Below are 57,671 nucleotides of genomic sequence, written 5' to 3'. Positions count from 1 at the left end.
ATGCAAGCTTCCGGATCTTTACAGCTGCTGCTGAAGCACCTCCAAAAGCTATCCCTTGAGTTAGTCTAATGATACCCAATTGGGAAATATTTTGCTCGACTTTGTAAAAAGCCCGTGCCATCGGGCTCTGGCGGCATATACAGGCCAAAATCTACAGCAATTTTTATCAAATAGACCTGCCCAAACCCTGTAAGAGCACGCTATTTTTTATCACTTAAGGCCATTACAACACCACCTGAGCGCAAGAAATATCAATCCAAAAAGCCTACCGACCCTCCAAAAATACCATTTTTCTCAAACCACCATGAGGCACAGCCTCCATAAATTCCCCGACAAGCCTGACAGCCCCGGCAACAACGCGCCCTCCCCCTGACCAGCTCTCCACCAGAAAAAAGTACCATTCCTGCCAGAAAAATTCCCCACTTACTGCCAGCCGCCCCAGCTCGTCATACAGGCAAACCGCCCCAGGCAAACAACGCCCGAAAAACAGGCGCTGGCAGGACAGCGCCAGGCGATGCTCGCACGGCTATGCCCGCATGGATATGCCCTGACGGTGATACCCGCCAGGCGATGCTCGCACGGTGATACAAGCCTGGCCTGGCCGGGCATCCAGCACGCAAGAAAAGGGTGTCTGGTTAATGGCTGTCGATGGTCAGTGGCCGCTGACTTAGCCGGGGGTTTACGGACGACCGGAAATGGCAAAGGGCTCTCTGAGTATGTTTCAGAGAGCCCTTTGCGTGAGTCTGGATGTCATGACAGGTTATGGCACTGGCCCTGCTCCTGTCACTGACATATAGCGCTGATTAGCGTGGAGCCTTTACTGGAGCTGGAGCAGCGGCTGCCGGAGCTGCGGCTGGTGCAGGAACCACTGGAGCGGCACCGGCAACAGGGCCCTCAATGTGGCCCTTTACGTAGTCACGGATCTTCAGGCGCAGCTGGTAGTCAAAGTCACGTACGGCACGGCGTGCAGTGTTAACGTCCTGAGCGTACCTGGTGATGGTAGCAGCGTTGTCACCGTCGGCAATGCGGGCCTTGAGGATCTGCTTCTTGATGAACTCCTGATCCTTTAAAGCCTGCAGCTGGTCAAAGTCAGCCTTGAATACCTTGTTGAAGTCCTCACCTGCACACTCGGCTATAAAGGTGTTGTGCTGTGGACACCATGTGCCAAGGGCCTTACCGGCGCCAGGACCCATGTGAGGAGTCAGGTGGGCAAGGTGATGAGCCTTGCCGTGGGCAGCCTTAACATGCTTTGGAGAGCGTGGGCCGGTATAGGCACGTGAGCCTGGTGCTGGTGGCATGCCATTTAAATGTGGGCACTCACCGGCAGCAGCGCGTGGACCGGTGCCGTTGCGTGGGCCCATGGCTGGACCCTGGCCATAGTAATCCCCGGCATTACCAAAGGCTGGATGTGGAGCGGTTACCAGCTGAGTCTCGGCCGGTGCGGCTGGTGCTGGTGCTGGAGCTGCAAAAACAGCAAAGGAAGAGGCGGCAACAGCAGCTACAACGGTAAGCTTAAGTACATTTCTCATAGTAAATTCCTCAAATTCATTAACTTTTGCATCACATCAGCACTTGCGCCCGTATGCGCCTGCCTGAAGGCTGACTCAAACCTGTCAGCCGCATAGCCCGATCCTGAGGAAAAATCTTCTGAGGGATCTGACCTTACGCTGCTATCCGGGGGACACTCAGATCAGCTTTTGCGCAGTATGCGACGGCATGTCACTCATTGGTGAATCTGACTACCATACTAGCGCCCGAATGTTAGTAATATCTTAGCTTTGCGTCAGTTTTTACTGTCCAAATCCTAATTCTGGCCTGTTCATGCCTTTTATCTCATTATCTATGTCACAAATGCAAATCACAAAACACCTGATGAAATCAGGCTAATCATCTTTCAGAAATGCAGCCGGGCCCGCGCATAAGCCACTGTTAACCGAAAGTCAGACTGACATAACGAAATCTTTAAAAATGTATTACCGTCGAAATTTACCACTGGCACTGTGACAGCAAAACCCTCTTTCCAGAAAAACAAAAGGGCTGTAAACAGCCCTCAGTAAATTCAAAAATCACGCTCCAGATCACAACAGAAGCGATCCTGCCTTAGTTTAAGTCACCCAGGAGACCACCTGCCCTGAAGGGCGGCAAGCTCCCGGATGCAGCTGCCACAGGGCGGCGCATCTGCCCTGACCATTACCGTGGTTATAGCCAGGCAATGCGTACGCCCCTGCTACGGTCCTGCTACGGCCAAGGCCAGGGGCCAGACACGGCCCGGCCAAGGCCAGGGCCAAGGCTACAGGCCAGGCTCTTGAGTACAGGCCACAAAGCTTTTGGCCTGTAAGACCAGCACAGGTTCAATAACGCTGCATGATGTGAAACAGCATGCACGGCCATACTGGCTCCTGGCACGCTGCTGCGTGGGTCAGACTTTGCCTGAATCAGACGATGACAGGATTGTAGACATGTACAGCTTAAGGCAGGCAAGAAGATCCTTATTATGACGGCTGATCAATCTATACACAGTACTCTTGGTTACTTCATCTTTGCTGCCCAGGGCCTCATTACACCTGATTCTGTACAGATCGAGCATTCTTGTTGATTCACGGGCAAAATCGAGCAGTAATGGCTTCTTTTCACTCTTGCACCTGGCAAGAAAGTTAATGTTGTAGGTTTTTCCGGCGACCTTTGCAGCTTTCTGACACAGCCACTGTTCGTTGAGCGCTGCAATTATCTGTTTGAAGCCATGCTCGTCATTCTCAACTGTACATACATAGTACACAGTGCTGGCGTTCTCCGGATTCCTGTTAAAACTCTCCAGAGCCTTCTTTGTAACCCTCTTTCCGGCAGGCTGTGAATAAATGGTCTTTTTCACCAGGGTCTTTAAGCCCTCAAAAGGATAAAGCTCATCCTTCAGCTCATCAGGAAAGAGTTTTTTATTCTTCTTGCCAAGACTCTGCAGCTCACTGAGTGAAACAGCCTCGACAGTTACTTTTTCCATATTGCCGCCATGAGTATATGCCTCAGATACAAAGCTCCTGTGCGACTTGCATTTTTCCAGATCCTTGCTGTTAAAGATCTGCTCTGTCTTTGTTACAACAAGCGGACTGCAGAAATCTACTGACTTAAACTCGCCATTGTCCAGGTCATACATGAAATCGTAATAATCGTCATCATCATCATCACATTCATCATTGCCAGTGTCGGTAGAGCCAGCTGCAATAAGCAGCTCTACACCACTGGAAAGAATGCCTTTGAACAGATGACCCGAGTGAGGAAATGCCTCTGTAACAAAGATATTGCCGGAAATGCTGCCAAAATGAGAGCTTAGTCTTTTGTAAGACTGCTCGTCCTGCTCCTCGGCGGCAACAAATATCAAATCTGAAAGTGATCGATCAGAGATGTTGTATATAAGCGCTTTCCAGAAAAGTGCGCTCTTGTTTATGTTTAAAGGGTTAATAGCCTGTGTATAAAGAATATCTCCCACGGATATGTCCATGAAAGCACGATCAGAGGTCAGGGCCTGCCCCCTGAGAAAACCATAGTCGGCCTTATACCCCAGTCGGTCCTGACTGACAGATGCCTCAGGAACAGCTTTAAACCAGAACCCAGCTTGATCACTGGAGGTCGGAAAATCCTGATTTCTGCATGCTTCATCCCATGCAGCCATGACAAATGCCATATCAACAGGGGAATGATCCTGATGTGGCGGAAGAGAGTCTGGCAACAGAACGTTAATTGCTGCTGTGAAATCAGAATCAGCTGAGAGCTTGGCACCAACACTTTCAAAAGATCCGCAATCTGAAGACATGGCGATGAAGACAGCCCATAAAGTAGAAGCAAGATCGTACCTTACGGATGCAGGATCTCCTGCAGGCTGCACCTTGTCCTGTCCCGGAATCTTCATCATGTCCAGACACCTGAGAACATCCTGTCTCAGGCCGCTATCCTCAGCTGCCTTTCTTGCAAGGCTGTAAGCAGCGCGATACTCCTCTCCATTAAGCATCCTTATGCCGCAATGCTTAAGAAAATAGTTCATTGAATAGCCATGTTCAGGATCAATATGTCTCTTTACCTCCTTTGGAGAGACATCATCAGAATACCTGTCCCACGACCACTGCTCATCAGGATCTGATTTATAAGTAATAGTAAACATATTGCTGTTGACCTTAAAAGAAATTAAAACACAAGGTTATTACTGACCATAATAATATGGAAAGCATATGGCATATGCATCAGTACGGCTCACGACAACCTCTTCAGTCAATGTCGCAGCATGACCATGACCATGACCAGTTATCAGGCATATTACTAAATGAAGCTCATGAGCAGCATGCCAATGGCTCCGGCTCAGCAATAAGCTAAATGCAGCAGAAGCGCAGCATGGCATCAGCCTGCTCAAGAGTCATGACGCTGCGGACATAGGGGGCAAACTCAAGGTCGCTGCCGGCTACATAATCAAGTGCATCCTGGAAGTCATACTCCCTTAAATACTCCTGCGCAGTAGCAAGATGGGAAATATGCCATGGCTCATTACCTACAACGACAAGACCAGCACCTTCGGCATCGTCAGGAAGACCGCCCGGACGGCTGAAACCACCCTGGTAAGGATTGCCAAACCCATATGTTCTCAGATTTTCCCTGAGAAAGCATCCCAGCTCATAAAAATAAGCCCCATGATCATACTCACGGCTGGTCAGCTGAAGCTTCTGCCCCTCAGGCAATTTGTTTGGAGCATAGACATCAAAGTCAGATCCGAAGTGATGACGGGAAAAACCAGGCATAGCTGAAAAGCGCAAAATGGCTCTGATGCGCTCTACCGGATCCTCAGGAATAACAGCCAGTGGCTCTTCATTGGCATCCAGAATGGGACGATCGCCTCGAAACTTGGCACCAAAGATAGCAGCCTGTGCCTCGAAGGAACGAAAAGCCGAGCATGCCTTAAGCTCAAAACCCTCACGGGCTGCACACTCACGCAGCTCAAGAAATGCCTCCTTTGCCTCAGGAAGGCACATCAGGCCATCCTCAAACTCAACCAGGCCCTCAGTACTCAGGCCCATACATCTGGTCACCTCAATCATCATTACTCCCGCTCTCAAATTCCCTGAAATTAGCTCACATCATGTCTGTTCGCTACAGCCATTCTGCAGCTGCTGAAACAGATGCATCCTGTGCAGATACGGCAGCTCCCGCTACAGCATGGCAGCGCAAAGCTGGCACAGCGCTGCAGCCATGCAGGTCATGATGTACGCGCTGCGCATGCTGTGCGTGCGGCGCATGATGTGCGAACTGAGCATGCTGTGTTTGCGGCGCATGATGTGCGAGCTGAGCATGCTGTGTGTGCGGTGCATCAGTGTGTGCTGCCAGCAGTCTGCACTGCCAGACATGGAGTATAGCCGCATAAGTATGAGCTAAATGCATAAAAAAAGAGGTGACCGAAGTCACCTCCCTTTTAATTACAGCCTGGCTTCAGGCTGGCCGCCCTGCGGATCGGCACCGAATACATCTGAATCGAATGGAATGTCAGCAAGACTACCATCTTCATCAAATGCGCTGTCGTCGAAACCTGGCAGATCGGTAAATGAACCCAGATCTTCATCGGAGTCCAGCTGGCCGGCCTCATCAAAGCCGCCAAAGCCGTCATCCAGGTTCCCAAAGTCGCCATCGGAACCGGCGCCGGACATCATGTCCTCAACAAAGCGGTCCTGGGCATCCAGGGCTTCCTGCTTGTCAAAGTCGATGCCATTGTCGCCTTCACCGTCCATCATACCGGCCACCATTGACTGATCTTCATTGTCCTGAGCAGTATTATCAAATCCTGACAGGTCAAGATCGTCCATGCCGTCAGCTGCAAAATCAGCCGGGGCAACGGATTCACCGGAATTTAAGGCCAGCTCGTGCTCGCCCTCAGCAGCACCTGCTTCCTCGGCTGGCTGTGCCTGCAGGCGGGTGCCTGACTGGACGATAGCCTCTGGAATATCAGCAGGTACATCACTGAGCATATCGGCCAGAGCGTCTGAACCGTCGATGCTGGAGTTGAGCAGAGCTTCATCATCACTGATATCAAAATCAGGTGGTGCCATGTCTGGCATGCTATCACCTGACTGAGTCAGATCAGATTCAGCCTCTGGCTCAGCAGCTGCCTCAACAGCAGGCTCATCAGTAAAATCACTGGTGGTAAAGCCTGCATCAGACATGCTGCCCAGATCACTGGTCATGCTCTCAGCAGCCTCTGCCGGCTCTGCGGCACTGACACCTGACACATTGCTGATATCGAACTCATCCTGCGGTACAGACCACATGGAAGGCTCATCACTGTCAGCAGCCTGTTCAGTACTGTCAGCCTCAGGGACAATTTCTGCATCCTGAACCTTTGAGGCATCAATGAATGGCTCTTCGATTTCATGGGCCAGCTCTGTCTCCTCAGCACTTGCCTCAGGAGCCTCAACCACCGGAGCAGCCTCAGCGTCAGCATCTGCCACAGCCTCAGCAGCCTCTGGCATCTCTGCAATGTCGGCATCAGCGGCAGCCTCAGGCACCTCTGCCATGTGGGCATCAGCGGCGGCCTCAGGCATCTCTGCCTTGTCGGCATCAGCATCTGCCACAGCCTCAGCAGCCTCAGGCATCTCTGCCATGTTGCCATCAGCGGCAGCCTCAGGCATACCGGCCCCCATGTCAGCCTCTGGCATGTCAGCCATGTCAGAGCCGAAGTCAGGGCCATCGGCCAGATCATCACCGGAGATGATGTCATCGGCCAGGCTCTTACCGGCATCGCTTTGAGTACCAGTGCCCATGTCAGCCTCATCAGCAGGCTTGCGAGCAAGCTCACCGAGGTCTGCACCAAAGTCATTGGCCAGAACTTCAGCAGCTGGATCAACAGCCTCTGGCATATCGCCAGCAAGGTCATCCTGAGCAGCGGACTGAGTCTCAGGCTGGATAGCTGCATCAGATGCCGGAGCAGCGTCTTCAGCAGAATCACCAAACTCGTTGCTGGTGATCTCATCCAGATTGAGGTTATCCAGAGCTCCCTCAAGGTCAACACCTTCATTCAGAGCATTGCCGGAGGCCATTTCCTCAGGCTCAGGCATGATGAAGTCATTTTCCTTGAGGTCGTTGTGATGATTGTTCTCGATATTCTCAAGACCACGGAAATCATCACCCATCAGATCGGAGAAGTTCTGATCATCAGCAAGCTCGTGATTCAGATTCTGAGCTGCCTCACGATCAGCCGTGCCAGGAGCGATATTGAGCTCGTCATCGCCAAAGTCCTCAGATCCGCTGACATCGATGTTGTCGAGCATCTTGTTGCTCTCATCAAGATCGAAGTCATTTTCGTGGTTCTGACCGGCAGCAATTTCTGCTTCAGAAGGAATTACCAGGTCAACTGACTCACCAGAGCTTGGAATTACATCGTCCATGCCCTTGAACTCAGTATCAGCCTCTGAGCGTGGAGCATCAGATGCCAGTTCGCTTTCGAGCAGACTGTCTTCGTTTCTGGAAGCATGAGACTGGTCACCCTCTGATGAAGGATTATTACCGCTCATAAGGTTCTCAGCGAAACGGGTGAAGTCATCAGCCATGCTGTCGCCGATATCATCTACCGGGCCAGTTTCCCAATCACCCCTGCCCATTTCCTCATGATCATCACCGAGGAAAGGATAAGAGTTGTCGGTTTCTTCAAATGGGAATGAAGAGTCAACTGCGCCAATGGAGCCGAATCCGTCATTTGCAGAATCACCCATGGATGACATTGCATCATGATTAAGCCCATTATCGCCAAGATCATGCATGGCACCGCCTGACAGGTCATGGTCGCCGCCAAAGGCAGACATACCGCTGTCATCCGGACCAAAGTCATTCATGCCGCCGCCCAGCTCGTTACCGAATAGTCCATTGGAATCATGGCTCATTGAATCATGTCCAAATGGGTTCTCTGAGTTCAGCGCATCAAGCTCATCATCGTCATCGGTACCAAACGCATCAGCTACGGCAGCTGCTGCAGCCTTGTCAGCCTCATCACCGCCAAAGATGTCGTCTTCGGCAGATGGGGCTTCCTCAGCCTTTGCCTCAGGATCAGCTGCAGCTTCAGCAGCTGATTCAGCCTCTGGCTCGACTGCAGGTTCTGTTGCAGCTGCCTCAGCTGGAGTTTCGGCAGCATCGGCAACAGCTGGTGCAGCTTCCTCAAGAGCCTCTTGAGCTGCAGCGTCAGCTTCAGCTGCTGGAGCTTCAGCTGCCTCAGCAAATGGGTCAGCGTCGCCGCCAAAGGCGTCGTCAGCTGCATTGGCTGGTGCTTCAGCGGCCTCAGCAAATGGGTCAGCGTCGCCACCAAAGGCGTCATCAGCTGCATTGGCTGGTGCTTCAGCGGCCTCAGCAAATGGGTCAGCGTCGCCACCAAAGGCGTCGTCAGCTGCATTGGCTGGAGCCTCAGCGGCCTCAGCAAATGGGTCAGCGTCGCCACCAAAGGCGTCGTCAGCTGCATTGGCTGGAGCCTCAGCGGCCTCAGCAAATGGGTCAGCGTCGCCGCCAAAGGCGTCATCAGCTGCATTGGCTGGAGCCTCAGCTGGGGCTTCAGCAAATGGGTCAGCGTCGCCACCAAATGCGTCATCAGCTGCAGCCTCAGGTGCATCACCATCAAGGCCAAGAGCTTCATTGAAGTCCTGACCCTGAACAGAATCATCACCCTTAACTACATCATCTTCCTGGGACAGATCCTTAAAGGCAGCATCATCAGGCCCACCGGCATCAAGGCCGTCGCCCATGGCAGCTCCAAGGTCATCACCCATAGAGGCGAAATCATCACCACCAAGATCGCCGCCCAGGTCACCAATGTCACCCATATCAGCTGGATCGGCAGCAAAGTCACCGCCCATGTTGCCCATCTCAGCACCGATGGCAGCACCGGACTCAGCGGCAAGATCGTCGCCGAAATCATCCAGGGCATCATCACCGGAAGCCAGCAGGTCATCTGATGCGGAATCGCCAGCGCCCATCAGATCATCTGCTGCAGCATCATGCTCTGGGGCATCGAAGCCAGCAGCCAGATCATCGCCTTCAGTTGAAGAGCCGAAGTCGTCTGATGAACCAAAAGTATCATCTGCAGCAAAAGCATCGTCAGCAGCTTCAGGAGCCTGGCTTCCAAGTGCTTTTGCCAGATCAGCAGCCTCACTCTCAAGAGGCTCATCCTGACTTGCATCTGCACGGGAGTCATCCATTGCATCAGCAAAGTCTGTGGCACCGCTTTCCTGAGGCTCCTCAAGATTGGCATCAGCAAGGGAAGTACCCATTACGTCAGCCAGATCACGTGCTTCTTCAGTTGCAGCCTGAGGCACAGCCTCACGCTCGAGATCAGCTACGTGGTCCTCATTGAGGTTAAAGGTATTTGAAAGTTCGTCCAGTTCGCTTGGAGCATCATGAATGGCTGAACTGTCAGCACTGCCGCTGAGATCATCTGCAGAATCTTCAGCAGACAGGTCTGTATCAGCACCAAAACCGGCATCATCACCGCCAAAAGCATCTGCTGCGTCCAGGGCGTCAACTGGGTGAGCTTCATCGCCAGAGGCTCCTTCATTGAGATCAACAAAGGAATTACTGTCATCAGCACCAGGGCTATCAGCACCGACATTGAGATCACCCATATCTGAGGCAGGGTCAGCAGCCATATCGCCGCCAAAATCACCGCCCAGGTCTGAGCCAAAGCCCATTTCACCCATGTCAGTTCCGGACTCGGAAGGAAGATCACTGCCAAAATCCATGCCGCCCATGTCAGCGCCGGAATCGGCTGACAGATCGTCACCACCGAAGTCCATGCCGCCCATGTCAGCACCGGAGTCGGCTGACAGATCGTCACCGCCGAAGTCCATGCCGCCCATGTCAGCGCCGGAATCGGCTGACAGATCGTCACCACCGAAGTCCATGCCGCCCATGTCAGCACCGGAATCGGCTGACAGATCGTCACCGCCGAAGTCCATGCCGCCCATGTCAGCGCCGGAATCGGCTGACAGATCGTCACCACCGAAGTCCATGCTGCCCATGTCAGCGCCGGAATCGGCTGACAGATCGTCACCACCAAAGTCCATGCCGCCCATGTCAGCGCCGGAATCAGCTGACAGATCGTCACCACCGAAGTCCATGCCGCCCATGTCGGCGCCGGAATCGGCTGACAGATCGTCACCACCGAAGTCCATGCCGCCCATGTCAGCACCGGAATCGGCTGACAGATCGTCACCACCGAAGTCCATGCCGCCCATGTCGGCGCCGGAGTCGGCTGACAGATCGCTGTCGCCAAATCCCATATCGCCGATGGAGTCAGCTCCCAGGTCACTTGAGCCGAAGCCCATGTCGCCTGTATCTGCACCGGAGTCAGCGGTTGCAGCTGCGGCTGCGCCGCCTGCTGCCATCATGCCAGCGCCTGAATCAAATCCGTCTACTGTTGGATCGATCTCAGGAATATCTAAAGCTGGGGCTGAAGAATTACCACTGTCAGGACCAAGTTCGTCAGCAAGTGCACCAAAGTCCAGACCACCGAGATCAGATGAGCTTTCGCGAGCATCCATATCGGCGCCGTAGTCTCTGCCAGAAGCCTTATCAGGAGCATTGAGCTCATCGTATAAGGACTTTTCAGAACCGGAGTCGCCCAGGCCTTCTGTACCGCTATTCTCGTTGACCGCAAAGGCGTCCCCTGCAGCTGTATCTGCCATGGCAGGGGTGCCATCGCGCTGGTCATCGTGATCAGCACTAGCCTTGATGACCTCTTGACTGGCTAGTGCATCAGTTTTTGGGAAGTCGTCACCTCCGGCAAAGCCGCCGTCATCGCCGAATCCGCCAGCGTCACCAAAGCCGCCGTCATCGCCGAAACCGCCTGCATCACCGAAGCCACCGGCGTCACCGCCAGCGTCACCAAAGCCGCCGTCGTCGCCGAAACCACCGGCATCGCCAAAGCCACCAGCATCACCGCCAGCATCGCCAAAGCCGCCGGCATCACCAAAGCCTCCGGCATCTGCAGAAGCATCGCCAAAGCCGCCGTCGTCACCGAAGCCACCGGCATCGCCACCAGCATCGCCAAAGCCGCCGTCGTCACCGCCGAAGCCTCCGGCATCTGCAGAAGCATCGCCAAAGCCGCCGTCGTCGCCGCCGAAGCCACCGGCATCGCCGCCAGCATCGCCAAAGCCACCGGCATCGCCGCCAGCGTCACCAAAGCCACCGTCGTCGCCACCGAAGCCGCCGGCATCACCGCCAGCGTCACCGAAGCCACCGGCATCGCCACCAGCGTCACCGAAGCCACCGGCATCGCCACCAGCGCCACCAAAGCCGCCGTCGTCGCCGCCGAAGCCACCGGCATCACCGCCAGCGTCACCGAAGCCACCGGCATCACCACCGGCATCGCCAAATCCACCGGCGTCACCGCCGAAACCACCAGCATCGCCGCCGGCATCTCCGAAGCCACCAGCGTCACCACCGGCATCTCCAAAGCCACCGTCGTCGCCGCCGAAGCCACCGGCATCGCCGCCAGCGCCACCAAAGCCGCCGTCGTCTCCACCGAAGCCACCGGCATCACCGCCGAGGTCAACCTGGCTGGCACCTGCTTCACTCTGGTCGAGTGAATTGGCCCAGTCGTTATTTGCTGCATTAACTGCAGACTTGTCTAAAGCACTTGAGGCATTAGTGGCTGCACTGTCCCATGCAGCCTGGGCTTCATCTTCATGAGAAGCGGCAACTGCGGCTGCACCCATGGCAGCACCGGCGGCAGCAGCCCCTGCTACAGCAGCTTTACCTGCTGTATTTAGCGGGGCAGCGCTGGGCATCACGATCTCATCGTGGAAGTCTGGATTCTCTCCAGGCTTCTTGGATGAAGGACCATCTTGGCCAAAGCTGTCGAGGTCGCCGTCATAGCCGCCATCAAAGTCGTCTTGCATGCCCATGTCATCAATTGGGCCGTCATCCATATGACCACTGTCTTCAACGACCTCCTGCTTGGCTGGAGCCTGCTTCTTGCGCGGAGGCTCATCATGCATCTCAGCAACAGGAGCTGATGCCAGCAGTGAGGAGATTTCCATATCGTCCTCATCCATGAAGTCTCCACCATCATCATCGTAGGAGTTATCCATGGCGCGCTGACGGCGCATACGGGACTTGAAGATAAACAGACCGATTGACATTAACAGGGCAAGTACACCAACAATCAGCAGTACCCACATTACAGGGCCGCTTTCAAAGTTGTTGGTACCGCCAACTGCAGGAGTACCAATAGGCATGGACTGATCTTCAATACGGCGATCCAGAGTGGCCACGCTGTCGGCGGTCTCCATCTGGAAGCCTCTGATCTGCTCAACCTGCTTGTTGATCTTTGATAAGGAGGACTTCAGGTCAGTGTTTGACTGCTGGAGTTCGGCGATAACCTGCTCATAGTGGTTAATGAGTTCGCCTACCTCTTCCTTGGCAGTTACGGTAGCGGTGTCCTTGGCTACCTGAGCTGAACGCTGAATATTGTCATCAAGACGGCGGTAAATATCCTTCTGGGCAGTCTGGATATTACGCTCGGTCTTGTCGAGGAGGTTTTCGATAGCCTGGAGATCAAGGGAAGACTTAGCCAGCTCTGGGACCTTCTCGTCGGTCTTCTTGGCGTTTTCTGCCTGCAGCTGTTCGTCAGTAATGACTTCCTTGTCTATATCGTGGGTACCAGCCTCTGGAATAAGGTTTGGATTTACATCACGCAGCATGGTCTCGCGTGCAGTAAATACAGGCATGGCGCTTGGAGCAGCGCCGGTTAAATCCTGAGCCTGCATACCAATAGGGGTACGGGCATTGACTGCACCGACAGGACCTGCTGGAGTGTTGCCAGCCAGCTGTCCCTGACCTTGTGCGTTGAGGCCGCCCCTGTTAAGTGGAGGTAAGGTGGTAGTACCGTTACTTAACAGATCGGAGCCGGTCTGAGTCTGCTCAAGGGCCATCTCCTGGGCAACAGGAATGTTAATGGTGGTGCCGCGACGGATGTTGTTAACATTGCCGCCTTCGAAAGCATCACGGTTGTTACGATAGATCGAGGCTACAGCCTGGAACTCATTAACATTGTTGTGAGGAGCGGAATAGCGATGAGCAATTGACCATATGGTCTCACGTGGACCAACGGTGTGCTGAGCTTGGAAATTGGCCGGCAGGTTGGCAGGACGAATCTCCTGGGCAGCTGCATTGATCTGCTCTGCCGGAGTGGTAGGAATAACGTTCATGCCAGCTGGCTGCTGTGCAGGTGTCTGCATGGCAGGCGCGGCTGGTGCACGGGCTACAGGCTGAGGCTGTACCGGTGCTGCCGGACGTACAACAGGACGTGGAGCCGGACGTGCTGGAGCTGCCTCCATATCATCCGGACCTGTAATGCTGATGGAGAATTCCTCTTCAGCATGAACATATGATGTAAAAGCCAGAAGACCGGCCATTACCAATGTCGATAAATGCTTGTAAAAGCTCATAAATACCACCAAATCTTCATCACAGTGATGAGGCCTGCCAATTTACTGACAAGCAAACCATACGTCTTATATGCAATAACCATGCACAAAAGGCCATATCTGTCCGCATCCGTGATGGAGACAGACAGAAAAAGCTTATGCATGACTGAGCCTGCAAGCGCAAAGCTGCAGACCTGATAACAGAAGTATGGATTTGAAATATGGGAGCAGACTTGACCTTCAGTACCTGTTGATGTCTTAAAAGAAAGCACAGACGTACTGCATATGTGTACGACGTTAAGCTCTTCGTGAACGTGCAGGAAGGATAGTAAAGCTGCATTCAGGGCTCTGTGCCCAAAGGCACAGGCAGCTGTGCCTTCAGGCACAGTGCCGCAGGAGCTGCCCTGACGATGAGACTGACCCTCATGCCAGCAACTTATGTCTGATGCCACATTGAAAACCGACGGACAGGCCGTCGACAAAACTCTGTTCAGGCCTCAGGACCACAAAGCCATGAGGCAGAAATGCTGCTGCAGAAAAGAAATGGAGTATATGCCCAATATGCTCATGGTCAGGACCTGTAAACGTGTACCAGACAGTCCTAAAAACGGGTGATTCCCCATTTTTATGGGAGTCTGGGACGTATTAGCCCCTGTAAACACAACTCTCTCCTGAGCTGCATGCAGATGCTGAACTGACTGCCTTCTCCCCTGTACCAGATGGTACGAAAGGCGGGCACTTTTCAGCAGCTGCCGATGACAACAACAGGGCTTTATTTTATCCGTGAACAGCCTTAATTCCAAGAAAGACAAAGACACAAAAAGCGCTCCAATGCGGTATTGGCGCGCTTTTCTTACCGAAAACAATATTCTTAAATTGATGAATATTAACTTACTTTACCCCGGATACAGGCCTTTTGTAGCTATGGGGTTAAAAGAAGAGCAAAGTCAAAACAATACTGGTCAATCACAGTGGGGTACGGTTTTCGCCACCGTGGAAAAATACAGGCTTTTATGTCACCTGTGACAGGTGTCATGTTAAGTGCACCATCAACGTGCACAGCCTGTCGGACGCTGTCGGATACAGTCGGGCACATACAGACGCAGCCGGAGGCAGTTGGACACAGCCAGAGGCAGTCGGACACAGTTGGACGCAGTCGGACGCAGTCGGATGCGGTCGGACGGAGTCAGACGCAGCCAGAGAGTTCACACACAAATTTCCGCTCAAATATCATGACTGTATTTACTGACAGCGTTTTATCCCGGCGGCACTTGCGCCAGGTCGACAGTATTTCCCGGCTTTCAAATATGCCAGGAATTTAACACCCAGAAAAGATAAAGGCCTTACCGAGTGGCAGGCCTTTATTCTGGAAGATAGCTGGGGCAGATACTTAACCTGTCAGCCCCACTGAGTGATCCTTGCGCAGGCATCACCTTGTAATCAGCGCTTGTTGAGCTCTTTCTGGATCATGTTCAGCAGTTCCAGGGCACAGCCGGCCTCACCATGCCTGGTGTTGTCCATGACACAGGTAAAGTCAAAACAGCAGCGGCCCTGCTTGCGGATACGAGATATGTAAATCCTGTTGTCCAGCTCGGCGCATGATACCGGAGTTACCATAACCTTATCCTCAAGCTCATCTTCAAAAGCAATGGCCGGGGATTCGCTTAAGGCCTTGCGGAAGTCTTCTAAACTGCAGTCCTCTTCAAGCTCGACATGAATGCTCATGGTATGACCATAGAAGGTTGGGACCTGAATGCAGGTAAGGGAAAGACCGCTGACAAAGTCTTCCATAAGGGATGCAGTCTCATTGCGAACCGTCTTTTCCAGCTCGGAAATACCGTCAGAATCAATCTCCCCCATACGGGTATGGATATTAAAGGCCAGCTGAGCCGGGAAATCAGCCACATCAATGCTCATACCATTGAGCAACTGTGTGGTCTCACGGGCCAGGGTCTGAGTTCCCAGTTCACCATGCTCTGATACGGCCACCATGGCGGTTACAACAGCATTGCCAATGCCGTAGGTATCGTGCAGAGGGTTGAGAGTTGTGACCAGCTGGGCTGTAGTAGCCAGAGGAACGCTGGCCAGTTTCTTAATCATCACTTTGGTAATGTCATAAGGGTTAACATCACCAAGCACTACTGGAGCAGCATCAGCGCCGGAAAACAGATGACTGTTATCGACCACAATGCAGCCGGCGGCCTGAGCCTGAGGAATGAGGCGCTCACTTTCATCTCTGGTAGTCAGAAACAGAGCCACGTCGGCCTTGGAGAACTCAAACTCGTCAACGCAGGAAATGACATGATTTTTGCCACGCAGAGGCACGGCATCATACTCTGCTGACAGAGGGCTTAAAGGATAGAACTCATCGATTGCAAGCGCAGAATCCTCAAGACCTTCAAGTACCAGTTTGCCTACAATGGTGTCATAGCCGTAAATTGCCAGTTTCATCAAATTTCCTCACAGGCCTGACCTCAGGCCTCAACAAAAATCACATCCAAGTATACAACCTCAGTCAAGCCCCTGTTTCCTGCCCTGAATACTGCCTGCAAAGTGCAGCTGATGACACACAATCCCTGCAGCTGGACAGCACCAGCTGTGTGCCTCGTCAGCAGAGCACAGGATTGGCGCCTTGAGGAAGTTGAGCCGGCTGAAACCTGGCAGTGCAGTTTTCAAAGATAAAAAAAGGCCCCTGACGGGGCCTGAGATATAGTTGGTTCCGACATCCGTGCCGTGAATTTCAGGGGTGATGTTCAGGCAGGGAGCGATAACCTAAGCGCATAAAAAACTTATCAGTGGATGGTTGAGCCCACAGTTGAATCGGCACTGTGAGTACGCTCAAGCTCCAGATCAGCTCTGTCAATACGATCGGCATCAAGAGTGAAGAACTCGAGTTCCTTTAACAGAGACTGGATGAGAGAGTAGCAGTATGCAGAAACGTCGGCAGCGTTGCCGGATACATCGACTGACTGCTGAGCCATCTCGGAAATACCCTGCATATTGCATGAAATCTCTGAAGTTGCAGTAGTCTGCTGAGAGGCTGCCTCTGCAATCTGAGCAATCTGCTCATTAACATTGGTTACGGAATCCACGATGGTGTTAAGAGTCATCTCAAGCTCGTTGGCTTCCTCAGCCATGGACTCCATCTGCTCTACAGAGCTGTGCATTGAGTCAGTTGCATCCTGGGCATCACTCTGAATGGTAGCCACCATGTCGGAAATTTCCTTGGTGGACTGGGATGTGCGGCTGGCAAGAGCTCGAACTTCGTCAGCTACCACGGCAAAGCCTCGACCGGCCTCACCAGCACGGGCGGCCTCAATTGCAGCATTAAGAGCCAGAAGATTGGTCTGGGCTGCGATATCATCAATGGTAGACACGATAGAACCAATGCGCTGGCACTGCTCAGCAAGACGTACCACCTTGACGGCATCATCCTTGTTGTATTCTGACTGCTCCTTAATGCGTGATACTGTAACACGCACCTTCTCCATACCTGCAAAGGTGTCCTGACGGGTATTTTCAGAGGTTTCCTGAGCATTAAGACAGTTACGTGCAATGTCAGAGGTAGTAGAAACCATCTCATCAGCTGCTGCAGCTACGGTGAGTGCACGGGTTTCAGACTCGGAAGCTCCCTTGTTAATAGCCATTGAAGACTCGTTGAGGGAGTGTGACTGTTCCTCAAGCATCTTTGATACAGCAATGGTACGGGCTACAGTGCGGTTAAGAGTCTTGGCAATAGAGTCAAAAGACAGGAAGATGGCGCCGATTTCGTCGTTATGAATGACACTGGTATCAATCCCCAGACGGAAATCACCCTGCTCAAGCTTATGGGCCATGGTAACAATCAGGCTGGTGTTACGGGAAATGTACAGGTACAGGGATGCTGCAAAGACAATGGCCATAATTACGCCCACTACTGTTACCACGGCAGTGATATACAGAATATGGGTCATGTCCATTTCATCAATGGCGTCGCCAAGGAATGAGGTATAGGAAACTACCAGGGAAGCCATGTTGGAGTTGGCTTTTGAGGAGTAAGGCAGGATATCAGACAGGAAAGATACCTGAGCTGCATCGTACTCGCCTGACAGCAGCTGCTTTTCAAAACGGGAGCCCTGAATGGACTTGACCAGAGCAAACATACTGTCGCGGGTCTCACGGGCCAGCTGCTCCTGAATCAGCATGGATACGAGGTTGGAGGTGTCTTTGAGTTTCTGAACATCGTCAAGACCCTTTTTAATCATCTCAGGGTTAGGAGCTACCTGAAGACGGTGAAGCCATGCGTGAACTGCATTGTAATTGAAGTAAACCTGATAGGTACCCTGCATCTCCTTGTGGATGATGCTGCGCAGCCTCTTCTCAGAGTTATTGGTAGTTGTGATTGAGTACAGACACATGCTGGCAATCACAATTGACAACATAATTACAAAGCCGAATCCGGAGTAAAGCTTACCCCGCAGGCTCAGATTTTTTAGAAAACCCATTACATACCCCTCAATGTACTGAATATGCTGTTAGATCAGACGTTGTATAAGCTCATTGAGCGGCCAGATTCATACTTTTGGACCACATCAAACAAAACCACCAGGTCAGCCTGAAAACTGCTCCCGGACCTTTCTTATAAACACGCCTAAATACGTTTGTACACAGCCGCTTGCTGACTGAAAAAGTGCAGGGCGGTGCAGCTGCTCCTTGTACAACACCGCAAATCAAACAGATTCACCTGTTGCTGTTTATTGAATCTGAAGCCGTTTGACCGCAGCAGCTACAGATCAGTGATTCTTTCCTTATTTATACGCAGTAAAGAAATCCTTTTGCCCGACGGTCATGCAATATCAGCTGAGAGGTTAAAGTTCAGGATTACTTTCAGGAAAGCAACATGCTTTCATTGCCCCTGTTCCTGATTGAGGCGGCCTGCCTCCATAAACAGTTTCAATCCTGCCAGGTGGATTGACTGAACATTCTGATTTGCCGTGTAGGCATACCAGATTCTCTCATGGCTACTGATGCTGGACTAAACATCAGGTTTAACTGCACGTGCATTTTTCGTGCATATGTGCAATAGCACAGTATATATTACACGTCTGTAAGTTCGTACAGTTATAAATAATTATGTTATTCAGTACCGGCTGAACATGGTCAGCCTTTACATAAGAGCATCATGGAGCAAGCCATGATGTTCAAAGTAGCTGGTGGCTCCGTCTGTCTGAAAACTACTTGCAGCTTCCCGGTACCATGCATGTTTAGGGCTCATGCATAGAGCTGCTGAAACAAAATGACAGGTATTAAACCCTGATAATGCAAATGCGTGCCACATGACATTTGCGGTACCAGACCGTGCAATCTACACGTTCAGGCAAGGTTACATGCTATAGGACAAATCACCTGTCAGGCAAGCGCTTGTGTCTGTTGCATAACAGTTCTATGAGCATTCCCCAAAAATTGCATTCCACATGTGCAAAATTTTCGCAACTGGCATGCATTTTGACGAGCTCATAATAAGGCTCCCAATGCTGTAAACCTCATATGCATCTCTATGGGGCTCATCTGAGCCGCACCTGTTTTAAACAGACTGTTAAGTGAAAACAGCAGCTGGTAAAGAACAGCGGTTTTCAAGGAGCATAAGACCCAAGGTGAACTGCCGTACTCATTTTGCACAGATTACAATTGAGCCGGACAGGTCAGTGAGGGCAACCTGTGTACAGTTAATGCACTGCTGATCAGGCAGTTGCTTTTGATGCTATAAATGCATAGACATAAATAATACTGGCTGGCAAAGGCATGTGATCCTGTTGATGCCTGGATCCTGATATCAATTTGGCCAATATGCCGTTTATATCGGGATCAGCTCAGATTAATGCACAGCCTGTGCTTATAATATGATCCAGATCAACAAAGTAATCTGGTGTGCACTGTTCTGATATCGCTACTGCATCTGTACAGTGCAAATATATTCATATAACTACATGTAACTGCTAGAGTTTATGTACAGACCACTGCCTTCTGGCAGCTTCTAATTTCAACTGATAAGAGCAAAGATTTACATTTTCGACTGAATCATAAAAGAGTCAGCAGTGTACTGAAAAGCACTGGCCATGCATGATGCCTTAAATTTGGCACTGCGGCCATAATGCGACTGGCGCATAATATCTCAAGAACAAACAAATACCGAATAATGCGAAAAAAATTCCTGTAAACGGCCTGAGCATATGGCCTGGACAGAAATTTAAAGACATTGATTCAATACCTCTTCAGACCAGCCTATAAATCCCTGGATAACGATATAACAGCTTATGAAAGGATCCTAAGCAACAGCCGGGCCAAATATCTAATGTACCTAAAACATTAACAGGACCAGGAGTTAAGTCTGCTAATATATTGTTGTCAATGCATCATGTCAGTGTATTACGTTGATGCCTGCATAATACTGTATGTTCAGCACTGAAGATGTATACACGAGGCCTTTGTAACTATAACTGATGAAACATGCTAATAAAAGATGACTGTGCTTAAATTTCACATATTTTGTCCAGAAGCACTATGAAGGTGACCACATGGTCTAACCTTATCAGACTCAAACTCTTCTCGGGAAACTCAGTGAAGCTAATACAAAAGTCACAGTCAACTAACTGATGACAGATTACTGCACCATTGCCTTACAGATAAATGAAAGTCCAGGAAACACATGTCAATCCTGGGAGCAAAAGCCAGCTGCTGGAACAAAGGCAAATCCAATCATCCACGGCGGGGCGGAACGCTGGAGCAAATATTAGTAGCTGAACCAGCATATTGGGATGCGAGTTTGAAGACAAGGCCATTGCACAACATCAGGCAGGAAGAGGTCTAAGTCTTTTTATCTGGCTCTGAAAGCGTTTTGAAAACTGATACGGAAGAATGATCGTCTATGACTGTTAACATGGCTGATTACTCAGTCTGAGTACAGGCATGGTAATGACAGTGCATACTCAAACAAAACGCCATGGCGTTTTGCTGCGCGGAGGTGGTGATACGGGCAGGTATTTGCTGGGCAGAGGTAATGATACGGGCCGGTATTTGCTGAGTTGAGGTGGTGATACGGGCAGGTATTTGCTGGGCAGAGGTAATGATACGGGCAAGTATTTGCTGAGTTGAGGTGGTGATACGGGCAAGTATTTGCTGAGTTGAGGTGGTGATACGGGCAAGTATTTGCTGAGTTGAGGTGGTGATACGGGCAAGTATTTGCTGAGTTGAGGTGGTGATACGGGCAGGTATTTGCGGGCGGTTATGGTAAGGGCTTAGCTGGTATGGGCCTATGGGATGTGCTGTGTTGATGGGCTTGCAGTCTGCAGCGCCACAGGATGGCGGGCAGGCAGAGGGGTTGAGATTAAGTGGTTGCTAAAAAAAGGGGTACTCCTGAGGAGTACCCCTTTTGTGTGTTTGGCTTGCCTGACTGAAAAATGTTCAGATCAGACAAAGTTTTTTAGTGATCTGTTAGCGCTGTGAACCATCCGGGACGGCGTTACCAGCTGCGGCTGATGCCTGTGCAGCTCTGGCAGCATCGTTGACCTTGCGGTCGATATCGTGGGTGTCGATTCGCTTGAAAGTCAGATCCTCCTTGCGCAGCTGAGATTCATCAAGAGTGAAGAAATCCAGCTCATCAAGCAGGCCGTCAATAAGGTTGGTACAGTAGGTAGCAACATTGCTTGCATTGCCGGCTACATCTACAGACTGCTGAGCCATTTCGGAAATACCCTGCATGTTGTTAGAGATTTCTGAGGTAGCATTAATCTGCTCTTCAGCGGCAGATGCAATCTGGATAATCTGATCGTTAACGTTGTTAACAGCGTCACGAATGCGGGAAAGAGTCTGCTCGAGCTCGGAGGCTTCCTCAGCAACCAGGTTCATCTGCTCAACAGATGCATTCATGGAACTGGTTGCAGCTTCAGAGTCAGCCTGAACGCCTGCAACCATGGCAGAGATTTCCTTGGTTGAAGATGCGGTACGGCTGGCAAGAGCACGAACTTCGTCAGCTACCACGGCGAAGCCGCGACCGGCCTCACCGGCACGGGCAGCTTCAATGGCAGCGTTAAGAGCAAGCAGGTTGGTCTGAGCGGCGATGTCCTCAATGGTACCAACAATGGAGCCAATCTTCTGGGACTGCTCAGCAAGTTTGATAACCTTCTCAGCATCGGTACGGGTATTTTCAGCCTGTTCCTTAATGCTCATTACAGTAGCACGAACCTTTTCCACGCCCTTGTTGGTTTCAAGACGTGCACTTTCTGAGGTACTCTGGGCATCGTGACAGTTCCTGGCTATATCAGAGGTGGTAGACACCATCTCGTCAGAGGCTGCAGCTACGGTCAAAGCACGGCTTTCTGTGTCCTTAGCGCCGGTAATAACGGCGTTAGAAGCGGTGTTAAGGGTCTGAGCGTTGGTGTTTAAGGACTCAGAAATGGCAATGGTACGGGCAATAGCACGGTTTAAGGTAAAAGCAATATCCTTGAAGGACCTGTAAATACGACCAATCTCATCCTTATGTATATCAGATTCTTCCACATGAATATTGAAGTCGCCGCGCTCGACCAGCTTGGAGAACTTTAGGATGTTCAAAGTGCTGTTAACGATATAGCTGTACAGTACGTAAGCAAAGAACAGAGCAATGATAGTACCTACAATGGTCAAGGCCAGAGTGGTGTAAATATGATGAGTCATGTCCAGATGGATTACATACTGGGTAACCTCATTGGTGTAGGAATAAATGAGGTTGGACAGGTCCTTGTTTGACTTTGAGGACCATGGCAGCACTTCCTTCAGGAAGACGTCATCTGCTTCCTTGTATTTTCCGGCCTCAAGCAGAGGCTTGAACTGGGAGTTCTCGATAGAACGGACCAGACTGCTCAGGTCATTGAGAACTTCTGATGTCAGAGAGGCAAAGTGATTCTGTGGAAGACCCTTTGCTACCATGTCCTCAAGAACCTGAACCTTTCCAAGACCGTCAGAAACAACCTTTGGGCTTGGGCTCACCTGCAGCACGTGCAGCCATGAGTGAACATCATTGTATGCAACGTGCATTTTAAACACTTCAGCCACGTCATTGGTAATAAGATTACGAATCTCATTACCTACACGTGAGGAACTGACCATGGAATACAGTGCGATAGTGGCCACGCTGAATGCAACCAGAATCACGAATCCGAATCCTGATAGCATCTTTCCCTTGATGCTAAGCTGCTTAAACATAGAAGCTCCTAAAATATAAGCTGAAGCACAGGCTCCAACAGCCAAACAGATAAGTTTGAGGTACTACCTCAAAGCTGCACTAAAAAACTCTTAACTCCTGTCCGGCACAACCGGACACCTCCTGCATTCAATATTGAAGCGGGAAAAGGGTTACATAACTGAAAAACAAAAACAGGCTGTCCCGCAACTTCAATGCACAGATGCAGGTTTTGCCTGAAGAATTCTGATGTTCTTGCTGAATGGGGCAAAGAATTACCTTTATGACACATTTAAAAAGGTCGTGTCATGTGTATTTCTTCACCGGCTCCGCATAGAACTGCCATTAAACAGCCTTTCCATTACGCCTGCACGGGACGTGGGAACAAAAAATTACAACAATTACGCATTATTATAATCCTGTATGATTTCTTTCTGCATAAAGTTGGCCATCTTGCGAATCTGTTGGTACTGTTTAGTTTCAATAACGCATCCGTATACGTATACGTATATTTGCAGGCCCGTAAATAAAAACAGACAGGATAAGAAAGAATGCCCTTGTAAAATCGTATAAGGTCTCCGGCAAGCTCAGAGCATCCGGCATATTAAATCTGACAGATGAGATAACAGAAAGATAAATAGAACTGCCTTATGCTTTTTTAATTATCTCTCAGGAAGCGGTCCTGTATGCATGGACAACAGCAGGTAAGTTGTCCCCTCTGGACTGCTCACTCCCGTCAGCCATAAACTGAGTGCGCTTTCTAAAAGTATTAAGTATGTGTATCACCTGATGGGTGAGTTAACACACAGGTTACAAAAGTCAATGTATCCTTATTATTGTCCTCTCCGGATTTGAGCGCACAGGAGTCAATCGAGTTGAGCTCGATATAACTGGAGAGCCTGAACACAGAAACAGTCTGTAGCGTTTCCACAGAGCAGATTTGCAAGGTATAAGTGCAAAATCCAAGCATGTGAACATTCAGCTGAGCAAAGATGCGTGCTCGATAACGTCATTAGTTAATTAGCTGAATTATATAGGTAACAATAATGACAATGCAAAGAAAACAGAACCGTATGTATCTTCTGCCCTGCCACCTCTACAAGCCTCATGGACAGGCCAGTTGCAAAAGGCGCCATGTTACCACAGACAGAAATTAAATTTTCCCATAATCTTATCCGATCATACACCACATGCATCACGTTTTTGCAGAAAATATAGATATGCATTTTTCCATGAGATGCAGGCCATAATGCACGGACACATCATATCCGTGCTTGTTTGACCAGGATACCATGTCACAAAATTCCTGCATCTATACTCACTCAGGGCGGCTTTGTCATCATCTCGCTTTATAAAATCACACTCAATAACATACCTGGCGACCGAGGTCATAAGCGCACCAGTTGCGTTACAGACCGGGCCGCAGACCGCCATGCTGGTGCATCCCTCATGATATCCATAATTATTGCTGCTCAGCCATGAAGACCGGCTATGATTCCCCATGCTTAATACTTTAAACCAGGTGCCACAATCACACCTGTATTACAGCCTTTCCCTGGCGTTAACGGAACTAATCACGCCGCATCTTGCGAAACACGGTAGCCACTACTCCAAATACCTCAAACTCAGCTTGTCCCATGGGTCCGTAAGGCACAACCCCGTCCTGGTTTTCCTTATGCTCATACTCATGTGGATAGCAGAAATACCGTATGGCAAAGCGTCCCCTGCTTCTTATAACCACCAGTTGTCCGCTGTCGGGAATGAGGTCTCGCCTGACCACCACATAATCCCCCTTGCATATACCAGCTTCCTTCATTGAGTCAGAGGACATTGCAAATATAAAAGAACCTGGCTGTCCTACGGTAAAGATTTCATTGAGATCTATCTCTTTTACCTCACCTGGATGCAGCTCCTTTTCTTTTTCTTCGCTGTGGTTAACCAGCATGCTCTTGATGGTCATTGCATCTCCTTAAGGACCATGTCCCCCTGCCCATGTGCAGGACGCGCTGCCTATGCAGGCATAGGCGCCATGCCCAGGCGTTCAGCCGCCCCTGCAGGCATAGGCGTCATGCCCAGGCGTCCAGCCGCCCCTGCAGGCATAGGCGTCATGCCCAGGCGTCCAGCCGCCCCTGCAGGCATAGGCGTCATGCCCAGGCGTCCAGCCGCCCCTGCAGGCATAGGCGCCATGCCCAGGCGTCCACCAGCCATGCAGGCATCCGACAGCATGGACAAACAGCCAGCCCCCTGACAAGAATGTGGTTGCATGCCAAAGCCACCTGTTGCACTGCAAACAGGCAGCAATACAAATGTTCCTTTTCTTTCGAGTCGCTGGCTCATTCTGACAGCGCGTGCCTCCGCAAGTGTCTCCGCAAGCCACTTAAGTCATCCGGACATGGCAACATCACTGGCCTTATACAGCCATTGTTTCGGGGCTAATTGTATGCAAAGTGATTAATAGCAAGGCTATTTTTAGTTTTTGCGCGCTTTTGATTGTACAATATCCAAATGTCTGCCCCGGCCAGCTCATAATTGTTTATGCGAGACTATGTTTCAGACAGGCTGGTGGCCGTTACCTGCAGCCCAGGTGCAACAGTGCACCTCCGAGGGCTCAATAACTTCAGGACTTTATTCAGATGCAAGAATTCATCTACACCATCAAAGATCGTGATGGCATACATGCCCGTCCAGCTGGCGTTCTCATCAAGGCCGCCAAGGGCTACCAGAGCAAGATTACCATTGAGGCTCACGGCAAGACCGCCGACCTCAAGGGCGGTATCTTTGCCCTCATGGGTCTGGGAATCCGCTGCGGCTGGGAAGTAAAGGTCACCGTCGAAGGCGACGATGAACAGGTTGCAGCAGTAGAGCTCAAGGAGCTCTTTAACCAGACCATCTAGTCTGCACCCTGCCTACGCAGTCCTTCCGGCATCGACCGGAAAATGAACACAGCGCCCTGAAACCGGAGGAAAACGGCTTCAGGGCGCTGTTGTTTCAGGAAGTCATGAACCGCTGACTGTAAACTGTAAGCAGCACATGCAAACACGGTCAGACGCATATTAACATTGGTAAAATTGTGCAGATCGTCATCTGTATCAGGGCAAAGGGACAAATGCTAAGTCACAGCTAAGCATGTAGGGGCAATAATTATGCAGCAATCAACACTTTATCAATAGGGGGCAACATGAGCGACCTGTTTAACAAGCTCAAGGACGGAGCCAGTGCTCTAGGCAAGAACATTCCAAATATGCCTAAAGGCATGGATTCCAAGGCAGGCATGTTAGGCGCTGCCGGTGTCGGCGGTCTGCTTGGCGCTGTATTTGGCGGTTCCAAGAACGTAAAGCGCACTGCCAAGAATGTTGCCGTAGTGGGCGGTTCTGCAGCTCTGGCTGCCCTTGCCTATAAGATGTATCAGAACTGGAGCAATGGCAGGAGCTCAGGCCAGGGACAGGCCCCGGCCGGAGGCTATGGTGCTTCTGCAGGCGGCTATGGCTCTGCCGGTGGTTACGGTGCCCCAGCGGGCAACGGTGGTTATGGAGCCCCGGCCGGTAACGGAGGTTACGGTGCCCCTGCTGGAAACGATCCTTTTGCTGACTTCAACTCTCAAAACTCCCAGCAGGAAATGCAGATGCTCGCCAATGAAGGAGGTCGTCTGATTATCGAGGCCATGATCTTCGCTGCCCGCGCCGACGGCCATATCGACGCCCAGGAGCAGGAAATGATCATGACCGCTGCCCGTCAGATGGGAGGAGACACCAATAACATGATTCGTGAGTTCCTGAGCAAGCCTCTGGACCCACGCGAGCTTGCCTCCAAGGTCAGAAACCGCGATCAGGCTCTGGACATTTACCGTCTCTCCGCTGCTGCAATTGTTGCTGACAACAACATGGAGATGCGTTACCTCAATGATCTGGCAGCAGCCCTGCAGATCGACAATGCTACCCGTGCCCAGCTTGATAACGATGCCAGCCAGCTGCGTCTTCAGATGAGCGGCCAGTAGACTTCATCACGTAAGCCCCTTATAACAGCTAATCCTGGTGGGCTTTTACCCATAACAAAATGCATTGCTCCATGAGCAGGAGTATTGCCTGCGCAGGCTGTGCTGCAGCCATATCTGACGCATGAATCAAACCCCTGCGCAATTGTGACAACAAAGCCGAAAGTTCACAAAGGGGATGGCCCATGAATGAGCCATCCCCTTTTCCATGTTTACAGTTGATAAGGAATAACCCCGTCAGCTCCCCATCATCAGTAGCTGACTACCTTTCCCAATGACAGTTTGCCGCAGTATCCCTGCCACAATTCGTACCCGGCAATTGAAGCTCTGTTCACTCACCCTTACCCGCTCAACCAGGCCTGTCCGTCAAGTCTGTTCGCCCCTGCCTGTTTCGACCTGTCCGTCAAGTCTGTTCGCCCCTGCCTGTTCGCCCCTGCCTGTTTCGACCTGATCCGTCATTTCTGTTCGCCCCTGCCTGTTTCAACCTGTCCGTCAAGTCTGTTCGCCCCTGCCTGTTTCAACCTGTCCGTCAAGTGTGTTCGCCCCTGCCTTTTTCAACCGGCCCGCTCAACAGGCTCTGTCCCACTAAGTCAGAAACAATTTTATATTCATCCATTAATACTACAGCTATTTATCCCCTCCATACCAGGATCAAGTCTTCTGCACCATATTTTTTACACAGGTTTATTACCCGCACCAAAATAACGCACCTGTGACTGTACATACTGCCTGTAAACGTATAACACATGATATTTGCAGGGTTTTAGCTTATTTTTCAGCCCTGATTTTGACCATATCAATGATTTACGAAACATATTTCATGCGTAGCTTAAAAGTAAAACTGTCACTACTGTGATATATTAGGCCGGATCGCTACTGAGCCAAAGTCTGCAAAGCGGTCTGTTTATATGACATCAAATGACTGTTCTGAGGCATTTTAGAGCGGTGCATATAATATGGTAAATTAGACTTGGCTGCTGTCTCTTACCATGTCAGCACTTATCAGGTCAATATGCACATGCTACCGTTGCAATTTCACTGATTGCAGCCGGTTTTCCTGAATGAATTACACGTAATATCAATATGGCTCTCCAGCGAGCAATTACAGACAGCGACATGCAGATGTAGTATTTCTTACGAATTAAGTACCCTTACAGAGGGCTGTACTTATTATGCCTTTTGCTTTTTATACACATAAAATACTTTATGTGCGCCTGACCGTGTCCCGATGTCCTTGATGTCCAACAAGGAATCACACATCTGTATGGAAACAGCTCTATAAGACCTGATGAGGCATCACACTGCATGCCTGTACCTGCTGAGTAACAGAAAATACAGAATCTTGTGAAAGCAGCACCGTTAGATCAACAGCAGAAGATATTCTTGTCCTGTTTCCTTGTAACCTGATTTCACAACCGATTTAGCACCTGGATTTTTCCTCGAAATGAACCAGACCTCGTTAGACAAAACACTTGAAGCCAGCGCCATTCAGGCTCACCCGGACTTCCAGCGTATACGCAAGGCCGTAGCGAGCAGCGCCAGCTCACGCCTGCGAGAGCGCTATGAGGTAATTCTGAAATTTGCCGAGCTCCAGTCTATATCCAAGGTCAGCAGTGAACTTGGTCTTGATCGCAAGACTGTCAGAAAGTGGCTTAGCCGCTTTCAGGAAAAGGGCATGGAGGGTCTTGCAGACAAGCCCCGCTCCGGCCGCAAGACTGTTCTTAGCGACAGCAAGCAGGACATGATTGATAACGTAGTAGAAAAGAGCCTGACCTCAGACAGCCCTGATGAGGCCCGTGACGTCAAGTCTATCGCAAACTACCTGAACCTGCCTTACCACCCTGTTCTTCGTTACCTCAAGAGTAAGGGCATTAACGTTGGCGACCTGCAGAAATCAATGCAGCGCAAGGACGGTGCCGCTGAGCGCAATGCCGACAAGCAGTCAGCTGCCAGAAAAGATACCGACAGCAGCGATAAGAAATAGCCAGGGCTGGCGCGCCCATTCCGCCCACGAACAGCTTCATAAATCTCAATACGGGAGCAGCTGGTTGCGCAGTTTCCGAGCGCCATAACGCTATATCTAAAGGCCAAAATAACGAAGGGGACAGCCTGAAAACTCAGACTGTCCCCTTCAGTTTTTACGCTCTGCAGGGATCCACCATACATATACTAATATCGATTTTAATAGAGCGAGAAAAGGCGGGTATGCCCCGCCTGGAATGATAATAAAAGAATACTGTATTAACGACCTAACAGGCTAAGAGCGATTGTAGGACGCTGGTTGGCCTGAGCAAGCACGGTCTGGGAGGCCTGCTGGATAATGTTGTTCTGGGTCAGAGCTGCGGTCTCAGAGGCGAAGTCTGTGTCTCTTATGCGGCTGCGGGCATCAGACTGGTTCTCAGAGATATTGGCCTGGTTACGAATAGTGCTTTCCATTCTATTTTGTAAAGCACCCAGACCAGCACGCTTGGAATCAACAGCCTGAATAAGAGCATCAATATTCGCCAGAGTATTGGTTGCTACCTGAGCAGTACATACGCCAAAACGAATAACCGCAGTTGCACCTGCACCAGCAGCAGTTGACTTAACTAAGCCTTTATCGCCTGTTGCACCGATCTGACCAGCCTGAATACCAGCTAATACAGCGATTCCACTTAAAGTGAACTCATTGCCCCAGTCAAGCTGCAGGGTATTACCTGCGTTTGCACCTACCTGGAAAGTAAGCTTGCCGTCTGCTGGAATGAGACTGTTTTTATTTTTATTGGCATCGTACTTTCCGTTAAGCACGAGCTGACCGGCGAAAGTAGTCTGCTTGGCGATACGTGTGATTTCGGCAGACAGCTGGGTAACCTCTTCCTGCAGAGCCTTACGGTCAGCAGCTGAGTTGGTACCGTTGGCAGACTGTACCGCCAGCACACGAATACGCTGCAGCATGTTGGTGGTTTCGTCCAGAGCACCTTCAATGGTCTGGGCCAGAGCGATACCGTCATTGGTGTTGCGGTTGCCCTGATTAAGGCCATTGATCTGGGAGGTCAGGCGGTCAGAGATCTGCAGACCGGCTGCGTCGTCCTTGGCTGAGTTGATACGCAGGCCTGAAGAGAGGCGCTGATAGCTGGTATTCAAACTCAGGGTTGCATTACTCAGCTTGCGCTGAGCATTGATCGAACTGACGTTCGTGTTAACGTATAAAGCCATATTCTACTCTCTAAAACCTTTTATACCTTACAGGTTACAAGGTATCTTTCTGTAATATTTTCAGTATTGAAGCAGCAGTACGAAACAGGTACTGCCTTCAAAAAAGTTGTGTGCATACAGCTGAAGCTCCCCTGTTACACAGGGAGCTTAGAAGCACATCAACTTCAGATATAAGAGAGAAATAAGAGAGAAAGTATCGAAAAAAATATGGGGCAACAGAGCGTTGTCTGTTAACCTCCAAGCAGGCTCAGAGCGATAGTTGGACGCTGGTTGGCCTGGGCCAGAACAGACTGAGAAGCCTGCTGGATAATGTTGTTCTGAGTGAGTGCAGCAGTCTCAGAGGCGAAGTCTGTGTCTCTTATGCGGCTACGGGCATCAGACTGATTTTCAGAGATATTAGCCTGGTTACGAATGGTACTTTCCATTCTGTTCTGTAAAGCACCAAGACCAGCACGCTTGGAATCAACTGCCTGAATCATCTTGTCGATGTTCTCAAGGGTCTTGGTAGAAGTACTGGCTGAAGATACAGACCAGCGATAGTCAAATTTATTGTTACCGATATCGACCTTTGTCAGGCCGTTATTCTTAGCACTAGGTTGATTAATTCCAGCCTGCTTGGCAATACCTGACATAGTAAAGGCATCTGACCACTCTAAATCTAAGGTATTACCAGCATTGGCACCCACCTGGAAAGTCAGCTTGCCGTTTTGAGGTATAAGACCAGCTTTAGCTCCGTCCAGAATCTGTTGTCCAGCAAATGTTGTCTGCTTGGCAATACGGGTGATTTCAGCAGACAGCTGGGTTACTTCCTCCTGAAGAGCATCACGGTCCTTCTGGGAGTTAGTACCGTTAGCGGACTGTACGGCCAGCACACGGATACGCTGCAGCATGTTGGTGGTCTCGTCCAGAGCACCTTCGATGGTCTGGGCCAGAGCGATACCGTCATTGGTATTGCGGTTGCCCTGATTAAGGCCATTAATCTGGGAAGTCAGACGATCAGCAATCTGCAGACCTGCAGCGTCGTCCTTTGCGGAATTGATTCTCAGGCCTGAAGAGAGGCGCTGATATGAGGTGTTTAAGCTCAGAGTGGCATTACTGAGCTTGCGTTGCGCATTGATGGAACTGACGTTCGTATTAACGTATAAAGCCATAATCTACTCTCTAAAACCTTTTGAACCTCATCAGCTCACTGGTTGTCTTTATGTAATATTTTTAATGCTGAAAAGCAGTACTTAACAAGTACTGCCTTCCAGGAGTGTTGTGTGCATGCTGGTTACGTACCCTGAATAACGACGGGCTTCACAGCACAGCAACTTGATATCTAAGAGAGAAATAAGAGAGAAAGTTTCGAAAAAGAATTTTCGCTGGACAGAAAACTTTCTGTTAGCCTCCCAGCAGGCTCAGAGCGATAGTAGGACGCTGGTTGGCCTGGGCCAGAACAGACTGAGAAGCCTGCTGGATAATATTATTCTGAGTAAGAGCAGCGGTCTCAGAGGCGAAGTCTGTGTCTCTTATGCGGCTACGGGCATCAGACTGGTTCTCAGAAATGTTAGCCTGGTTACGAATTGTGCTTTCCATTCTGTTCTGTAAAGCACCAAGGCCAGCACGCTTGGAATCAACAGCCTGAATCATCTTGTCGATGTTCTCAAGGGTCTTGGTAGAGCTACTTGCAGAGGAAACAGACCAGCGGTAGTCAGCCTTACCTTGACCAAATGCATCGGCAATTTTAAACAGACCGTTGTCCTTAGCTGCTGGCGCATTGATGCCTATCTGCTTAATAAGGCCAGACATGGTAAATGCAGCTGACCAGTCAAGAGACAGAGTATTGCCGGCATTAGCACCTACCTGGAATACGATCTTGCCCTTGTTATTACCTGTGCCCGGAATTAAACCTGCACCTGCGCCATCAAGAATCTGGTCGCCAGCAAAGGTTGTCTGCTTGGCAATACGGGTAATTTCAGCAGAGAGCTGGGTTACTTCTTCCTGGAGGGCATCGCGGTCCTTCTGGGAGTTGGTACCGTTGGCGGACTGTACCGCCAGCACACGGATACGCTGCAGCATGTTGGTGGTCTCGTCCAGAGCACCTTCAATGGTCTGAGCCAGAGCGATACCGTCATTGGTGTTACGGTTGCCCTGATTAAGGCCGTTGATCTGAGAGGTCAGGCGGTCGGAAATCTGCAGACCAGCTGCGTCGTCCTTGGCTGAGTTGATACGCAGGCCTGAAGAGAGGCGCTGATATGAGGTGTTTAAGCTCAGCGTAGCATTGCTCAGCTTGCGCTGGGCATTAATGCTGCTGACATTCGTATTAACGTACAGGGCCATTCTTTATCTCCATGTTCTGGTTCTAATACTGACCCTGACGGGCCTGAAAAACTATGGAAGCCACGCTCATTACTTGTATGTAAGCGATGACACGGTATTCGATCAATCCAGACACTGCAAGACACTTGCCAGACAGAAATTACGTATCTATGTAATCTGACAGCAAATTGCCCTGCATTTGCCTTATTTATCAGTCAGACAGCCATTTCATTATTTCTAAAAATAACTGAAACTATTTTTCCAGCTTTCAATCATCACGGTATCCGAAAGACACATGCAAATCCTTGTGTATAAGCAGTTTCGCAAGTCATGAACTGCTCTGCCTTATGCCACAGGAACTGCGCTAAGCCGGGGCCAGAAAATACATGCGTCAAATTAGCTTTACATTTTCAAAATTTTGAAGACCTGCGCTATCTGCGCAAAAAGAAGGGGACAGTCTGATTTGTTCAGACTGTCCCCTTTCTGTTCTGGCAGGGGCCAATGGACTGCCAGGGCCACCGGCCAGCATGGCCGCCAAATCGGTGGGTCGGCGGATCTTCGGCCGGCGGATCTTCGGCCGGTGGACAGTTACTTGTGAGGTGGCCACTCGCGGGTGATGCGCTCGAGCTCGCTGTAGATACGCTTGTCCGAGATTGGGCCATTCACACCAAGGTGCTGGGCAAAGTAGGATACGCGCAGCTCCTCAATCATCCAGCGTACATCTTTGAGCGGCGGAGGCAGCAGATCTTCGTGATAACTGCGTATAACCTTCTGGTACTCCTCATTGAGGTTATCAAGAGTACGCATATACATCTGGTCACGTACTACATCGCGGTTGAGGCGCTGCAGGCGCTCAAGAGCGGCCTGAAGATAGCGTGGCAGTTCGCTTAAATGTTCAGTGCCACAGTCGCTGATAAAGCCCTTGTAGATAAGGCTGTCCAGCTGGGCCTGCATGTCAGCATAAGAGCGGGCCTGATCAAAGGAAATGCTGCGCTTGAGCAGACGACGCAGCTCGTGAGCCTTAATAAGGCTGTCCTCGATGCTGCGGGCAATGCTCAGAGCTTCATCATTGAGCTCACCTCGTACTATCTCCTTGATGCGTACAAAGCTCTCTTCATCCCATGGCACACCGCCATTGCGATCCATGATGTTTCTGATGGCACAGAGCATGAGATCGAAAATCAGCTCTTTGATAGATCCCAGAGGCTGATAGTACATCGACAGCTTGGCCCTGTTAGGCAGATGAGTTTCAAGATAACCAGTTGGGCTCTTGAGACTCAGAGCAATAAGCTTTACTGCGCCCTGCTCCATGGCACGTGCCTGACGCTGCGGATTGTCATAAAGCTCAAGGGTTACACCATCTCCTCTGTCAGTAAGAGCCGGATAGGCAGTAATACGCAATGATCCCTGGCGGGTAACCTGCTCTTTCTTGATAGTGCCATACTCCCACTCCTGAGCCGGAGCACTGACCTTATGAGTACGCACCACCTGATGGAGCACCTCGCGGGCCTTGCCCTGCAGTCGTGATGACAGAGCAGTAAAGTCCTTACCAAAAGCTATTTCCTGACCATTGACATCCTCAATGGAGAAATTGACAAAAAGATAATCAGGAATAAGGCTGCGGTCAAAATCATCGGCAGTAACAATCTCACCACCCATACGGGTAAGCTCGCGTGCTACGGCAGTAAAGAGATTGTCAGAGCCACGGGCAGACTTTGCAGCCCTGGCAGCAAGACCGCCTCCCCTTGCAGGATTGCCCGAACTGTCAGCGCCCGCGCCTGCGCCTTGTACAGAGCCTGAGGCCCCGGCTGCAGTTGCTGCAGCATCAGGGTTATTGATACCGGCTGTGTATATGGACAGGCTTTCCTCGAGGGCCTTGGCATACTCAGGTGCCGGAATCAGATTGCGGCGCAGACGCTTTGGCAGTGAGCGGATTAAGGTAGCAAACAGCTCGTTTCGCATACCTGGAATCTGCCACAGGAAAGCCTCAACCTTGACCTGATTGAGCACAGTAATAGGAATATGTACTGTGACACCGTCTCTGTCAGAGCCTATATCAAAGACATAGCTGAGCTTGAAGCGCAGGGAGCCCTGATGCCAGAACTCAGGATAAGAGCGCTCCTCAATGCCCATAATGTCTGTGCGAGCAATCAGCTCATAGCTGAAGTCGAGAAAATGCGGATCTTCCTTGCTCTTTGTCTTCCACCACTTGTCAAAATCGCGGATGTTGCAGATATGCTCAGGAATGCGTTCGGCATAGAACTGCTCAAGAGTGCTGGCATCTACCAGCAGATCACGGCGACGCACCTTGTCTTCAAGATACTCTACATCATCGATAAGAGAGATATTGTGCTTGAAGAAGCGATGGTTGCACTCAAGGTTGCCTCCAACAAAGCCATCTGAAATCATCAGCTCATGACACAGACGAGGATCAATATCCTGATACTGAACCATGCGCTTTTGCACAATAGGCAGACCGTAGATGCTGCGGGTCAGAGAGGCCATAACAGCACCGTTCTTCTTGGACCAGTGCGGCTCGTTATAGCTGTTCTTAATCAGATGACCGGCACAGGCCTCAGCATAGACAGGGTCAATGGAAGCTACAGTACGGGCAAAAAGACGGCTGGTCTCTGAGAGTTCAGCTGCACAGATCCACTTAGGAGGTTTTTTAGCCAGAGCCGAAGCCGGGAAGATGACAAAACGTGAGCCACGGGCACCGATATAGTTGGCGCCATTTGGCTCAAGCATACCCAGATGACTTAGAAGGCCTGATATAAGAGAACGGTGAATGGACTCGTAATCAGCCTTTTCCTCATTGAAGTTAAGCCCCATGAGCTGAGCACTGGCACGCAGCTGACGCAGCACATCAAGCCACTCACGCACTCTCAGGAATGAAATAAACTCCTGCTTGAGCTGACGGCGCAGCGCAGAACCGGACAGTGAGCTCTGCAGCTCTCTGATGTAGTCATAGAGCTTGAGGATGGACAGGAAGTCAGACTTCTCATCGTTAAAGCGACGATGGTACTGAGCTGCGGCTTCTTTCTTATCAAGCGGGTACTCACGAGGATCCATGACTGCCAGAGCTGACACAATGACCAGTACCTCGGTGAGAGCACGGTACTTTGATGCCTCTACAATCATACGACCAAGACGAGGATCGCAAGGCAGACGGGAGATCATGCGGCCAACCTGAGTAAGATGCAGCTGATCACCATCACCATTGCGGCCACGGCCACTGTGGCCTGAGTTACGACTACGTACCTCACCTGTATCGCCATCAGCATTGCTGTCACTGCCGCTGACTGCAACATTTGCGTTTCCGGAGTCATTGCCACTGCCGGTCCATGGGCGCTCGCTTACAGCACCAAGCTCATCGAGCAGACGAAGACCATCACTTACCTGACGTGGGGCCGGAGCGTCAATAAAAGGGAAATTCTCAATTCTGCCAAGACGCAGTGAAGCCATCTGCAGCAGAACCGAGGCCAGATTGGTTCGCAGGATTTCCGGATCAGTAAACTGTGGACGGTTGTCAAAATCCTCTTTGGAGTACAGGCGCACGCAAATACCGTCACTGACACGACCACAACGGCCTTTACGCTGATTGGCACTGGCCTGGGAAATTGGCTCAATTGGCAGACGCTGCACCTTGGTACGTGATGAGTAACGTGAAATACGGGCAAGACCAGGATCAATAACATAACGTATGCCCGGTACGGTCAGCGAGGTTTCAGCTACGTTGGTGGCCAGCACAATACGTACACCGCTGTGCTCGGTGAAGATTTTGTTCTGCTCTGCAGTAGCAAGACGTGCATACAGTGGAACAATCTCGGTGTCACGCAGACCGGCCTTGCGCAGGAACTGGGAAATTTCCAGAATATCGCGCTCGCCAGGCAGGAATACCAGGGTATCGCCACGTCCACGCTTTTGCAGATAGTGAATGGCCTGCAAAATACCCTGACGCAGATCCATGGTGTCAGCCAGATCACGATCATCATCAGCTGCATTGTTGCGGGCAGCTGCGGCACGGGCAGCAGCAGAACCGGCACCTGCAGAAGATGCAGATGAGGCTGCAGATGCGGCTGCGGCGGCACGTAAAGCCGCCATGGAGCCACCACCGGCGCCAGGACCTGAAGTCTGATAATCACGCCATGCGCCCGGTCCTGAATCGCTCAGAGCTGCATCAATCAGGTCATTACGGTTGCTAAGAATATGGTTGGCACTGCCATGATCATTTTCATAGCGTCCTTTACCATCATGTCCCTCAATGTACAGACCACGGTTGTCATCCATAAGCGGCATATAAACCACTTCCACTGGATAGGTGCGACCGGACACCTCAATAATTGGAGCATTATCGAAGTGGGCAGAAAAACGTTCCACATCAATGGTAGCGGAGGTAATGATGAGTTTGAGATCAGGACGGCTGTGCAGAAGATTCTTCAGATATCCCAGCAGGAAATCGATATTAAGAGAGCGCTCATGAGCTTCGTCGATAATGATGACGTCATAGCCCAGTAACAGACGGTCATATGCCAGCTCAGAAAGCAGAATACCGTCAGTCATCAGCTTGATGTAAGACTCAGGTGAGCTGATATCAGTAAAACGTACCTTGTAAGAGACACTCTTACCCAGCTGCTCATGCATTTCTTCAGCAATACGGGCAGCTACAGCACGTGCGGCCAGACGACGTGGCTGAGTATGACCGATAAGACCGCGACGTCCATAGCCGGCCTCAAGGCACATCTTAGGAATCTGAGTGGTCTTACCAGAGCCGGTTTCACCGGCAATAATAACCACCTGATTTTCAGCAATGGCTTTGACAATTTCCTCACGGCGCTGACTTACAGGCAAAGACTCAGGGTACTCAAGTGGCGGCACATTGTTATTGCGGCGCTCAATATCAGCCTTCTGCTCTTCAAGCCACAGCAGCAGCTGTTCACGCTTTGCGCTTACAGCAGCACTGCCCAGTGCCAGCTCCTTGAGCTCATCACGAGTAAGCCCCTTACCCTGAGCTGCCGCAGCACCAGCAAGAGGAGCTGTATCTTCAGCAACTGAAGCTGCAGCACCTGCTGCAACCTTACCTGGCTGCTCCATGGCTGACTCAGCTGCTGGCGATGCAGCTGCGTCAGCAGGCTGCTCCATGGCCGACTCAGCAGCTGGCGATACAGCTTCCGATGCAGCTGCATCAACAGGCTGCTCCATACCCTCAGCTGGCTTGTCCTGATAGGCAGATGACTGGTCTTTTACTGGCTGAACATCGGCTGAAGGAACTGATGCATCTGATGGTGCAGCGGCTGACTGTGCAGCAGCTGCAGATGCAGCCGATTCTGCCTTTCTGGCATCGGATGCCTGCTCATCCATGAGATCCTGCATGGTTTTGAGGATCAGACTGTCAATCTCGTTCAGGCGGCGATAAGCCTGACGACGGGCCTGCCAGGAAATAACATCATCAAGAGCACGTACAGCCTTGAGAGCTTCCAGATCAAAATAGCGTCCCTGCAGGAGCGGAGCACGGTTTTTACGTGCTGCCCTGTCTGAGCGCTCCTTGCGGTCTCGCCCCTTTTCTTTTCTGTTTTGTGAAGCATTATGACGCTCTGCAATATATTCTGCAGAGTGTTCTGAAGAGCCGCCAGATCGGCCCCTGTTACGACCTGTGTTGTCCCTGCCGCCCTTGGCCGATGCGCTCTGTGAGCCGTTGCCATTCCTGTTGCAGCCATTATGCTCATTGTGGCCACTGCGCTCACAGCTGCCATTACGGTCATTGCGCTCGCTGTCTGCATTGCGCTCATTATTTTGAGCGGCGGCGGCAGCTCTTTGCTGATCTTTTTGATGGTGACGGTTAAGAGAGTCAGCCTTGTTCTGCAGACGGTTTAAGGCCTGCTCAAGGCGCTCTTCGGGAGTAGCCTCGTTCTTACGACTATTGCGACGATCACTGTTTCTGCCATGATTGCCATGGGCATCATTGCTGCTCTGCCTGTTACGGCCATGTCCACCATTACCGCCCCTGCTGCCCTGACCATGGTCACGGGCAGCACGACCGGAGCGCTCACTGCGGCTGCTGTCATTGGCATGCTCACCACGACCATGGCGCGGCCTGTCGTCCCTGCTGCCTGAATGACCACGGCTGTTATCCTGCCCCTGATCACTGTCTGTATGCGAAGCACTGCCTTTCTGCTGGAAACTGTCTTTCTTCTGAGCACTGTCTTTACGCTCAGCATCACGGTTCATGGCTGCAGTAGTGTACTTCTCAAGACGGGCAGCTTTCTGCTTGAGTGGATTGGTATGTTCAGCGCCCTCCTTTACAACGATGGCATCTGCCTTTGCCTGGGCCTGATCGGCCTCCTGGCGGCGCAGACGTGCCTGCAGATCCTTAAGATCGGCAAAAGAGCTGAAAGAAGTGGAGGATTTATCACTCATCGCAAAAGCTTCCCAAAAGGTAAAAGCCCGCCCCGTCTTACACGAGGTTACAGGCTGAAATAACTATGTCTGCATCAGATTCCCACTGCCAGAGCCCAGTATCGGTGCCCCTGATGGAAGCCGTTTTCAGCCCCCGGGGCTGTTGCAGCCGCATAATTATACGATAAGCATGGGAATCATGGTATGTACGCCCGCCGCCCACCCTGAACAGCCAGGCTATGAGCACTTCAGCCGCCTGTACAGGTCAAAGCAAAGTCTGGCAGCATGCCGCTCCGGCCAGACCACAGACCAGCTGCCGGACTTGCAGGGCCCACCACAGTCCGACAGCCTGCCGTTCAGGCCAGACCACAGTCCAGCTGCCGGACGTGCAGGCCCGGATATAGTCCGCCCCGCTGCCTGGGCTTAGGTTCCATATACGCATGGCTGCGCTGCTACTCGATGACCAGGATTACGCTCTCGCCGCTGCTCTGGTTATAGACATGGCGCCCTGCTATGGTCAGCAACTGCCTGATGTCCTGCACGTCCTCTCCCTGAAACTCCAGGTAGCATACATCCTGGCTGGCCGAGTTTTTGGCTTCATAAAAATCACTGACAGCCACCATGAACCTGTCCAGAATGTCCTCAAGTGGATATTGGGAAATGTCTGACGGTCCACTGCCCTCTCCAAGATCTCTTTCCTGCTCGAAACTCAGCGAGGTGACATAGCATGGCTCACCGCTGAGCCTGTCAATGGTGCGGTAGATGTGCTCATCCACCTTTTCATAACGCGAGCTGTCGCTGTAGCGCTTATCCTCGTAAACACATATGTTTTTCATAACATTCCCTGCTTTCAACAGTTTACACGCTCAGCGGCTACAGTCCCTGATCAGCCGGTGCTCAAGCCCGTGCCGCAGACGGTGCTGATGCTGCTGCCCTTGATGCCGCCGGTGCTGAATCCGGTGCTGATACCGATGATGCTGCATGCCTGGCTTCGATTAACACACCATGTTTTCAACTTGCCACCAGGACAGGCTCAGCTCAGGCTGACCTGACCGGAGTAATGATATGGCGGTTTTGCTGCAGTAGCTGGAAAACTGGCATCTACCTGATGCCGGCCTGCTGGCTGGCCGGCCGGTAGCGCATTGAGCACCAGCTGGCCGGGTATGGCTGACATTGCGGGCTTATGTATGGCGGTTCTTTAAATGAAAAAAGCAGCCACAGGGGCTGCCTTGATGTCTGGTAAGGCCGGGCTGCTGCGGGCTGCCCGGCTGGTGCCGCCGGAGCGGCACCTGAGCATATCCGGGCTGCGCGGCAGACCGGATATGGGCGTTTGCTTTTAGTACTGGAACTTGGTGTTGCCAGGAGCATAACGCGACAGAATGTGAGAGGAAATAAGCTCGTCCATGCTCTCATCGGATACCAGAGAGGAGCTCTCGACCACATCCATGCGCAGTACCTTGACGCTGTGTGCGGCGCACATGGTCTCAAGACCGGACTCGTTGGAATAGCGTCTTGGGACGCCGTCCTCCTCTGAGGAGTCAATCAGGGCATGCCAGTAGCGATCGTGAAGAATGCTTGGCATACGGAACATGAGATCCCTGTCCTCATTGTTGAACATAATGCACCAGCGCTCACCTCTGTAGTTGCGATCACCCACATAGAGCATCAGGTGGTTAATCTCATGGGAGTGCCAGTCTTCATCGCGCAGCAGGCGGCCGTCAGAGCGACGCCACTTGGCAATGTAGTCGTTTTCGTACTTGTAGAAATCATCATCAAAGAGATTGATTTCATTGAGCACACGGCTGGTCTTGAGGGCACCGATAAGCTTGGCAATGAAGTCCTGGAAGTAGCGCTGCTCCTGGGAGATATTCCAGTGCAGATAGTTGAGATCATTGTCCTGACAGTAGGTATTGTTATTACCCAGCTGAGTACGGCTTAACTCATCACCGCCCAGGATATGAGGAATACCCTGTGACAGAATCAGAGTAGCCATGAGATTGCGCTTCATCTGCCAGCGGCGCTTGAGAACCTCAGGATCCTTGGTATGACCCTCTACACCGCAGTTGGTGGAGAAGTTCTCACTGGTACCGTCAGTGTTGTTATCAAGGTTAAGCTCATTGTGCTTGTAGTTGTACGATACCAGGTCCTCAAGAGTGAAACCGTCATGATAGGTAACGTAGTTGACCGAGGCATTAATGGAGCGCTTGCCCTTGTGGAAGACATCACGTGAGCCCAGCAGACGGGTAGCAAGTTCACCAAGCAGACCACGGTCACCACGCCAGAAGCGGCGTACGCAGTCACGGTACTTGTCATTTTGCTCAGACCAGCCACGAGGGAAGTTGCCCAGCTGATAGCCGCCAAGGCCCGGATCCCACGGTTCGGCCACCATGAGGGCCTGATTAGTGTCCTGATTGGCAAAGCATGCCTTGAAGAAACCGCAGTTGGAGTCAAAGGCATAGTAGGTATTGGTATGACTCTCACGGCAGATAGTCACAGCAAGGTCAAAGCGGAAACCGTCAACCTGCATCTCATTGAGCCAGTACTTGAGGGTATCCATAATCAGACGGGTAGAGATAATGCTGTCGGCATTAAAGGAGTTACCGCATCCGGTGGCATTGATGAACTGTCCGTAATTTAACGAAGAGTCCTGATTACGCTCATAGGCGTAGTAGTTACGGGCATCAAGACCCTTGTAGCTCAACACTGGACCATCAATACCGGCTTCGGCAGTATGATTGAAGACCACATCAAGAATTACGGCCAGACCGTTCTGATGGAAGGTCTTGACCATGGTCTTGAACTCATTGACCGCATCATCAGGATTGACGGCATAGGCAGGATTTGGAGCCATGAAGCATACAGGGTTGTATCCCCAGTAATTGCACAGATTGCGCTTGATAAGGAAAGGCTCTGACATGGAGGCAGCTACTGGCATCAGCTGCACGGTAGTAATGCCCAGATGCTTGAGGTGGGCTATCACGCTTGGATGGCACATGCCAAGATAGGTGCCACGATGCTCAGGAGGTACATCCTCCTTGAGTTTGGTCATACCGCGAACATGAGCTTCATAAAGGATTACGTCAGCACGGTCACGGAAGACCTTGGGAACATTTTCCCAGTTAAAATCTGACTCGCCCTGAATAACAGCCTTTGGAATCCACTTCTCATTGTCGTTGAGATATCTGTCTTCATCATAGACAAAGGCCTTGTTAAGCTGCCTGGCATAAGGATCTACCAGGAAACGTCCTTCCCTGAAATAAAAGCCCCTGGAAGGATCTTCAGTGCCTTTGGCCTCAATGGCATAGCAGTCGCCTGCTTTGGCGCCCTTTATAAGGCCGTACCACACACCACCTTTTTTCTTCTGCAGAGCAAATTCGCCCAGCTTTTCGTCCTTTTTGGTGTAGAGATGAATAACAATCTCCTGGGCATCAGGTGCCCAGACGGAAAAGTAGCAACCATCAGGACAGAGTGTTGCGCCCAGTCCAACCTGACGCTGTCTGTCCTCAGTAATAAGCTCGAGCATAATGGGTCCTTACCGCACTCACGTCCTGCATGCTGCGCCATGGCGCATCTGCAGGTTCTCTGTGCGGAGCGGTGCCTGCTTTAACAGATCTTAAGCCTGCACAAAAACTGAATAAAAAAACAGCTCTGCTTTCCTTCATCCCCTGACATACCGGTACAGACCGGGCACAGCCAGGCCATGTGACTTGCTGACTGCAAAGGCCGCCATGTCATAAGTCATGAGCCCTCAGGGGCTGTCATGACATCCGACCTGACATGCCAGACTGGCAGTCTCATCACAGTGCTCAGGTATGCGTCCAGTACTTCCATAAGACCACTGTATATCCCACTGACCATAAGTACTGGCTGCCTGATTTACAGCAACTGCCTGCAGCTGCCAGCAGCTGGCAGCTGCTGGCGCCTGGCCGCGTCTGATGCCGTATCAGTGCGGATCAGACAGTTGCAGCACTGCAGAAAATGCAGCAATGCTGGAAAGAGCAGCACTGCAGTTCAGGACTGTGGGGTATGTCAATGGCCCTGTCAGCTCATTTAAGAGCCTCAGGCTCTTAAATACCAGCAGTCAGGCCCTCTCCACCTCGGGGAAATGACCTGATGGTGCTGCAGGCGGTACCTGCCCTGTCAGCCTGCAGCTGCCAGTGTGCCTGATTTGCTGGCCGGAAAATGTGCCAGGGTCAGGACAAGGAAGTTTGCAGGATGATGCAGGTTCCGCCCCATGTAACAAGGATCAAAGGAAAACAGAGCTGTTGTCTTAACGATCAGCTAAAACGGAAAACACTGATCGCTTAATTAAGCCTGTAAAAAGGGCCGTCGTCTGTACCAGGGGCAGCAGACAGACGGCCCCGGAAAATCAGGCAGCCTTCATAAGATTTAACTGAGGCTGCCATTTATCCGTATCAGTCACCAACTCTCTTGATGAAGATGGTGGCCAGTGGAGGGAGATCCAGCACGAGGCTGTGATACTGACCCTGCCAGGAAATGTTGGAAGCCTCAAGGTTCTCAGGGCCGGTTGAATAACCTGAACCCCAGTACTTCTTGTCATCGGTGTTAAATACCACCTTGTAGGTACCAGGACGTGGCACACCCAGACGGTAGGCCACATAAGGCACAGGAGTGAAGTTGGAGACCATGATGATCTCGTCCTTGTTCTGACCTGATCCTTGAGCATTGTCTCTGTCAGGCAGAGTACGCAGCATGGCAAATACGGAGTGCTCAGCGTCAGATACGTCCAGCCAGCGGAAAGCATCAGGATCGTAATCGTTAGCCCAGAGCACGGCATTTTGCCTGTAGAAGTGGTTGAGGTCCTTGACCAGAGCCTGAACACCCTTGTGCTTGTCGTACTGCAGAAGCCACCAGTCAAGGCTGGCGTCGTGATTCCACTCATTGCCCTGACCAATTTCAGTACCCATGAAGTTGAGTATCTTGCCAGGGTGACCGTACTGGTAGGCAAGGAAAGAACGCAGATTGGCGCACTGCTGCCACTCGTCACCAGGCATCTTGTAGAGCATGGAGTGCTTGCCATGAGTTACTTCATCATGGGAAATGGAGAGGATGAAGTTCTCGTTGTAGGCATAGATCATGGAGAAAGACATTTCGCCATGGTGATACTTACGGAAGTAAGGATCCTGTGACATGTACTCAAGGGAGTCATGCATCCAGCCCATGTTCCACTTGAAGCCGAAGCCCAGACCACCGGTATAGGTAGGACGGGATACGCCGGTGAAGGCTGTGGACTCTTCGGCAATGGTCATGGCGCCAGGGAACTTGCGGTAGACAATCTCATTGAACCACTTGAGGAAGGAGACAGCCTCATAGTTGATGTTGCCGCCGTTTACGTTAGGAATCCACTCACCATCCTTACGTGAGTAATCCCAGTACAGCATGGAAGCTACGGCATCAACACGCAGACCGTCGATGTGGTAGTAGTCAAGCCAGATTAAGGCGGAGGCTACCAGGAAGTTACGAACGGTATCACGGCCAAAGTCGTAAATCAGGGAGTTCCAGTCAGGGTGCCAGCCACGGCGTGGATCTTCGTACTCATATACTGGAGTACCGTCAAAGCGGGCCAGACCATGGGCATCGGTTGGGAAGTGGGCTGGTACCCAGTCCAGAATCACACCGATATTGTTCTGGTGACAGGTATCAACGAAGAACTTGAAGTCGTCAATACCGCCAAAGCGGGAGGTAGGTGCAAACAGACCTGTTGGCTGATAACCCCATGAGCCTGAGAATGGATATTCCATTACCGGAAGCAGCTCAATGTGGGTGTAGCCCATTTCCTTACAGTAGTCGACCAGCTCACGGGCCAGTTCACGGTAATTAAGGCTGCCACCGTCCTGACGGCGCTTCCATGAGGCAAGATGCACCTCATAAATGGACATAGGCTGGGTAAGCTTGTCATTGAGCTGAGCTTTGCGCCACTCGTCATCGTTCCACTTGTAGGTGGTCTGATCGGAAATGATGGAGGCAAAGGAAGGATACTGCTCGTGGAAGAAGCCTACAGGGTCGGCCTTGTGAGGCAGACGGTTGCCATTGTTGTCCTTGATTTCAAACTTGTAACGCTGGCCGGCCTCAAGACCTGGGACAAAGAGTACCCAGTGACCAAGGAGGGAACGGGCCATTGGGTGACGACGGCCATCCCAGAAGTTGAAGTCACCGATTACGGCTACGCTGGTAGCTGAAGGAGCATATACGGCAAACTTGGTACCACGTACCTTGACACCGTCAAGCTCGATCTCAACGAGCTGAGCACCCAGAGTCTTGTAGATATTCTCAGGGGTCTCATACATGGTGTTCAGACCGTAGAAAGCCTCCTCACGGAACTGGTAAGGATCAATAACCTCTACAGTGGCATCGTTGTACTGAACTTCAAAGTAGTAATGGAACGGGCCAGTGGCATCCTCAAAGACCTTCTCAAAAAGGCCGTCAGGATTGACCACGTTGAGCTGACCGAGTTCTTTTCTTCCTTTCAGAGCAAACACACGGCAGGCAGTGGCACCCGGAAGCCAGGCACGCATGATATAACCCTTGCCGTTAGGATCAGGCTGCAGGCCCAGAACCTCAAAAGGTTTGGTCAGACGTGCACTGTTAAGTTCATCAATAAGCATTTGTAGCTCCTTTGTGTTTGGCATTCTCAGGCTGGCCAGCCCTTAGGGCCGCCATGAGCCGCGAGCGCTCAAATCAGGCTGATTGGAGTATATCCTGACAGATTAAGGCGCCCTGAGACGCACAATCCTTTTCCTGCCGGCATAACAGAGCATATGCAGGACGTAGCTTCAGAAAGGACAGCTCCTATGTTATTTCCACACGGATAAAGCACCTGCACGGCAGGGCCTGTGGCTTTAGGGCAAAGATGCCCTGGCTTTCAGCCGCTCTCCTGAAAAACAGCTCTGTATGTCCGTACATGGCATGCCCCCAATGATACTGGCCGCCATATCAGGTGCATCATGTGCACTCAGAGACAGGCGTCAGCAGCTGGGTACAAGGTCCTGCGGTCCATACTCATGAGCCCGGGCTCACTGTGAGCAGGTTTTCAGGAGAACAGCAACAGCTCTGCACAGTTCACACCTGCAGGTAAAACTCAGGGTTCAGACTGTCAGCGCAAGGTACTCAAAACACTACAGAAATCAAAGTCCAGGATTAAAGTAAAAATTCAAAGCATGCGTGATTAAGTCTGTTAGGCGCGAGGCGCGCAGCTGTCAGATCTGCCTCCATTAGTTTATATCATGCACTGGCCGTGTGAGTAAGCCAAAAGCCATTATCGTGGCGGGGTTCTCATTATTGATAAATCTAATGCAGCTTTTGCAGCCAAAAGTTTGCGCTGTGATCGAAAAATGGGCGCAAAGCCCGCACAGCTTGCCCTGACCACGCAAAAAATACGCTCCGGCCACCAGCCCCATCCACAAAGCACAGCAAAAAACACGGACAAACTGCCAGGCAGCCCTGCCCACACTCACGCAAAAGCCCGAATCCATGCACCATGCACCGACTACCGGAACATGACCTGACCAGGCCACTGAACAGGCTCCACAGCATACTGTACACAAAAATAAACAATGGACATCAGCCATTATAGCCCGCCAGTACGCCCTTGTACTATGACAGCCGTCCTCACCCTGACCAGTTGCAACCCACAGCAGGCCTGCCCTCATGAGGCATGCTTGCTGTGGGGGCTGCCCCATGCCATACGTCCATTGGCAGTACGACCGGCCCTCGGTCCTGCGGACCATTGACCGTTCGCCCGGACCTCAGGGCCGTGGTTTCCGGCTGTAAGCCAGACAGTGTCCCCATGGCTGCAGGCACAGGCCCCGGCCGCCCCTCATATTTCATGTCAAAAAGACAGAGGGCCCTGCACTTCATTTATGAAATGCAGGGCCCTGCAAAGCGGCAGCTGCCCCGGCCGGAGCAGACTGGCGCTCAGCGGCTGGCCGGTGAGCGCTATGGCAGCGCCATGGCGCTGCTGATGCAGCGCGGCCATGGCTGTGCGCAGATTTTAGTGGCGTCGATTTGAGGCTTCCTCACGTGCCTGAGTCATGGCACGGGTGAGCTCCTTGACGAAGTTGTCCTTGTCGAGGTCCTCAACATTGACGGTGAGCTTGCGTCTCCAGTTTGGATACTCACGGAAGGTGCCAGGAACGTTCACAGGCTTGAGCACACCGGTCCAGTCCTCAATCTGAGATGAGAACAGAGCACAGGAGCCACGACACATGTGACGCTCAATACCAATGATTAGATCAGGGGTCATTTCAGGAATATCGGCGGCACGACGTGGCACCTCATCACCAATGGAACCAAGGCCATGGAGACTGTCGAGTATGCGCTGCTTGTTCCAGTGACGCTCATCGCCGATCTGCTTTACATTCTCGTCGTTGTAAATGCCCAGCTCCTTGCCCAGCCTGAGATCGTAATCAGACCACCAGCCCATCAGAGTTGGCATGTCGTGAGTGGTTACGGCACTCAGAGCCTGAGGCTCATAGTCCTGAGGTGCAATATAGCCGCCATCGGCCGCCTTTTCACCAAAGAAGAGCTTGTAGGACAGTGCACCGGATTCCTTAAGAGCAATACGCAGCTCCATAGGGATAGTGCCCAGATCCTCAGCAATGATAAGGCACTTGTTGCGCTGTGATTCCAGAGCCAGAATACCCAGCCAGTCGTGGATATTGTTGTAAATATAGGCGCCTTCAGTTGGCTTGTGATCGACAGGTACCCACCAGAAACGGTACAGACCGGCAGCATGGTCGATACGCAGGGCGCCACAGGACTTCATATTGGCACGGAAGAGCTCAATAAGCTGACTGTAGCGGCTGCGGCGCAGGGCATGAGGCTCCATTGGAGCAAGACCCCATGACTGGCCCAGCGGACCTAAAGGATCAGGTGGAGCACCTATCTCGGCAGAACCACGGTAGATATTGTCAGTGTCAGACCAGACATCGCAGCTGCCCTCGCTTACGCCCACAGCCAGATCACGGTAGGTACCAAGCACCATGCCGTCATCCCTGGCAGACTGGTAAGCCTCCTCAAGCTGCTCCTGAGCCAGGAACTGCAGATAGCAGTAGAAGTAGACCTTTTCCTTGTGTGTTTCACGCCATTTTTCAACAAAAGGCCCCTGACAGTCATGGTACTGCTTAGGGAACTTCATCCATCCCCAGGCATTGATACCCTCGTCATAGAACTCACGCTGCATGGCATCGTAGGTGGCCATATTGAGCAGTGACTCACCGCCCTGACGGACGAACTCAAGGAACTTCTTGCCACGGTTGGAGCGACGGTCGGTCATGCGGTTGTAATCGAAGACCATGTCAAGAACCTTGAGCTTGAGATCGAGTACAGCCTTGTAGTCAACATAGTCACGGTCACGCAGCGAACGCAGCTTCTTGGCAAATTCCTGAGTACCGGTAAATTCACGGGCAGCATCACAGCTCATGAACTCAGGGACCTCAGGTACGCTGATGTAAATGATGTTCAGCCAGCGGCGTGAGGAAGGGGAATAAGGGCTGATCATATCAGGGTCAGGATTGGCCGGATAGCCCGCATGCAGCGGATTAAGACCGACAAACTGACCGCCACGGTCATGAACAACCTTGAGCAGCAGGCGCAGATCGTGGAAATCACCTACGCCCCAGTTAACACGGGAACGCAGAGAGTACAGCTGAACGGAAACACCCCACATCTTCTGACCGGCCATCATTGGCTCAGGTACATAACATCTGAGCGGGGTCATGATGAGCAGCTGCTCAATAGACTGAGTGTGCATTACGCCATCTTCAATCACAACCTTAAAGGAGTGATAGCCAAGAGGCAGGCAGCCCAGAGACATTGGCAGCTCATTGGTAAGAATAAAGCGGCGGGTATCGTAGACCCGGCCCTGAACTTCCTCGTAATCTGCAATTTCGATTTCATCAAGCGGGGTGACGCCCTCATGCACATCACCGTTTTCAAGAGTAAGGGTCCAGCGCAGTACTGCAGCCTCGCTTACCTTCTCAGGGGTGCGCACCATGATAAAAGGATGCTCACCCATGCGGATTACGCATACAGGATCAAGAATTTCCTGATAAGGAGTAATTTCCTCCTTAAGCATGCGCTCCTGAAGAGCCTGTTCATTGCTAAGGTCATAGCCCATGGCTCCGAGCGTGGCCAGACGGGCTTCTCTGGTGATCCGGGTGTACTGGCCATTGCAGTCTAAATAGTCGCGTGCAATGCCTACCCGATCGGCAAAATTCTCTAAATCAATCATCTGTTATAAACCTCACAGCCAGGCCTCTGCCGCCTGAGCTTCAAAAGGCACAGGCATGGCTGGCGGCAGCCTTATATTTACCTTGTCGCAGCATGGCCGCATCCCGGCCGCATCCCGGCCACAGTGCGGCCACAGCATGGCGCAGCCAGACCGCAGTGCGGCCACAGCATGGCGCAGCCAGACCGCAGTGCGGACACAGCATGGCGCAGCCAGACCGCAGTGCGGACACAGCATGGCGCAGCAGCGTGGTCTCACCAGGTCCTGGTCAGGGCTGTTACTCCCTGATGCATGTGACCACACAGCAAAAGACAATGCCCGCAACGCCACTTTTGAACACGACACATCCCTGCTGACGACATACAGTCCTGACGGCATCAAATAAGCAATCCCATTCCCCCTGCCCGATGCAGCCTGAGCAGGCAGCTGCAGGCGGCACAGAGCCGGTCTTTATGGAGACTCCCTCAATCCGCACAGGATAAAGTCCTGTCAATAATGTACCCGATAATTGGGACAATATTAGTCGATCACGTCAAATTTTCACTATCAAGCCCTATAAGAACTGCATTTTGCTGCATTACCGGCCCTGTCCCGGGGAACCTGGCACCAGAGCGCTCAGGTGATGTCCCGTGTCTGGCAGCGCAGGCTGGAACCTGAACACAGCCTCAGGACACATTCAGGGAGCGTGCACCGCCACCCCTGCAGCAGAAGCTGACAAACAGACAGAGTAAACTGATAAACAGGCTAAAGTTCTTAATTTATATCCATGTGTAAACTCAGCAGAATCACCTGGGCACAGGGAGGAGAAAAACAGCTGGTGGCAAAATGGACAAAATTACAAAAATTGAACGATTTTGGGCACATTTGCCCCTTTTCAGGGCTGAAAATGGCAAAAAACAGCCCCAAATGCTCAAATCTCTAAATCATGGTTCACACGTATGACATGGGCCCTGCAATTTTTCTTTCCATTACGATTAAATGGTCAGAGGCTGGCCTCCGACAGCCTCAAAGCTCATATATAAGCCAGTTACAACATTTAAAAGCTGTGAAGTGTGTGGATATTTGCAAAAATATTTGGTGGAAACTGTACTGGCGAACAAAGAACTTGCTTGAATTTCTCAACAACTGGAGTATATTTGGAAACACTTATCCAAACTAGTAACCACACAGATAGGATACTTTTATAATGACTATTAAAGTTGGTATTAATGGCTTTGGCCGTATCGGTCGTTTCGTATTCCGCGCTTCCATCTACCGCCCAGAGCTCGGTATTCAGGTTGTAGGTATCAATGACTTACTCCCACCTGAGTACATGGCTTACATGCTCAAGTACGACACCATGCACGGCGCATTCAAGGGCACCGTTGATGTCAAGGACGGCAACCTGGTCGTAAATGGCAACGTAGTTCGCGTAACTGCCGAGCGTGATCCTGCTCAGTTAAAGTGGGGTGACATCGGTGCAGAGTATGTTGTTGAGTCTACTGGTTTATTCTTAACTGACGAGAAGGCCCGTCTCCACATTGAAGCTGGTGCCAAGCGCGTCGTTATGTCCGCTCCTTCCAAGGATTCCACCCCAATGTTCGTAGTTGGTGTTAACGACAAGACCTACGCAGGTCAGGACATCGTTTCCAACGCCTCCTGCACCACCAACTGCTTAGCTCCATTAGCCAAGGTTATCAACGACAACTTCGGTATCGACCTGGGCTTAATGACCACTGTTCACTCCACCACCGCTACCCAGCGTACTGTTGACGGCCCATCCTTAAAGGACTGGCGTGGTGGCCGCGGTGCTTCTCAGAACATCATCCCATCCTCCACTGGCGCTGCCAAGGCTGTAGGTAAGGTTATCCCTGAGTTAAACGGCAAGTTAACCGGTATGTCTTTCCGCGTTCCTACCGCTGACGTTTCCGTAGTTGACTTAACTGTTACCTTAAAGAAGGGCGCTTCCTACGCTCAGATCTGCGAGGCCATCAAGGCTGCCTCTGAGGGTGAAATGAAGGGTGTATTAGCTTACACCGCTGATGAAGTTGTTTCCTCTGACTTCTTAGGTAACACTCACACCTCCATCTTCGACGAGAAGGCCGGTATTGCCTTAACCGATAACTTCGTTAAGCTCGTATCCTGGTACGACAACGAGATCGGCTACTCCAACAAGGTTCTCGAGTTAATCCGTTCCATGGTTGACTCCGGCAAGTAATCTGAATTTCAGATAACTTCAGGACCTCGTTTTGAGTTCCAAAAGGAAGGGGCCAAAGGCCCCTTTCTTTACTTTCATAAGGGCGCTGTTTCAGGCAGAGCCCTTTGACATTTCTGGAATATCGATACAGCATCAGGTTACATGGGACCCATGGCCCGGCAAGGCTGTCCATGCCCGCCCCGCCCTTACAGGTCCAGCCAGGCCGGCAACACAGGCTCTGCCCGGCTCAGCCCGGCAGGCTGCAGCCACTGAGGCTTTGCCTGCCCGAGACGGCCCCTGCAGGCCGCATCCACTAAGGCTTCGCCTGCCCGATACGGCCCCTGCAGAAAGATTTCTGTCAAGTAACCTTCCCTGTGTGAGCTGCCCATACCACAGGAGCAGCTGACCTCCAGAGACTCCAGACCACTGCAGGCGCTGCTGCTACCCTGTTGCAACAATAAGGACAGCTTCGCCCCGGTCGACCTGAAGCATGTTTCCTACCGGTATTACACCGGCGTGTCTGAACAACCCTGCCATAATGCGGCTTCAGTCAGGAGGCTTTTGTCCCCGGTTGCAGACATGAAGGCTGAGCATGACTTTCTCCGTGCTCGCGCCCCGGGGCCCTGAGCCCCTGCCAATTAAATCTGTGTGTATTGCGCCCTTTTCAGGGCGCGCTTTGTTTACGGGCCCTGCATTTGCCCCGGACAGCTGCCAGCAGGCACCACCAGGTTACCACCAACCACATCCAAATATCTTCCCCACCCCATTCATAGCCACTCCCTTACCCTGTTCCATCAAGCCTGCAATGCCAGAGCAACCTTGCTTCACTCAGTTATATTGATTTATATAAATCTTTATAAGCGCACGTCACAGCTGCCTGGCCGCTGCTACGCAAGTGATTGCAGTGCACTGCACCCTGCAGCTGGGACAGCTCATACTCCTGCCGACAGCTGGCCTGCATACCAGTATGCCTGCCGGTCTGACATACTGATCGACTCAAGCCGGGCAAGATAGGCCGACATACCGATCGAGCCAGGCCGAGCAAGATGGGCGACATACCGATCGGGCCAGGCCGAGCCTGCTGGCGTGCCAGGGAGGATGACATACTGTCAGAGCAGGCAAGGCCGGCAGGCTTTATTGAGCCAGCGGTCCTTTTGGTGAAGCCTGAATTAACAGAGCCCTGCTTTTATGACAAAGACAGGGCTCTGTGTGTTTACAGCTGCTGCACAGGGCCATACTGATGAGCTGACATCAGCAGACACTGACGGGCAAGGCCTATGATAAGGCTAATGCGATAATGGAGCCTACTAAACAGACAATAGTGAAGGCCAGAACAATACGCAATTTCTTTGGGATTGGGCACTTGCTGCCGCTGTTCTGCTCGCTCATGTTAAACCTCGTAATTTGAGTGAAAGAAAAGAATTATAGTAACAGATCCTGAAATAAATCCTGAAAGAAGCTCAATCAGCCAGCCCTAATACACGCTGTACTGACCATGAGGCTGGCGTTTATGCAGGCCAAGGCTAATGCCGACAGACGTTTATGCCGGCCATGGTGCACAAGCCGGCAGGCATTTATGCCGGCCATGGTGCACAAGCCGGCTGGCGTTTATGCCTGCCAGGTGCTCAAGCCAGATTGTGATTCTTTGCCGGCCATGGCTCAGGCCATGCTGGCCAAAGCTCTTTAGAAAAAGGTAAAGGCAACAATAGCACCTGCCAGAGCTGCAAGGATGAAAGCCAGTACAACTCGCTTATTATCTGGTGGCGGAGACTTGCCTCCGTTATTCTGCTCGCTCATGTTAAACCTCGCATTTTTAGTGAAAAGTCGGACCAATTAACAGTTAATGTGACGGGTCCTGAGTGGAAGCCTCAATATAATAAAGAGATAAGACCTTTTGCCGGTACTCATGCACACTGTGTGCATGGCAAAGCCACAGCCGTCTATCAGTATCTGCAAGCCTGGTGCTCAAGCCGCGCCGAGAACACTGATAACTGTCTGCTCATGCGCAGACATACTCTCCTCAAGGCACATAAAGAACAGGTATATACCAGGTCATCATAATGAGCTGAATAGAGCCATTGTATCAGGTGGACTAATAATCACTGCACAGTGCATGGTCTGTGCACTATAGACGGGCATATCTGATACGGAGCACGCTGTCATACAGCCGTGCAGGCTCACACAGCGAGGTGGCTGGCTGGCCACAGTCCGGCCCGGCATTGGGCGCAGCCATGGCCAGGCCGCTGGTGGATCAGCCATGCTCAGGCACCGGCAGCCTGGCGGCATGGCGGCATGGCGGCATGGGGTATGCGCTACTGGCCGTCGGCCAGGGAGGCGCGGATTTGCGGGACGAGGTCCTTGACGGCTGTATAAGGGGCCTTGTTGTCCTCAAGGTAAACCATGGTATTGAGATATGGAACCATGGCCTTGAACAGAATTTTGTAACCCTCGCAGAAATAGGTCTTTGGAGCTCCACCAGTTAGATCAATGCGGTGTTTGATGCAGCCTCCATTGCACAGCTGCAGATAAGGGCACTGACTGCAGTCGCTGCTCAGATTGAGCTTATGGGCGCTCAGTCGTGAGGCTTTAAGCGGCTTTAAAGAGTACAGCTGGTCACTTTCAGTCTGAGGAGCCTGGCTCTGGCCATTGACCTTACAGTTCAGAGGTTTGAGTTCAGCGGCTCTGGCAATATCGAGTATATTGGCAAGGCGGTACCTGGGATAGACAGCCTGATCACACTCGTAAATATCACCGTTGGCCTCCAGGACAAAGTTGTCCGGACAGCGGTTTTCAAAGACACAGGAGTGATGTCCCATCCCAAGGGTACGGGAAATAATGCTTTCAAACTGGCGGACTACAATTTTGCCAATGTCCTTTTCTATCCACTCATTGAAAATGGCTGACATAAAGGTGCCGTAGGCAGCAGGTCTGATGGAAAATCCCCTGGTCTCATAGGCAGGAGCAATATTGTCAAAATCGCTGTTTTCAGGAGTAGTCTCCACAACCTCGGAAAACTGCATGAAGGTTGAGCCCAGCTCCTTGAGGAAATTGTAAACCTCAAGAGGGTGATCACAGTTGCTCTGACTGATACAGGTAAGCGTGTTAAAAGGTATGTCATGCTTTTTGAGCAGCTCAATGCCCCTGACTACCTGCTCATGAGATCCCGATCCATCCCTGCCCTTGCGGTACTGGTCATGAAGAAGAGCCGGACCGTCTATGGAGACTCCAAGGAGCACCTTATGCTTTTTGAAGAGCTCACACCACTGGTCATCAATCAGCGTGGCATTGGTCTGTACGGCATTTTCAATAACCTTGCCCTCGGCATACTGACTCTGAATGGCAAAAGCCTTTTCAAAAAACTTTCTGCCAGCCAGCAAAGGCTCACCACCCTGCCATGTAAAGAGCACATGATCTGACGGACAGTCCCTGATATAGCGGGGAATAAAGGCCTCCAGCACCTCATCACTCATAATGCCCTTATGAAGCATGCCCTGCTCTTCACCCTTAGGCAGATAAAAGCAGTAAGCACAGTCAAGATTACAGGTAAAAGAAACCGGTTTGATAGTGAAATGCATGGGCAATCCCAGTATTAAGGCACAGACAGAAGCAGCGGCCGCTGATGCGGCTACAGCTGCAGCCCCTGCGGCCACAGCTCCATCTTAAAGTCAGATCCCGAAAAACAAGACAGCCTGCTGCTGACAGCTGACAACTGTCATCCCAGGCTTAAGGCAAGTGCACTGTCCACTGTCCTGCAGCAGAGAGCTGCAGGGGCAGCACCAGTGCATGATAAAAATTCAGGGCCGACAGCTCCGCCGTCAGGCTGCGTCAGGCAGCGCCTGGCTGCAGGCTGTGACCTGACGCAGCCTGCCTGGCAGGCGCGATGGCGCCGTAGCGCCAAAGGCGGCGGGACGGTCGGCCCTGAACTCTCATATTACAGAAAAGCCGGGTTTCCGTTACGCATCAGCCTAACATCGGCCCGGCATGGGAGCAGGTATGGTGGGCCATGCTATCTGGTAAGTCCATCAGCACTGCCATCACCTGCCAAACTGGTCTGTCTGCGCTCTGTAGAGCTGACAGACCTGACTGTGCGCCTGTTACCTGGCTAAGGCATCAACAATCTTCTGATACTTAGGCTGGTTAATCTGGTTTAAAGGTGCCACTGACTCATTGAGACGATCACGGGCAATCTTCTTGAGCTGCTCAACAACCTGAGGCTTGTCCATGGTGAGATCGTTCTTGAGCTGGAGGTCACGCAGATCGTACAGACGGGTAGCATTATCCTCAGCGGTATAGATAAGCTGATAGTCGTTGGTACGAACAGTGTAGGTAAACTCGCTTAAGTTCTCAGTGTTAGGGTTATGAGGATAGTGGTCTGACTCAAAGCGTACGTACTTGTGGTAGTTATCCCAGAATGGAATATTGCGTACGTCAAACCAGTGTGAAAATGAAGTCAGCCATACCAGAGCTTCGTGAGGGTTGCCCTTATTCTTGCCGTTTACGTATGGCAGTAAGGATACGCCGTCAAGCTTGAGGTCCTCTGGAACAGGAATGCCGGCAGCATCCAGAGCTGTTGGGTAGAAGTCCATGGCAGATACGAGCTTGTCGTACTTGCCGGTCTTGAGCTTGCCCTTCCAGTACATGAACATAGGGGTGTGAACACCACCAGGATAAGTCAGGGACTTGTAGCCGGCCTGAGCGCCATTTAATGGCAGAGGACCGTCAATAACAGCACCGTTGTCAGAGGTAAAGAAGATTAAGGTGTTGTCCAGCTGACCGTTCTTGTCCAGCTGCTCAAGCAGACGCTTTACACCCTGGTCTACAGAGTAGACAGAGGCATAGTAGTTGTCAGCAGTCTTGGATCCGGTGTTGAACTTGCTCTGATAAACATCAGGAGCAGCTACGTCATTTGGAAGGTGAGGAGCGCTGTAGGCCAGATAGAGCATAAATGGCTGATCAATGGCATCAGCGCGGTTTACTGCCTTGATGGCAGCTTCAGTGAGCTGGTCGGAGATATAGCCCTCAGCCTTTACATGCTCACGGTTTTCAAAGAGAGCAGGTGAGTTGTAATAGGCAGTGCCAGCTGGATGGAAGCCAAAGAAGTAAGTGAAGCCGCGATTTTGTGGCTGACCAGGCTCGTCGCCATAGGTGACGAAATTGTCATGGTAGTCACGGGTCTGCTGCTCTTCAGGAACTGGAATATTGGTAATCTTGGACAGATGCCACTTGCCCACACAGGCAGTGTAGTAGCCGTAATTCTGGAAAAGCTCTGGCAGGAAGGTCTCTGATGTTGGAATACCGTCCTGGGAGTCAGTATTACCGTATACACCATAGCGTGATGGCTGACGGGCGGTCATGATGGCGGCACGAGATGGGCCGGACATGGCATGAGCAACATAGCCCTGAGACAGACGTACGCCGTCGTCCATTAAGGAACGCAGTGTAGGAGTGGAGTTACGGGCTGCTTCAATGGCCTTCTGAGGATCGATCTTGAAAGTGGCAACCTGCTCGCGGTTTTCCATGGTCTTAGGATCGAATGAGGTCTCATCGTATGGAAGCTGACCGTAGCCGAGGTCATCCATGGTAATCACGATGACATTTGGCTTTTCTTTGGTGGTGTATTCAACAGGAGTGAAGTCAGCAAAAGCTACATTGGTAGCGGTTGCCTTGCCGTTGTCAGCAGCAAAGGCTGCAGAGCCAAAAGAGGAAAGGGCTACGCCCACTGCCACTGCAGTTGCGGAAAGTTTCAGATTCTTCACAGACTTGTCCTCTGATATATCTAAGTCGTGTACCTGACCTTGTCAGGGTCAGGCCGCATCATCAGCCCTGTAGATAAGAGCACCTTCAGACCGGCAAAAGCCCATGAACTCATGGCCTTAAAGTAGCGGGCATCAGGCTACATACCGACTGTTGCTTACACTTTCCCTCAATGCAAAGTAAGGAGTCAGAACAGAGGGAAAATGAGTCAGACCAGTAAGACCTGAGAAAGATAAAGCATACAAACAGCATGTGATCGAGGTAATTCTTTCCCGACGGGCATTGCAAAACAGCCTGTGAGCCTTAAGGCTCAAAGGAGCAATACCGCAGGTTAAGGCATCATCCCCATGTATCAGGCAAGGCTCCCGGGAAAAGGGCACGTGCACGGTGTGGTCGAGATACGATCCGGAGATATTTCTATAACAGACAGGCCTCCACGGTCCAGTCGTGTCATTAATAAAGAGCCAGGAAAGCATTTTCAGGGCGTCAGATGCGCCTTTGCCATCAGTTCAACCTGCCAGTTATCAGTCACACAGACTGTATCAATCGGAAACACAGACTGTATAAATCAGTAACACTGACTGAATAAGGCAGGAGGCAAAGAAACTGATGCACTCGTTCTAGGTTAGTACAGTGATGATAAAAATTCACAGGAAATTAACAAAATTGTGAGACGGCTCCTGAATTATTTACACTTGTTTACAAATACTCTTCAAAAGCCGGAAAACCGGGACAGATTCCCATAAAATGCCCATACAACATACGTTGGAGACATGCTTATGACAAGGATCATAATCGGACAAAAATTTATGTCACATCCCGGTTACCACCACTCACCCCACTTGGCATCAATCGAGTAGGGGTGGTTCCCCTCTCACACCACCGTACGTACGGGTCCGTATACGGCGGTTTCAACCATTGTTACCGCCCAGTTTTGCTTCGTATTGGGCGTTAAGCATATTCAGGTTAAGCCATCC

23 protein-coding genes are annotated in these 57,671 nt (G+C 51.4%); 5 read left to right on the top strand and 18 right to left on the bottom strand.

All coding sequences use genetic code 11. The features are described 5' to 3' along the window. Positions 1-803 precede the first annotated feature (803 nt). From MXE41_RS06970 to MXE41_RS06935, 8 genes are all read right to left on the bottom strand, one after another. Positions 804-1,529 (bottom strand): hypothetical protein, encoded by a 726-nt coding sequence (locus tag MXE41_RS06970; protein WP_247099983.1) that lies wholly within the window; start codon positions 1,527-1,529, stop codon positions 804-806. An 890-nt stretch (positions 1,530-2,419) separates the two neighbouring features. Then, positions 2,420-4,150 (bottom strand): hypothetical protein, encoded by a 1,731-nt coding sequence (locus tag MXE41_RS06965; RefSeq protein ID WP_247099982.1) that lies wholly within the window; start codon positions 4,148-4,150, stop codon positions 2,420-2,422. A 205-nt stretch (positions 4,151-4,355) separates the two neighbouring features. Further along, positions 4,356-5,054, bottom strand: coding sequence for a M15 family metallopeptidase (locus tag MXE41_RS06960; RefSeq protein WP_246977148.1), 699 nt, complete (start codon positions 5,052-5,054; stop codon positions 4,356-4,358). 396 nt (positions 5,055-5,450) lie between these two features. Beyond that, complete coding sequence (locus MXE41_RS06955; protein WP_247099981.1) at positions 5,451-13,457, bottom strand: FimV/HubP family polar landmark protein; 8,007 nt, start codon at positions 13,455-13,457, stop codon at positions 5,451-5,453. Positions 13,458-14,876: 1,419 nt separating this feature from the next. Continuing rightward, on the bottom strand, positions 14,877-15,887 hold the full coding sequence (locus tag MXE41_RS06950) for an Asd/ArgC dimerization domain-containing protein (RefSeq protein WP_247099980.1): 1,011 nt from the start codon (positions 15,885-15,887) through the stop codon (positions 14,877-14,879). Between the two features lie 341 nt (positions 15,888-16,228). Then, entirely contained in the window at positions 16,229-17,857 is a 1,629-nt protein-coding gene (locus MXE41_RS06945) for a methyl-accepting chemotaxis protein (protein WP_247099979.1), read from the bottom strand. A gap of 3,049 nt (positions 17,858-20,906) precedes the next feature. Further along, complete coding sequence (locus MXE41_RS06940) at positions 20,907-22,655, bottom strand: methyl-accepting chemotaxis protein (protein ID WP_247099978.1); 1,749 nt, start codon at positions 22,653-22,655, stop codon at positions 20,907-20,909. 1,547 nt (positions 22,656-24,202) lie between these two features. Further along, positions 24,203-24,592 carry a S24 family peptidase gene (locus tag MXE41_RS06935; protein WP_247099977.1) on the bottom strand — a complete coding sequence of 130 codons (390 nt, stop codon included), beginning with the start codon at positions 24,590-24,592 and terminating at the stop codon, positions 24,203-24,205. 673 nt (positions 24,593-25,265) lie between these two features. Here MXE41_RS06935 and MXE41_RS06930 point away from each other — a divergent pair. From MXE41_RS06930 to MXE41_RS06920, 3 genes are all read left to right on the top strand, one after another. Continuing rightward, positions 25,266-25,526 carry an HPr family phosphocarrier protein gene (locus tag MXE41_RS06930; protein ID WP_246977154.1) on the top strand — a complete coding sequence of 87 codons (261 nt, stop codon included), beginning with the start codon at positions 25,266-25,268 and terminating at the stop codon, positions 25,524-25,526. Positions 25,527-25,810: 284 nt separating this feature from the next. Beyond that, complete coding sequence (locus tag MXE41_RS06925; protein ID WP_246977155.1) at positions 25,811-26,626, top strand: DUF533 domain-containing protein; 816 nt, start codon at positions 25,811-25,813, stop codon at positions 26,624-26,626. A gap of 1,441 nt (positions 26,627-28,067) precedes the next feature. Continuing rightward, positions 28,068-28,607: a helix-turn-helix domain-containing protein gene (locus MXE41_RS06920; RefSeq protein ID WP_247099976.1), complete on the top strand. Its 540-nt coding sequence runs from the start codon at positions 28,068-28,070 to the stop codon at positions 28,605-28,607. Positions 28,608-28,864: 257 nt separating this feature from the next. Here the strand turns inward: MXE41_RS06920 and MXE41_RS06915 are convergent, their stop codons facing one another. The 7 genes from MXE41_RS06915 to glgB form a co-directional block, all read right to left on the bottom strand. Beyond that, the gene (locus MXE41_RS06915) at positions 28,865-29,818 is read right to left on the bottom strand and encodes a flagellin (RefSeq protein WP_247099975.1); all 954 of its coding nucleotides are present in this window, start codon (positions 29,816-29,818) and stop codon (positions 28,865-28,867) included. Positions 29,819-30,048: 230 nt separating this feature from the next. Continuing rightward, complete coding sequence (locus MXE41_RS06910; protein ID WP_247099974.1) at positions 30,049-30,969, bottom strand: flagellin; 921 nt, start codon at positions 30,967-30,969, stop codon at positions 30,049-30,051. A gap of 232 nt (positions 30,970-31,201) precedes the next feature. Next, complete coding sequence (locus MXE41_RS06905; RefSeq protein WP_247099973.1) at positions 31,202-32,140, bottom strand: flagellin; 939 nt, start codon at positions 32,138-32,140, stop codon at positions 31,202-31,204. A 567-nt stretch (positions 32,141-32,707) separates the two neighbouring features. Further along, on the bottom strand, positions 32,708-38,536 hold the full coding sequence (locus tag MXE41_RS06900; protein ID WP_247099972.1) for a DUF3418 domain-containing protein: 5,829 nt from the start codon (positions 38,534-38,536) through the stop codon (positions 32,708-32,710). A gap of 431 nt (positions 38,537-38,967) precedes the next feature. Next, positions 38,968-39,351 carry a hypothetical protein gene (locus MXE41_RS06895; protein WP_247099971.1) on the bottom strand — a complete coding sequence of 128 codons (384 nt, stop codon included), beginning with the start codon at positions 39,349-39,351 and terminating at the stop codon, positions 38,968-38,970. 500 nt (positions 39,352-39,851) lie between these two features. After that, positions 39,852-42,038, bottom strand: coding sequence for a glycogen debranching protein GlgX (gene glgX / locus MXE41_RS06890; RefSeq protein WP_247099970.1), 2,187 nt, complete (start codon positions 42,036-42,038; stop codon positions 39,852-39,854). 892 nt (positions 42,039-42,930) lie between these two features. Beyond that, entirely contained in the window at positions 42,931-45,141 is a 2,211-nt protein-coding gene (gene glgB, locus MXE41_RS06885) for a 1,4-alpha-glucan branching protein GlgB (RefSeq protein WP_246978310.1), read from the bottom strand. A 1,220-nt stretch (positions 45,142-46,361) separates the two neighbouring features. Between glgB and MXE41_RS06880 the strand changes: the two genes are divergently transcribed. Continuing rightward, positions 46,362-46,544 (top strand): hypothetical protein, encoded by a 183-nt coding sequence (locus tag MXE41_RS06880; protein ID WP_247099969.1) that lies wholly within the window; start codon positions 46,362-46,364, stop codon positions 46,542-46,544. On the opposite strand, the gene malQ is transcribed toward MXE41_RS06880, so the two are convergent. Beyond that, positions 46,527-48,767, bottom strand: a complete 2,241-nt coding sequence (gene malQ, locus MXE41_RS06875) for a 4-alpha-glucanotransferase (RefSeq protein WP_247099968.1) — start codon at positions 48,765-48,767, stop codon at positions 46,527-46,529. The genes MXE41_RS06880 and malQ overlap by 18 nt on opposite strands. Positions 48,768-49,950: 1,183 nt before the next feature. Here malQ and gap point away from each other — a divergent pair. After that, positions 49,951-50,961 (top strand): type I glyceraldehyde-3-phosphate dehydrogenase, encoded by a 1,011-nt coding sequence (gene gap / locus MXE41_RS06870; RefSeq protein ID WP_246978312.1) that lies wholly within the window; start codon positions 49,951-49,953, stop codon positions 50,959-50,961. 2,291 nt (positions 50,962-53,252) lie between these two features. Here the strand turns inward: gap and MXE41_RS06865 are convergent. After that, on the bottom strand, positions 53,253-54,515 hold the full coding sequence (locus MXE41_RS06865; protein ID WP_247099967.1) for an anaerobic sulfatase maturase: 1,263 nt from the start codon (positions 54,513-54,515) through the stop codon (positions 53,253-53,255). A gap of 519 nt (positions 54,516-55,034) precedes the next feature. Further along, positions 55,035-56,696, bottom strand: a complete 1,662-nt coding sequence (locus MXE41_RS06860; RefSeq protein ID WP_247099966.1) for a sulfatase — start codon at positions 56,694-56,696, stop codon at positions 55,035-55,037. Positions 56,697-57,671 lie beyond the last annotated feature (975 nt).

This window comes from Anaerobiospirillum sp. NML120449 (assembly GCF_023051105.1).
Taxonomy (GTDB): Bacteria; Pseudomonadota; Gammaproteobacteria; order Enterobacterales; family Succinivibrionaceae; genus Anaerobiospirillum.
The sequence above is the reverse complement of the archived record's forward strand: the minus strand, read 5'-3'. Positions and strand labels throughout refer to the sequence as shown.

What these genes read in the sequence shown, in the direction of transcription:
- MXE41_RS06895 (WP_247099971.1), bottom strand. Translation starts at nt 39,351, where the DNA reads ATGAAAAACATATGTGTTTACGAGGATAAGCGCTACAGCGACAGCTCG.
- glgB (WP_246978310.1), bottom strand. Translation starts at nt 45,141, where the DNA reads ATGCTTATTGATGAACTTAACAGTGCACGTCTGACCAAACCTTTTGAG.
- MXE41_RS06945 (WP_247099979.1), bottom strand. Translation starts at nt 17,857, where the DNA reads ATGTTGTCAATTGTGATTGCCAGCATGTGTCTGTACTCAATCACAACT.
- MXE41_RS06915 (WP_247099975.1), bottom strand. Translation starts at nt 29,818, where the DNA reads ATGGCTTTATACGTTAACACGAACGTCAGTTCGATCAATGCTCAGCGC.
- MXE41_RS06930 (WP_246977154.1), top strand. Translation starts at nt 25,266, where the DNA reads ATGCAAGAATTCATCTACACCATCAAAGATCGTGATGGCATACATGCC.
- MXE41_RS06940 (WP_247099978.1), bottom strand. Translation starts at nt 22,655, where the DNA reads ATGTTTAAGCAGCTTAGCATCAAGGGAAAGATGCTATCAGGATTCGGA.
- MXE41_RS06950 (WP_247099980.1), bottom strand. Translation starts at nt 15,887, where the DNA reads ATGAAACTGGCAATTTACGGCTATGACACCATTGTAGGCAAACTGGTA.
- MXE41_RS06925 (WP_246977155.1), top strand. Translation starts at nt 25,811, where the DNA reads ATGAGCGACCTGTTTAACAAGCTCAAGGACGGAGCCAGTGCTCTAGGC.
- MXE41_RS06960 (WP_246977148.1), bottom strand. Translation starts at nt 5,054, where the DNA reads ATGGGCCTGAGTACTGAGGGCCTGGTTGAGTTTGAGGATGGCCTGATG.
- MXE41_RS06965 (WP_247099982.1), bottom strand. Translation starts at nt 4,150, where the DNA reads ATGTTTACTATTACTTATAAATCAGATCCTGATGAGCAGTGGTCGTGG.
- MXE41_RS06955 (WP_247099981.1), bottom strand. Translation starts at nt 13,457, where the DNA reads ATGAGCTTTTACAAGCATTTATCGACATTGGTAATGGCCGGTCTTCTG.
- MXE41_RS06910 (WP_247099974.1), bottom strand. Translation starts at nt 30,969, where the DNA reads ATGGCTTTATACGTTAATACGAACGTCAGTTCCATCAATGCGCAACGC.
- malQ (WP_247099968.1), bottom strand. Translation starts at nt 48,767, where the DNA reads ATGATTGATTTAGAGAATTTTGCCGATCGGGTAGGCATTGCACGCGAC.
- MXE41_RS06935 (WP_247099977.1), bottom strand. Translation starts at nt 24,592, where the DNA reads ATGACCATCAAGAGCATGCTGGTTAACCACAGCGAAGAAAAAGAAAAG.
- MXE41_RS06865 (WP_247099967.1), bottom strand. Translation starts at nt 54,515, where the DNA reads ATGCATTTCACTATCAAACCGGTTTCTTTTACCTGTAATCTTGACTGT.
- MXE41_RS06900 (WP_247099972.1), bottom strand. Translation starts at nt 38,536, where the DNA reads ATGAGTGATAAATCCTCCACTTCTTTCAGCTCTTTTGCCGATCTTAAG.
- glgX (WP_247099970.1), bottom strand. Translation starts at nt 42,038, where the DNA reads ATGCTCGAGCTTATTACTGAGGACAGACAGCGTCAGGTTGGACTGGGC.
- MXE41_RS06970 (WP_247099983.1), bottom strand. Translation starts at nt 1,529, where the DNA reads ATGAGAAATGTACTTAAGCTTACCGTTGTAGCTGCTGTTGCCGCCTCT.
- MXE41_RS06920 (WP_247099976.1), top strand. Translation starts at nt 28,068, where the DNA reads ATGAACCAGACCTCGTTAGACAAAACACTTGAAGCCAGCGCCATTCAG.
- MXE41_RS06880 (WP_247099969.1), top strand. Translation starts at nt 46,362, where the DNA reads ATGTCAAAAAGACAGAGGGCCCTGCACTTCATTTATGAAATGCAGGGC.
- gap (WP_246978312.1), top strand. Translation starts at nt 49,951, where the DNA reads ATGACTATTAAAGTTGGTATTAATGGCTTTGGCCGTATCGGTCGTTTC.
- MXE41_RS06905 (WP_247099973.1), bottom strand. Translation starts at nt 32,140, where the DNA reads ATGGCCCTGTACGTTAATACGAATGTCAGCAGCATTAATGCCCAGCGC.